At 64.0% G+C, this 57,384-nt stretch carries 51 protein-coding genes (1 of these 51 only partly in view); 21 read left to right on the forward strand and 30 right to left on the reverse strand.

Going from position 1 to position 57,384, the window contains the following annotated elements:
- Positions 1–403: 403 nt before the first annotated feature.
- The 11 genes from BLR94_RS21175 to BLR94_RS21225 all read right to left on the reverse strand — a co-directional run bounded on the left by BLR94_RS21175 (position 404) and on the right by BLR94_RS21225 (position 11,848).
- Positions 404–1,714, reverse strand: coding sequence for a TRAP transporter large permease (locus BLR94_RS21175; RefSeq protein WP_084307898.1), 1,311 nt, complete (start codon positions 1,712–1,714; stop codon positions 404–406).
- 3 nt (positions 1,715–1,717) lie between these two features.
- Positions 1,718–2,224, reverse strand: a complete 507-nt coding sequence (locus BLR94_RS21180; protein WP_090423753.1) for a TRAP transporter small permease subunit — start codon at positions 2,222–2,224, stop codon at positions 1,718–1,720.
- A 200-nt stretch (positions 2,225–2,424) separates the two neighbouring features.
- Entirely contained in the window at positions 2,425–3,477 is a 1,053-nt protein-coding gene (dctP, locus tag BLR94_RS21185; RefSeq protein WP_084307899.1) for a TRAP transporter substrate-binding protein DctP, read from the reverse strand.
- A 308-nt stretch (positions 3,478–3,785) separates the two neighbouring features.
- Positions 3,786–4,733: a dihydrodipicolinate synthase family protein gene (locus tag BLR94_RS21190; protein WP_084307900.1), complete on the reverse strand. Its 948-nt coding sequence runs from the start codon at positions 4,731–4,733 to the stop codon at positions 3,786–3,788.
- Between the two features lie 282 nt (positions 4,734–5,015).
- A complete protein-coding gene (locus tag BLR94_RS21195) occupies positions 5,016–6,053 on the reverse strand; it encodes a trans-3-hydroxy-L-proline dehydratase (protein ID WP_084307901.1) in 1,038 nt (345 codons plus the stop codon).
- Between the two features lie 13 nt (positions 6,054–6,066).
- Positions 6,067–6,789, reverse strand: coding sequence for an amino acid ABC transporter ATP-binding protein (locus BLR94_RS21200; protein ID WP_042555884.1), 723 nt, complete (start codon positions 6,787–6,789; stop codon positions 6,067–6,069).
- Positions 6,782–7,432 carry an amino acid ABC transporter permease gene (locus tag BLR94_RS21205; RefSeq protein ID WP_084307902.1) on the reverse strand — a complete coding sequence of 217 codons (651 nt, stop codon included), beginning with the start codon at positions 7,430–7,432 and terminating at the stop codon, positions 6,782–6,784. Before BLR94_RS21205 ends, BLR94_RS21200 begins: the two co-directional genes overlap by 8 nt.
- A 12-nt stretch (positions 7,433–7,444) precedes the next feature.
- Positions 7,445–8,110 carry an amino acid ABC transporter permease gene (locus BLR94_RS21210; RefSeq protein WP_084307903.1) on the reverse strand — a complete coding sequence of 222 codons (666 nt, stop codon included), beginning with the start codon at positions 8,108–8,110 and terminating at the stop codon, positions 7,445–7,447.
- Positions 8,103–9,914, reverse strand: coding sequence for a cis-3-hydroxy-L-proline dehydratase (gene lhpI, locus BLR94_RS21215; protein WP_084307904.1), 1,812 nt, complete (start codon positions 9,912–9,914; stop codon positions 8,103–8,105). The genes BLR94_RS21210 and lhpI overlap by 8 nt, the downstream gene beginning before the upstream one ends.
- Before the next feature lie 147 nt (positions 9,915–10,061).
- Positions 10,062–10,880, reverse strand: coding sequence for an ABC transporter substrate-binding protein (locus BLR94_RS21220; protein WP_084307905.1), 819 nt, complete (start codon positions 10,878–10,880; stop codon positions 10,062–10,064).
- Positions 10,881–11,098: 218 nt separating this feature from the next.
- Positions 11,099–11,848, reverse strand: a complete 750-nt coding sequence (locus BLR94_RS21225) for an AraC family transcriptional regulator (protein WP_084307906.1) — start codon at positions 11,846–11,848, stop codon at positions 11,099–11,101.
- A 209-nt stretch (positions 11,849–12,057) separates the two neighbouring features.
- Between BLR94_RS21225 and BLR94_RS21230 the strand changes: the two genes are divergently transcribed.
- Positions 12,058–14,475 (forward strand): glucose/quinate/shikimate family membrane-bound PQQ-dependent dehydrogenase, encoded by a 2,418-nt coding sequence (locus BLR94_RS21230; RefSeq protein ID WP_084307907.1) that lies wholly within the window; start codon positions 12,058–12,060, stop codon positions 14,473–14,475.
- Positions 14,476–15,301: 826 nt separating this feature from the next.
- On the opposite strand, the gene BLR94_RS21235 is transcribed toward BLR94_RS21230, so the two are convergent.
- The 5 genes from BLR94_RS21235 to BLR94_RS21255 all read right to left on the reverse strand — a co-directional run bounded on the left by BLR94_RS21235 (position 15,302) and on the right by BLR94_RS21255 (position 19,921).
- Positions 15,302–16,573: an NAD(P)/FAD-dependent oxidoreductase gene (locus BLR94_RS21235; protein ID WP_084307908.1), complete on the reverse strand. Its 1,272-nt coding sequence runs from the start codon at positions 16,571–16,573 to the stop codon at positions 15,302–15,304.
- Entirely contained in the window at positions 16,570–16,806 is a 237-nt protein-coding gene (locus BLR94_RS21240; protein WP_084307909.1) for a 2Fe-2S iron-sulfur cluster-binding protein, read from the reverse strand. Before BLR94_RS21240 ends, BLR94_RS21235 begins: the two co-directional genes overlap by 4 nt.
- Entirely contained in the window at positions 16,799–17,923 is a 1,125-nt protein-coding gene (locus BLR94_RS21245; protein ID WP_084307910.1) for an NAD(P)/FAD-dependent oxidoreductase, read from the reverse strand. The genes BLR94_RS21240 and BLR94_RS21245 overlap by 8 nt, the downstream gene beginning before the upstream one ends.
- Positions 17,920–18,897 (reverse strand): 4-hydroxyproline epimerase, encoded by a 978-nt coding sequence (locus tag BLR94_RS21250; protein ID WP_084307911.1) that lies wholly within the window; start codon positions 18,895–18,897, stop codon positions 17,920–17,922. The genes BLR94_RS21245 and BLR94_RS21250 overlap by 4 nt, the downstream gene beginning before the upstream one ends.
- Before the next feature lie 211 nt (positions 18,898–19,108).
- On the reverse strand, positions 19,109–19,921 hold the full coding sequence (locus tag BLR94_RS21255) for a helix-turn-helix domain-containing protein (RefSeq protein ID WP_084307912.1): 813 nt from the start codon (positions 19,919–19,921) through the stop codon (positions 19,109–19,111).
- A gap of 166 nt (positions 19,922–20,087) precedes the next feature.
- Between BLR94_RS21255 and BLR94_RS21260 the strand changes: the two genes are divergently transcribed.
- The 3 genes from BLR94_RS21260 to BLR94_RS21270 all read left to right on the forward strand — a co-directional run bounded on the left by BLR94_RS21260 (position 20,088) and on the right by BLR94_RS21270 (position 23,214).
- Positions 20,088–21,533, forward strand: a complete 1,446-nt coding sequence (locus tag BLR94_RS21260; protein ID WP_084307913.1) for an alanine/glycine:cation symporter family protein — start codon at positions 20,088–20,090, stop codon at positions 21,531–21,533.
- Between the two features lie 201 nt (positions 21,534–21,734).
- Positions 21,735–22,724: an asparaginase gene (locus BLR94_RS21265; protein WP_084307914.1), complete on the forward strand. Its 990-nt coding sequence runs from the start codon at positions 21,735–21,737 to the stop codon at positions 22,722–22,724.
- Between the two features lie 94 nt (positions 22,725–22,818).
- Positions 22,819–23,214, forward strand: coding sequence for a hypothetical protein (locus tag BLR94_RS21270; protein ID WP_084307915.1), 396 nt, complete (start codon positions 22,819–22,821; stop codon positions 23,212–23,214).
- A 169-nt stretch (positions 23,215–23,383) separates the two neighbouring features.
- Here BLR94_RS21270 and glsB read toward each other — a convergent pair whose 3' ends face one another.
- Both glsB and BLR94_RS21280 read right to left on the reverse strand, forming a co-directional pair.
- Complete coding sequence (gene glsB, locus BLR94_RS21275; protein ID WP_084307997.1) at positions 23,384–24,292, reverse strand: glutaminase B; 909 nt, start codon at positions 24,290–24,292, stop codon at positions 23,384–23,386.
- Positions 24,293–24,382: 90 nt separating this feature from the next.
- Positions 24,383–25,282: a homocysteine S-methyltransferase family protein gene (locus BLR94_RS21280; protein ID WP_084307916.1), complete on the reverse strand. Its 900-nt coding sequence runs from the start codon at positions 25,280–25,282 to the stop codon at positions 24,383–24,385.
- 111 nt (positions 25,283–25,393) lie between these two features.
- On the opposite strand from BLR94_RS21280, the gene BLR94_RS21285 reads away from it, so the two are divergent.
- The 9 genes from BLR94_RS21285 (at position 25,394) to BLR94_RS21325 (ending at position 33,560) form a co-directional block, all read left to right on the forward strand.
- A complete protein-coding gene (locus tag BLR94_RS21285; protein ID WP_084307917.1) occupies positions 25,394–26,215 on the forward strand; it encodes an ABC transporter substrate-binding protein in 822 nt (273 codons plus the stop codon).
- Entirely contained in the window at positions 26,212–27,030 is an 819-nt protein-coding gene (locus BLR94_RS21290) for an amino acid ABC transporter permease (RefSeq protein ID WP_084307918.1), read from the forward strand. Before BLR94_RS21285 ends, BLR94_RS21290 begins: the two co-directional genes overlap by 4 nt.
- A gap of 3 nt (positions 27,031–27,033) precedes the next feature.
- A complete protein-coding gene (locus BLR94_RS21295; RefSeq protein ID WP_084307919.1) occupies positions 27,034–27,498 on the forward strand; it encodes a hypothetical protein in 465 nt (154 codons plus the stop codon).
- Between the two features lie 73 nt (positions 27,499–27,571).
- Positions 27,572–28,027 (forward strand): GNAT family N-acetyltransferase, encoded by a 456-nt coding sequence (locus BLR94_RS21300; protein ID WP_244158244.1) that lies wholly within the window; start codon positions 27,572–27,574, stop codon positions 28,025–28,027.
- Positions 28,028–28,087: 60 nt separating this feature from the next.
- Complete coding sequence (locus BLR94_RS21305; protein WP_070881064.1) at positions 28,088–28,534, forward strand: Lrp/AsnC family transcriptional regulator; 447 nt, start codon at positions 28,088–28,090, stop codon at positions 28,532–28,534.
- Positions 28,535–28,902: 368 nt separating this feature from the next.
- Entirely contained in the window at positions 28,903–30,012 is a 1,110-nt protein-coding gene (locus BLR94_RS21310) for a TRAP transporter substrate-binding protein (protein WP_084307920.1), read from the forward strand.
- The gene (locus BLR94_RS21315) at positions 30,009–30,527 is read left to right on the forward strand and encodes a TRAP transporter small permease subunit (RefSeq protein WP_084307921.1); all 519 of its coding nucleotides are present in this window, start codon (positions 30,009–30,011) and stop codon (positions 30,525–30,527) included. The genes BLR94_RS21310 and BLR94_RS21315 overlap by 4 nt, the downstream gene beginning before the upstream one ends.
- Positions 30,524–31,849 (forward strand): TRAP transporter large permease, encoded by a 1,326-nt coding sequence (locus BLR94_RS21320; RefSeq protein ID WP_084307922.1) that lies wholly within the window; start codon positions 30,524–30,526, stop codon positions 31,847–31,849. Before BLR94_RS21315 ends, BLR94_RS21320 begins: the two co-directional genes overlap by 4 nt.
- Positions 31,850–31,976: 127 nt before the next feature.
- Entirely contained in the window at positions 31,977–33,560 is a 1,584-nt protein-coding gene (locus tag BLR94_RS21325; RefSeq protein WP_084307923.1) for a gamma-glutamyltransferase family protein, read from the forward strand.
- 254 nt (positions 33,561–33,814) lie between these two features.
- Here BLR94_RS21325 and BLR94_RS21330 read toward each other — a convergent pair whose 3' ends face one another.
- The 6 genes from BLR94_RS21330 to BLR94_RS21355 all read right to left on the reverse strand — a co-directional run bounded on the left by BLR94_RS21330 (position 33,815) and on the right by BLR94_RS21355 (position 41,885).
- Positions 33,815–35,188 carry an alanine/glycine:cation symporter family protein gene (locus BLR94_RS21330; protein ID WP_175154253.1) on the reverse strand — a complete coding sequence of 458 codons (1,374 nt, stop codon included), beginning with the start codon at positions 35,186–35,188 and terminating at the stop codon, positions 33,815–33,817.
- Positions 35,189–35,491: 303 nt separating this feature from the next.
- Entirely contained in the window at positions 35,492–36,328 is an 837-nt protein-coding gene (locus BLR94_RS21335) for an alpha/beta hydrolase (protein WP_084307924.1), read from the reverse strand.
- The gene (locus tag BLR94_RS21340; RefSeq protein ID WP_084307925.1) at positions 36,322–37,536 is read right to left on the reverse strand and encodes a YeeE/YedE family protein; all 1,215 of its coding nucleotides are present in this window, start codon (positions 37,534–37,536) and stop codon (positions 36,322–36,324) included. Before BLR94_RS21340 ends, BLR94_RS21335 begins: the two co-directional genes overlap by 7 nt.
- A 206-nt stretch (positions 37,537–37,742) precedes the next feature.
- The gene (locus BLR94_RS21345; protein ID WP_084307926.1) at positions 37,743–38,414 is read right to left on the reverse strand and encodes a hypothetical protein; all 672 of its coding nucleotides are present in this window, start codon (positions 38,412–38,414) and stop codon (positions 37,743–37,745) included.
- 233 nt (positions 38,415–38,647) lie between these two features.
- Positions 38,648–40,459 carry a sodium-extruding oxaloacetate decarboxylase subunit alpha gene (gene oadA / locus BLR94_RS21350; protein ID WP_084307927.1) on the reverse strand — a complete coding sequence of 604 codons (1,812 nt, stop codon included), beginning with the start codon at positions 40,457–40,459 and terminating at the stop codon, positions 38,648–38,650.
- Between the two features lie 10 nt (positions 40,460–40,469).
- Positions 40,470–41,885 (reverse strand): acetyl-CoA carboxylase biotin carboxylase subunit, encoded by a 1,416-nt coding sequence (locus BLR94_RS21355; protein WP_084307928.1) that lies wholly within the window; start codon positions 41,883–41,885, stop codon positions 40,470–40,472.
- 181 nt (positions 41,886–42,066) lie between these two features.
- On the opposite strand from BLR94_RS21355, the gene BLR94_RS21360 reads away from it, so the two are divergent.
- On the forward strand, positions 42,067–43,017 hold the full coding sequence (locus BLR94_RS21360; RefSeq protein ID WP_084308000.1) for a LysR family transcriptional regulator: 951 nt from the start codon (positions 42,067–42,069) through the stop codon (positions 43,015–43,017).
- A gap of 11 nt (positions 43,018–43,028) precedes the next feature.
- Positions 43,029–43,736 (forward strand): GntR family transcriptional regulator, encoded by a 708-nt coding sequence (locus BLR94_RS21365; protein ID WP_167359792.1) that lies wholly within the window; start codon positions 43,029–43,031, stop codon positions 43,734–43,736.
- 166 nt (positions 43,737–43,902) lie between these two features.
- On the opposite strand, the gene BLR94_RS21370 is transcribed toward BLR94_RS21365, so the two are convergent.
- Positions 43,903–45,516, reverse strand: coding sequence for a L,D-transpeptidase scaffold domain-containing protein (locus BLR94_RS21370; protein ID WP_090423754.1), 1,614 nt, complete (start codon positions 45,514–45,516; stop codon positions 43,903–43,905).
- Between the two features lie 152 nt (positions 45,517–45,668).
- On the opposite strand from BLR94_RS21370, the gene BLR94_RS21375 reads away from it, so the two are divergent.
- Entirely contained in the window at positions 45,669–46,382 is a 714-nt protein-coding gene (locus BLR94_RS21375) for a murein L,D-transpeptidase catalytic domain family protein (RefSeq protein WP_084307931.1), read from the forward strand.
- Between the two features lie 64 nt (positions 46,383–46,446).
- On the opposite strand, the gene BLR94_RS21380 is transcribed toward BLR94_RS21375, so the two are convergent.
- The 5 genes from BLR94_RS21380 to BLR94_RS21400 form a co-directional block, all read right to left on the reverse strand.
- Positions 46,447–46,839, reverse strand: a complete 393-nt coding sequence (locus BLR94_RS21380; RefSeq protein WP_084307932.1) for a DUF1850 domain-containing protein — start codon at positions 46,837–46,839, stop codon at positions 46,447–46,449.
- Complete coding sequence (locus BLR94_RS21385; RefSeq protein ID WP_084307933.1) at positions 46,836–48,899, reverse strand: TRAP transporter permease; 2,064 nt, start codon at positions 48,897–48,899, stop codon at positions 46,836–46,838. The genes BLR94_RS21380 and BLR94_RS21385 overlap by 4 nt, the downstream gene beginning before the upstream one ends.
- Before the next feature lie 117 nt (positions 48,900–49,016).
- A complete protein-coding gene (locus BLR94_RS21390) occupies positions 49,017–49,973 on the reverse strand; it encodes a TAXI family TRAP transporter solute-binding subunit (RefSeq protein ID WP_084307934.1) in 957 nt (318 codons plus the stop codon).
- A gap of 588 nt (positions 49,974–50,561) precedes the next feature.
- The gene (locus BLR94_RS21395; protein ID WP_084307935.1) at positions 50,562–51,374 is read right to left on the reverse strand and encodes an ion transporter; all 813 of its coding nucleotides are present in this window, start codon (positions 51,372–51,374) and stop codon (positions 50,562–50,564) included.
- A 267-nt stretch (positions 51,375–51,641) separates the two neighbouring features.
- On the reverse strand, positions 51,642–52,343 hold the full coding sequence (locus BLR94_RS21400; protein WP_084307936.1) for a GntR family transcriptional regulator: 702 nt from the start codon (positions 52,341–52,343) through the stop codon (positions 51,642–51,644).
- A 336-nt stretch (positions 52,344–52,679) separates the two neighbouring features.
- Here BLR94_RS21400 and BLR94_RS21405 point away from each other — a divergent pair, with 336 nt between their 5' ends.
- The 5 genes from BLR94_RS21405 to BLR94_RS21425 form a co-directional block, all read left to right on the forward strand.
- Positions 52,680–53,816: an ABC transporter ATP-binding protein gene (locus tag BLR94_RS21405; RefSeq protein ID WP_084307937.1), complete on the forward strand. Its 1,137-nt coding sequence runs from the start codon at positions 52,680–52,682 to the stop codon at positions 53,814–53,816.
- A complete protein-coding gene (locus BLR94_RS21410) occupies positions 53,816–55,150 on the forward strand; it encodes an ABC transporter substrate-binding protein (protein WP_084307938.1) in 1,335 nt (444 codons plus the stop codon). Before BLR94_RS21405 ends, BLR94_RS21410 begins: the two co-directional genes overlap by 1 nt.
- 211 nt (positions 55,151–55,361) lie before the next feature.
- The gene (locus tag BLR94_RS21415; protein ID WP_420492702.1) at positions 55,362–56,153 is read left to right on the forward strand and encodes an ABC transporter permease; all 792 of its coding nucleotides are present in this window, start codon (positions 55,362–55,364) and stop codon (positions 56,151–56,153) included.
- Positions 56,154–56,155: 2 nt separating this feature from the next.
- The gene (locus tag BLR94_RS21420; RefSeq protein ID WP_084307940.1) at positions 56,156–56,974 is read left to right on the forward strand and encodes an ABC transporter permease; all 819 of its coding nucleotides are present in this window, start codon (positions 56,156–56,158) and stop codon (positions 56,972–56,974) included.
- A protein-coding gene (locus BLR94_RS21425; RefSeq protein WP_084307941.1) for an aspartate/glutamate racemase family protein crosses the window boundary here: on the forward strand, positions 56,971–57,384 show its 5' portion. The gene runs 288 nt beyond the window's last position; only the first 414 of its 702 coding nucleotides appear in the window; it begins with the start codon at positions 56,971–56,973; its stop codon lies off the right edge, out of view. Before BLR94_RS21420 ends, BLR94_RS21425 begins: the two co-directional genes overlap by 4 nt.

Here is a 57,384-nt window from a genome sequence, read left to right on the forward strand (position 1 = left end):
CTGCGCTGTACGCGCCGCCGATGATGTTGTGGCCGATGGTAGCGGGCATTGTGAGCTCCTGTTGGTGACGTATGAACACGTACGGAAAGGCTTTGATTGTACGATGTCTGATAAGTTGCGCAAGTCTGCAATCAGCCAGCCCAGCAGGTGGGCGGGCTGACTGCGCTTTGAATCGTTCTAGCGAACCTGAAACGCGACAAGCAAAAAGCAGCCATAAGCGGCAAGTGGCAAGTGGCAAGTTAAAGGAGGAAGCAGCCGTAGGGTGGATCGGGGCGCGTAGCTGACGCTCTTTTCATCCACCATCGCGATCGCAGAGCGGTGGACGGATGAAGCGTCGTCCACCCTACAAATGACTGCTATCGCCTTTTTTCGGTCGTGCATGAAACATCTGCAGGCCAGCCTCCTAGAACAGCTGCCTGGGCAGCCAGGTGGCGATACCGGGCATGGCCAGGATCAGCAAAAACAGCAGCAGTTGGATGGCGATGAAGGGCAGCACGCCGCGGTACATCACGCCATAACCGTAACCCGGCGGGGCGATGGACTTGAGGTAGAACACCGAAGGCGCCAGAGGCGGTGTCAGGTAGCAGGTCTGCACCACCACCATGAACATCACCGCGAACCACACCGGGTCGATACCGGCAGCTTTCACCAACGGGGTGAAGATCGGCACGAAGATCAGCACCAGGGAAATCCAGTCCAGCACCATGCCGGCGAAGAACACCATCAACATCAGGATGAGGATCAGCACGTAAGGGCTGAAATTCATCTCCTCCATGAAGTCGCCGATCAACCAGCCACCGCCGCTGGCGGCGAAGATGGCGGTGAACATGATGCCGCCAGCGACGATCAACATGATCATCGAGGTGATCTTGATGGTGCTGATCAGCGCCTCGATCAGCCGTGAGAGGGTCAGCTCGCGGAACCAGATGGCCAGCACGGCGGCACCGAACGCACCCACGGCGGCCGACTCGGTGGGCGAGGCGATACCGGCGAGCATCGAACCGAGCACGGCAGCGATCAGCAGCAGCGGCGGGATCAGCGCGCTGATGGTGATCTTCAGCTTCTCGCCCAGTGGCGTGGCCTTCATCTCCGGTACAGCCGGCGCCAGCGAGGGCTTCAGCCAGCAGACGATGATGATGTAGAGCAGGAACAGGCCCAGCATCAACAGCCCTGGGAACAGCGTGGCGGCGAACAATTGGCCGATCGATAGCTGCGCCATCGAGGCATATACAACGACGATCACCGACGGCGGGATGATCGCCCCCAGCGAGCCACCGCCGCAGATGGTGCCGGAGATCAGCGCGCGGTCGTACTGGTATTTGGACATGGCCGGAATAGCCATCATGCCCACCACGATCTCCACCGCGCCGACCACGCCGGAGCTGGCAGCGAAGATGCCGCACATCAGCATCGAGGAAATCGCCAGGCCGCCGGAGAAGCCGCCGAGCCACAGCTGCAGCGCATTGAACAGACGCTGCGCCAGGCCGGTACGTTCGAGGATCGCGCCCATCAACACGAACAACGGAATCGCCGACAGGGCGAAGTTGGTCGAAGCCTGCAGCAGCGAGCCGTACATCTGCTGCAGGATGTTGTCGCCGAACATGAACATGCCGAACAGGAACGACACGCTGATCAGCGAGAAGGACACTGGAATGCCGAGGAAGATGAACAGGAACAGCAGCACGAACATCAGTACAGGTATGTATTCCATCATCGGTCAGTGTTCCTTGGTGCCGGGCTGCTTGCGATTGCCGATGAACAGCACGGCATCGACGATGAGCTGGTAGGTCAGGCCGGCGAGGCCAACCGCCAGTGCCAGGTAGAACGGCCACATGAGCGGCGCCCAGGGGCTGACGTGCTCGACCTCGCCAGAGACGAAGGCGTGCCAGGCGCGCCGACTGGCGACGAAGGTAAGGCCACCGATGGTGGGTACCAGCACCAGCAGGTAGAAGGCCGCATTGAGCCAGCGTTGGGCGGCGGGCTTGAACCGCGAGGAAAGGAAGTCGACACGTACATGGGTTTCTTCCTTCAGCGCGTAGGCGCAGCCGAGCAGGAAGATGCAGCCATTGAGCATGTAGGAAATATCGAAGGCCCAGAGCGTCGGGCTGTTGAGGGCATAGCGGGCGAAGACTTCGTAGATCATCACCAGCACCATGATCAACGCCATGCTCGAGGCCACGGCGAGCAGTATCTGCGCCGGCCAGTTGTACCATCTGGTGTTCATAACGCCTCCTGTGACCGGCCACCGTGGTGGCCGGTCTTGTCTCGTCAGGGCGCGTCTAAAAACCTGGGCGAGGCGGTCAGAACAAGGCGAAAACAAGCGAAAAAGCGGAATTTACTGGCTGTAAATGAGCATTTTGAGCTTGTTTTAACGCAGTTATGCCAACGCAGGTAGTTTTTAGAGATGCCCGCCAATCGTGCGGCTTAATGTCTGTAGAGGTAGGAGGAGTTTTCCGACCAGCGCTGCAGGTAGTTGCTGTAGTCCTTGAAGATGGCCTTGGCGTCGATGTCGTCCGCCTTGCGTGCTTCGAGCTTGTCGGCGATCAGCTTGTTACCGCGCTGGGCCAGGTCGTCGGTGATGCTCTTGTCCAGCTCGATGATCTCGATGCCGGCCTTGCGATAGGTGTCCATCGCCTGCATGTCACGATCGAGGAAGTGGAAGTAGCTCTGCATCGTGGTCAGCTTGGCTGCCTCTTCCAGCTTGGCGCGGGTCTTCTCGTCGATGGCATTCCAGTTCTCCTCGGTCATGAAGAACTCCCAGACGAACGACGGCTGATGCACGCCGGGGGTGAGCAGGTAAGGCGCCACTTCATGGAAGCCTTCGGTCAGGTTGGCACCTGGCGTCGCCCACTCGACGGCATCCACGCCCTTGCGTTGCAGCAGGGTGTAGATCTCCCCTGGCGGCACCACGGTGGGCGATGCGCCGACCTGCTGAATCACTTCGGCCCAGGCACCGGCGGTGCGGAATTTCAGGCCTTTGAAGTCTTCGAGCTTGTCGATCTTCTTGTTGGAGTGGGCCAGTACTTCAGTGCTGCCGACACCGACCACCAGACTGTGCAGGCCCATATTCTTGCGGCGGAATTCCTGCAAGTACTTGAGTCCGTTGCCTTCATAGAGCCAGGCCAGGGTTTCCTCGCCGGACATGCCGCCCGGGTAGCCGGCGAACACGTTGTTCAACGGGTCCTGGTTGACCAGATAGGTAGGCGTGGAGTGGCCGGCCTTGAGCACGCCGTTCTGCACCGACTCATAGACCTGGAACGGCGGTACGATCACACCGGCGCCGACCGGGCGAATTTTCACCCCGCCATCGGTGAGCAGGGCGGCGTTGCTGGCGAAGCGTTTGAGGAAGTTGTCGAAGAAGAAACTGCCTTCCGGGACCGAAGTCGGTACCGAATAGGTGTAGCTGGCCGCCTGGGTGGTCGCGCAGCAAAGCGCCAGGCCGAGAGCGGCAAAAAGCTGAGTGGTCTTGTTGATCATCCTGTTCCCCTTGGTCTTTATGTGTTTGCCAGGTACGCGGCGTGCGCATCTATCAGGCAAGGCAGATGAGGCCAAAGAAGCGGGGGGTGGTCTCCCGCATCATGCAGCTGTAGCTGTTGTCAAAGGCCGGCATCCGGCTGGTGCGGACGGTTGGCCTGTGCCTTGGCCATGATGGCTTCGATGTGGGCACGGTCTTCGCCGTGTAGTGGCTGACGGGTCAGCTCACTGCTGCACCGACGATGGCTTCACGCAGTGCGGTGCACCCGCTCGGCCGGATGCGCTGGAGCCACCCGGCCGACGTACAGCGATCAGGCGGCGTTGTTTTCGGCCGACCAGTTGGCGTACCACTGGCGGAACAGCGTGTATTGCGTCTCGGCGTAGTTACGCTGGGCGTCGCTGAGGGCATCGCTTTCGTAGAAGTGCAGGGCGTATTCCTGGTCGCCGCCCAGCACCATCAGGTGCTTGTAGTAGAGGACCAGGTCGGTGCCTTCGTCGAAGGACGACAGCACGTTCAGCGCCTCGGACAGCTCCAGGGCAAGGCGGCGGGCAACGGCGTCGCCCTTGGCGGCCTTCTTGCTCAGCTCGACCAGTTGCAGCACTTCGCGCGGCAGGGCGTTGCCGATACCGGTGATGGCGCCAGTCGCACCGCAATTGACGAAGCCATGCACCACCTGGGTGTCGACGCCGGCCATGAGAATCACGTCCTCATCCTGCGAGGTGATGTGCTCGGCGGCGTAGCGCATGTCGGCGGCGCCGCCGAATTCCTTGAAGCCGATCAGGTTGGCGTACTGGCGACGCAGCTTGAAGAACAGCTCGGCGCGGGTTGCGAAGCCGTAGTACGGGCTGTTGTAGATCACTGCCGGAAGCTCTGGCGCCGCTTCGAGAATGGCGGCGAAGTGCGCTTCCTGGGCGGCCGGTGAAGCGCCACGGGACAACACGCGGGGGATGACCATCAGGCCATGGGCACCGACCTTGGCGGCGTGGGCGGCGTGGGAAACCGCTTCGCGGCTGTTCACCGCACCGGTGCCGACGATGGTCGGGATGCCGGCAGCGACCAGGCGTGCAACCCCTTCCTGGCGTTGGGCTTCGGTGAGCAACGGCCAGTCGCCCATGGAACCGCAGTAGACCACCGCGCTCATGCCGGCCTGGATCAGCTCCTGGCCCTTGCGCACCAGGGCGTCGAAGTCCGGCTTGCGCTCGGCGGTGCAGGGGGTCATCAGGGCGGGGATGGTGCCGGTGAAGATGTTGCTGCTCATGGTGTTGCCTCCTGGGCAGATTAAAAGTATTTCGTATACGAAAACAGATGGCCGTAGCAGGCCGTCCGTTTTCCGTTGTTGGGCATGGCGCCCGGTTCGTTGCGCCGGCGAACCGGCAGTTTCAAATCTTCAATACGTTTTAGAACCGGTTCACGATCTTGCGAGCTAGAGCGATACAAGGCAAAAACAAGCGAGGAAGCGGAGTTTACGAGTGCTAAATGAGCATTCCGAGCTTGTTTTTAACGCAGTAGCGCCGACGCGCAGCTGATCGTGAGCTGGCTCTTACAGCTTCAGCTCCACCGGCCAGGTGTCCGACAGGCGATAGCCCGTTGGCCACGGATCGCTCGGGTCGAGCAGGTGCTGGTGAGTACCGGTGATCCACGCGCGGCCGGATAGGCAGGGGTAGATCGCCGGACGGCCGGCCACGTCGGCCAGCGAGTCGATGCGGCAGTGGAATTCGGAGCCGATGATCGAGCGGCCGATGAAGCGTTCGCCCAGCGCCAGCTGACCCTTGGCATGCAGCACCGCCATGCGTGCCGAGCAGCCGGTGCCGCAGGGTGAGCGGTCGATCTTGCCGGGGCGGATGACCACCGCATTGGCGCCCGTGGCGATGCCGTTCTCGTGAACTACCGGAGCGGCGATCTGGCAGAAGGAGATATGGCTCCAGTCCGGGTTAAGCGGATGCTGGAAGCCGAGCTGCTCGTTGGCGGCCTTGGTGATACGCAGGCCCACGGCGACCAGATCGGCCGCTTCATCGGCCTGGATGGCAAACCCCAGGTGACGTGCATCGGCGATCACGAAGCTGTCGCCGCCGTAGGCGGTATCGACCTGCAGCGAACCCAGGCCTTCGACCTCGATCCAGGCGTCGAGCTTGTCGGCGAACGAGGGTACGTTCTTCACCTCGACCCGCTCGGCCTTGCCACCCGCGCAGTCGGCGATCACTTCCACCAGGCCGCCGGGCGCTTCCAGTGTCAGGAAGGTCTGCGGCTCGGTCATCGGCAGGATGCCGCTGTCGAGCAGCACGGTGGCCACGCACAGCGAGTTGGAGCCGGACATCGGCGGTACGTCGGCTGGCTCCATGATGATCCAGCCCATCTGCGCCTTGGGGTTCTTCGCCGGCACCAGCAGGTTGACGTGGCGGAACACGCCACCGCGCGGTTCGTTGAGCACGAAGTTACGCAGGAAGTCGTCCTGTTCGATCCAGCGCGACTGCTGCCACAGGGTATCGCCGGGTGGTGGCGCGACGCCGCCGACGATGACGTCACCGACTTCACCTTCGGCATGGCAACTGACCACATGAATGACTTTGCTGGAGCGCACGGGGCAGTCCTCTTTAGTGAACCGACTTGAGGAAGTCGGCGGTTTCCGGTCGTTGCGGGTTGCCGAGCACCTGCTCGGGCGCGCCGATCTCGTGGACCAGGCCGTTGCGGAAGAACGCCACACGGTCGGACACGTCTCGGGCGAAGCGAATCTCGTGGGTCACCAGCACCATGGTCATGCCGTCTTCGGCGAGCATGCGCATGGTGTCGAGCACTTCGCCGACCAACTGCGGGTCGAGGGCGCTGGTGGCCTCGTCGAACAGCATGTAATCGGGGCTCATGGCCAGGGCGCGGGCGATCGCCATGCGCTGCTGCTGGCCGCCGGACAGCTTGCCGGGGAACACCTTGAGCTTCTCGCCCAGGCCCACGTGGGTCAGTTGCTGCACGGCGATGGCTTCGGCCTCCTGCTTGCTCAGGCCGAGCACCTTGCGCGGCGCCAGCATGACGTTTTCCAGCACCGTCAGGTGCGGGAAGGCGTTCCACTGCTGGAACACGATGCCGATCTTCTGCCGCAGCTTGTTGATGTCGGTGCCCGGTGCGTGAACTTCGGTACCGTCGACGCGGATGCTGCCGCTCTTGATGGACTCCAGGCCGTTGATGCACATCAGCAGGGTCGATTTGCCGGAGCCGGAGCCGCCGATGATCGACACCACTTCACCCTTGTTCACGGTCAGGCTGACGCCCTTGATCACTTCGAGGTCGCCGAAGGATTTGTATACGTTGTCGATCTCAATCATTTTCCTGCCACCTTCTTTCCAGACGGGCGCCCAGTTGGGCGACCACCAGGCTCATGACGTAGTAGATGAGGCCGGCGATGCACAGCACCAGCAGCGGCTCCTGAATGCGTGTAACGATGGTTTGCGAAGCGCGCAGCAGCTCGACGATGCCGATCCACATGACCAGCGCGGTGTCCTTCATCACGCTGAGCACCAGGTTCAGCCAGCCGGGGAAGGCCACCCGCGTGGCCATCGGCAGGACGATGTAGCGCAGGTCCTGCACATAGCTCAGGCCCAGGGAGCGGCTGGCGCGGCGCAGGGTGAACGGCACCGACAGCACACCGGCCCGCACGATCTCGGTGAAGTAGGCGGCGGCGTAGATGCCCAGCACGATGCAGCCCACCGCGAAGGCGCTGATGTCGATGCCGGCGATGCTCTTGAACGAGTTGAACAGCACGAACTGGATGAGCAGAGGCACGCTGCGAAACACGTCGAGTACCCAGGCCAGCGGCAGGGTGGCGCGGGGCAGCAGGGCACGCAGCAGGCCGAACAGCAGGCCGGCGAAGGAGCCCAGCAGGATGGCCCAGAAAGTCAGCTGCAGGGTGACCCAGGCACCGTCGAGCAGGTAGAGGAAATCGTTCCAGGTGAAGCTGGTATCGAACATGTGCGTGCTTCCTCAGTAACGGAACAGGCGCCAGGCCAGCAGCCGGGCAACCGCTACGATCGCCTTGGCGATCAGGTAATACAGCACCGCCGCGATGGCGAAGAACTCGAAGGTGCGGAAGGTCTTGACGTTGTAGTCCTGGGTGACGCCGGTGAGGTCGTTGTTGAGGCCGACGATCACCCCCAGCGACGTCATCAGCACGGCCCAGACCATCTGGTTGGTGAGCGGGTAGAAGACGATGCGCAGCAGCTGCGGCACGACGATCATCCGGTAGGCCTGAAAGGCGCTCATGCCCAGCGAGCGGGCCGCCCGCACCTGAGTGTCGGGCACCGCCTTGAGACCACCGCGGAAGTTCTCCGCCAGGTAGCCGGCGTTGTTGAAGGTGATGCCGGCCAGCAGGGCGACCCAGGAGCTGACGTGCCAGCCCATCGAGCCCAGGCCGAAGTACAGGATGTAGATCTGGAACAGCGATGGCGTGTTGCGTGCGATGGATACCCAGCCATTGGCGAAGCCGCGCGCCACGGGGTTCTTCAGCTCACGCATCACCGTCAGGGCGAGGGCGATGAGTACGCCGAAGATCATCGACAGGGCGGCCGTCTCGAAGGTCACCCAGGCGCCGGCGAGCATGTCTGGCAGAGCCTTGAATGCCTGGCGCCAATGGAAGCTGTAGTCAAACATGCGTGGGGTTCTCCACAGGGCAAGCCGGTTGCAGCCAGCGCGGCAGACGGCCGCTGGCCTGGCCCGAACAGGCGGCGTCGACGCACTCGGCCAAGCTGGCGAAGTGCACCGAACGGCCGACCAGCCCGGGCGCGTAATGGGCGTATTTGCCCGAGTTGGTCATCAGGGTGCGGCAACGGGTCGGCACCACCGGCTCGCCGAGCATGCACCAGCAGGTGTCGGTCACCAGCGTCGCACCGAAGGCTTCCAGCACGCTCAGGTAACCCGCCGCGCGGGCCTGCTCATGAATCGCCCGGCCGCAGGTGATCACCAGGCTTACCTGAGCATGCTTGCTGCGGCCCGCGCACAGGTGCGCGAGGCGGGCGAATTCGCTGAGCGAGAAATGCGGATTACCGAGCGCGATCAGCCTTACCTCGGCTTCATCAGCGCTGTTGAGTTCGTCCCAGCTGCGACGCAGATCGGCGAGGGTGACCCGCTCGGTGGGCGCCGATTCGGTGCTGTGGATAACTGTCTCAGGGTGCCTGGCTTCCGGCGTCACCCCGGCGATATGGAACAGCGGTGCTGCCGAGCTGGTGGCGAAGGCAGCGCCAAAGGCCTTGAGATCGTCCAGGCTCGGCTGGGCCTGTTCCAGGCCGCGTACCAGCGGAATATGGCTGCCGCAGAGCAGGCCGACGTGGTAGCCGAGCAGCGGGTAGAAGGCATCGTCCAGCTCGGCGAGCGCCGGCAGCTGGATCTGCAGGCTGGCCATGCGGTGCTCGTCGAGGTGACAGCCGACCCTGGGCGCACGGCCGGTGAGGGCGATGCAGATATCCAGGTAATCGGGATATTTGAGGGTGCGTGCCCCAAGCACGCTGTTGGCGTAGACCACCGCATTGGATTCGGCCCAGACGATCTGTTCGCCTCTGGTGGGGGCGCTGTCCAGCAGGTAGGGCGCACAGGTGAAACTGAGGTGTGCACCCATGGCCATGTAGGCATCGCCGAGTGCGCTGGCCGGTTCGCCGAATGCGGCATCGATGCCCAGAGCACGCCAGCGGCGCTGGTCCACGGAAATCGAATTGAGGGTGGTGGGAACCCGCACCCTGGCGCCCCAGGCCACCAGTTGCTCGGCGAAGCGCAGGCTGGCCGGGCCGGTATAGATGCAGCCATCGATATGCGCCTGGGTGACATCCAGCAGTTCGCTGGCACCCTGCAGTTCGGCCATGCGCAGCACCAGCTGCATGGCCACCTGCGCAGCCTTGCCCTGGCTGCCATCGAGCAGGGCACGGTCGCTTTCGCTCAATTGCAGGGCGCTGGCGAACAGCGGCTGCTGATGTATCGAAGCCACACCTGTCGGTCGGGCATCGGCAGGAGGCTGTGGATAAAGCTGCAGCCGTTCTCCATCGAGGCGCGCGTAAGCCTGACCGCGCAAGCGGGTGAAGGCGTCATGGCCGATGCACAGCACGGCGATGGAGCGCTGGAACAGCCGTTCGGCCACCAGCACGCCCAGGGTAAGGATCTCATCGGCCTCGGCCAGCACCAGCGCGGTAGGGGCGTGCTCGCCGCTGAGCAGTTCCATCATCACGCTGCTACCGGTGCAGGAGCCGCGACCGCTGGGAATCGCCAGTACGCGGCCCGCCAGATTCTGACCACTGAGCGGGTGGTGACGGTCGATCACTTCGCCCGTGAACGGGTCGACGCCACCCCAGAAACTCAGGCCCATCTCGGCGAACAGCAACGCACCCTCGGCGCGCCCGGCGACCAGGCTGCGGCCCTGGATGGCGCAGGCCGGCGAGTGGGTCGAGGCGTGGTCAGCGACTGTTGGCATCGATGGCTCCAGGCGTGGATGAAAAGCCCGGCGCCATGGGGCGCGCGCGCATGAAATCGTGGTTGTTGCAGGTACGGAAGCGTGGAGTGGGTCGGGCCGCGCAGCTCAGGCATGGCGTCGCTGACCCACCCTACGAATTGCCGTTGATCAGTAGTACACGCCCGGCACGCTCAGGTTGGCCGGCTTGATTTCGTCGCCGACCCACTTCTTCCACAGCTCGTCGTAACGGCCACTGCGCACCTGCTGGTTGACGAACAGGTTGAGGTAGTTGATCAGGCCGTACTCGTCACGCTTGGCCGCCAGGGACACGTAGTCGACGACGTAGGGCGCATCACCGACCACTTTCAGGCCCTTGTACTTGCCGGACTTGAGGGTGGCGGCGGCCACGGTATTGGTCACCACGGTGGCGGCGATATGGCCCTGGGCGACGGCGAGGATGGTGTCGTTCTGCGACTGGTAGGCGCGGAAGGTACCGTCGCCCCATGCCTTCACGTCCTTCTCGAGAGCGATGGCTTCGTAGGTGCCGCTGGTGTTGCCCACAGGCTTGCCCTTGAGGTCGGCATAGCTGTTGATGCCAGTGTCGTCACGGGTCAGCACGACCATCTGGAAGGCGAAGTAGGGCACGGTGAGGCCTACGGTCTTGGCACGCTCCAGCGTGTCGGACGTGGACGCGACGATCACATCGGCACGGCCGGAAACCAGCGCCGGAATACGATCCGGGAACGGTGTTTCCACCACTTCGGCATCGACACCGAGGACTTTCGCCAGGTCATTGCAGTAATCGACGTCGAAGCCGACCGGCTGGTTCTTGTCGTCACGCGAGCCCATGGGCGGGAAATCCAGGGTCACTGCGCAGCGCAGCTTGCCCGATTCGATGATCGAGTCGAGCTTGTCGGCGTGTGCGGTGCCGATCAGTGTGGTGCTGAGTACTGCGCTGAGGGCTACGGCAAAAGCGGGATTCTTCATAGGAGCCTCGAAAGTGTGCAGACGCTAGTTATAGGAAATTTCGTATACGATATTTCATATGCAATGGCTGTGCCTGTTCTTCGGCTCGTCGCCGAGCGGCCCACCGGCCGTGGGATTGGCAGAAACGGGAGGGGAAAGTGCGGCGATCAGCCTAGCTGGGTGTTACATAACGGAGCGATGCAGCGCGTCGGGCGCCCCGTTTCGGAACACCGCCGGTATCAGTCCCTGCGCGAATCGCGAAACTGGCTGGGTGTCAGCCCGGTCAGCGCCCTGAACTGGCGGCTGAAGGCGCTGTGGTCGGTGTAACCGCAGCGCAGGGCGATCTCGGTGATCGGCAGGTCCTGCAGCAGCAGGCGGCTGGCCTCGCCAAGGCGCGCCTTGTGGATCATCTGGCGCGGGGTGAGCTGGAAGATGCGCTTGCAGTGACGCTCCAGTTGCGCCACCGACAGGCCTGCCAGTTCGGTGAGCTCGGCCAGGCTGATTGGCCGGGCGAAGTGCTCGCGGATATGGGCGTCCACCTCCGCCAGTCTCGGGTAGGCCGGGTGGCTCGATTGTGGCAGTTGCACATCCCTGGAGATACCCGCCACGCCGATGATCTCGCCCCTGTGATTGCGCAGCGCCAGTTTGTGGGTAAGGCACCAGACGGGCTGGTTGCCGTAATACAGATGCAGCTCCAACTGGTCGGCGAGTTGGCTGCCATCCTTGAGCACTCGTCGATCCTGCGCCGTGTAGGAGGGCCCGAAGCTGGCCGGGAACACCTGTTCGGCAGTCATTCCGAGCAGCCTGGTCTTGTTCTTGAAGCCCAGCCGCTGCGTCAGCGTCTGGTTGACCAGGGCATAGCGAGCTTGGCTGTCCTTGATGAAAAACACCACCTCGGGCAAGGCATCGAGCAACGGCTCGATCTGCCGCAGGCTGGTGATCAATGCAGGCAAGTCTTGATGTAGGGCGGTGGGTAGCAGAGTTTGCATGGCGGTGGCGGCTGGTCAGATGGCGCTGAGCCTACCGCGTCGGATTGACGCAGGAAAATGTACCGTCTGGTTAATTTTCGGATGCGACTCGTACCGTTTCGGTGCACACTGGCAGGTATACAAATTATTACAAACAGTATTGGCAACTATCCTCAGGGATGGTGGTGTCGATGCTGTGTCTCTGTGTTCGTGAAAAACGGGATAAAACGATGAATGAGGGTAAAGGTGCCCAGCGCGGCACGCGTGCACTATTGCTGATCGTCGGCGCCTTGATCGCCCTGGTCGGCCTTGCCTTGCTGGGCGGTGGTGGTTATCTGGCCAGTCTCGGCGGCAGCTTGTACTTCCTGATCATGGGCGTGGCCGTGCTGGCCAGTGGTGTGCTGATCGCCGCTCGCAAACCCGCCGGCGCCTGGCTGTTCGCCCTGGCACTGCTCGGTACCGTGATCTGGGCACTGGCCGACGTCGGCCTGGTGTTCTGGCCACTGTTCTCGCGCCTGTTCACCTTTGGTGTGATCGCCCTGGTCGTCGCACTGATCTACCCGACCTTGAAAAAGGCCGCTGGTAATTGCGGCGGGCGTGGCGCCTATGCGCTGGCAGCCGTGCTGGCGGTGGCGCTGATCGCCAGCTTCAGCGGTACCTTCCTGGCTCACCCCAGCGTGGCGGCGAGCGGCGATGGCCCGGCCGTGAAGCCGGTCGACCCGACCCAGGCGCAGAAGAACTGGGAACACTACGGCAATACCGCTGGCGGTAGCCGTTTCGCCGCGCTGGATCAGATCACCCGTGCCAACGTGAAGGATCTGCAGGTCGCCTGGACCTACCACACCGGTGACGTGGCCGAGAGCAACGGCAACGGTGCCGAAGATCAGCTCACCCCGCTGCAGGTGGGTGACAAGGTGTTCATCTGCACACCGCACAACAACATCATCGCGCTCGACGCCGATACTGGCAGCGAGCTGTGGCGTAACGACATCAACGCTCAGGCTTCGGTCTGGCAGCGCTGCCGTGGCCTGGCCTACTTCGACGCCGATGCACCGCTGCAGCAGCCTGATGCCGCAGGTGCCGTCGCGGTTCCAACCGTGGCCATCGCCGAAGGCGCCAACTGCCGTCGTCGTTTGCTGACCAACACCATCGACGCCCGTCTGATCGCCGTAGACGCCGACACCGGCGCGCTCTGCGAAGGCTTCGGCGAGAATGGCCAGGTCGACCTCAAGACCGGTCTGGGGGCTGCGCCGGACCCCCACTACCAGCTCACCTCGCCGCCGCTGCTGGCCGGTACCACTGTCGTGGTGGGCGGGCGTGTGGCCGACAACGTGCAGACCGACATGCCTGGCGGTGTGATTCGTGGTTTCGATGTGGTCACTGGCGCCATGCGCTGGGCGTTCGACCCGGGTAATCCCGAGGAGCGTCAGGCTCCGGCCGAGGGGCAGACCTACGTGCGCAGCACGCCGAACTCGTGGGCACCGATGTCCTACGATCCGGCCATGAACACCGTGTTCCTGCCCATGGGTAGCTCGTCCACCGACCTCTACGGTGCCGAGCGCACCGCGCTGAACCACAAGTACGGCGCCTCGATCCTCGCTTTGGACGCCACCACCGGTGCGGAAAAGTGGGTCTACCAGACCGTACACAACGACCTCTGGGACTTCGACCTGCCGATGCAGCCCAGCCTGATCGATTTCCCCAAGGCTGACGGCAGCAAGGTGCCTGCCGTGGTGATCGGCACCAAGGCCGGACAGATATTCGTGCTCGACCGTGCTACCGGTCAGCCGCTGACCGAAGTGGCGCAAGTGGCGGTCAAGGCTGCGGACATCGAGGGGGAGCAGTACGCGCTCAAGCAACCCCTGTCGGTGGGCATGCCACAGATCGGCGCGCAGACCCTGACCGAGTCGGATATGTGGGGCGCCACACCGTTCGACCAGATGCTGTGCCGCATCGCCTTCAAGCAGATGCGCTACGAGGGGTTGTACACCGCGCCGGGTACCGACGTGTCGCTGAGCTTTCCCGGCTCGCTGGGCGGGATGAACTGGGGTAGCCTGTCCACCGACCCGGTCAATGACTACATCTTCGTCAACGACATGCGTCTTGGCCTGTGGGTGCAGATGACTCCGGCGCAGAATCGCGGGCCGGCCTCGTCCGGTGGCGAAGCCGTCAACACCGGCATGGGCGCGGTACCGCTCAAGGGCACGCCTTATGCGGTCAACAAGAACCGCTTCCTGTCGCTGGCCGGCATTCCCTGCCAGGCACCGCCGTTCGGAACGCTGACCGCCATCGACATGAAGACCCAGAAGATCGCCTGGCAGGTGCCGGTCGGTACCGTGGAAGACACCGGCCCGCTGGGCATCAAGATGCGCCTGCCGATGCCTGTAGGCATGCCGACCCTGGGCGGTTCCCTGGCCACCCAGTCCGGCCTGGTGTTCTTCGCCGGTACGCAGGACTACTACCTGCGCGCCTTCGATAGCGGCACTGGCAAGGAAGTCTGGAAACAGCGCCTGCCGGTAGGCAGCCAGGGCACGCCGATGACCTACGTGTCGCCGAAGACCGGCAAGCAGTTCATCGTGATAACGGCTGGCGGCGCCCGTCAGTCGCCGGACCGCGGTGACTACGTGATCGCCTACGCGCTGCCGTAAGCTCCCCTGCACGCTAATGGAGGCCGCATCGCCCAGGAGGGGATGCGGCCTTTTTCATGCCTGTGATTCGAGTTGCTGAAATTCATGACTGAGGTAAGGGTCATCACACTCGTAGGCGCCCCGCCCTCGAGGCGAAGCGATTCTGGCCATCCACAGAATCTGCAGTGCGCCTGCCATTCGCCGCGGTGTCGCGGCTCCTGAAGGGGCGTGTGAGTTATCCACATGGACTCACCTCCAGGGCTACGAAGTGGCTCCAGGCGAATCTGCATAGACAAAGGAAACTGGCCGTAGCCATGGGGAGGGAGAAAAGGCTGAACGCCAGAAAGCAGAAAGGGGAGCCGAGGCTCCCCTAAATCTTGTTCGAATCATCGTTCTTATTAGTGCTACCGGCCTTTTGTTCTTGTTTTAGCCGCGGCCCCCAAGGGGGGCCAAGAGCGAACGGATTTGTTTGGACGCTGATGTTGCCGTGATCCTGAGATCCAACCCGTCTGTCGCTGCCTTGCAAAGCAGTTTTATTGTTCTCGACCCGGTTGCGGTACAAGCCCGAGGGCGGTCCTCTCCAAAGAAATCAGTTAGCTGCGTCTCTGCGATTTTGTCTTTCTTATGCTAGAGCCGTTGTCTTGTTCTTGTTATCAGATGTGTCTTGTTATTTTTGTTGTGCGGAACATAGAGCATATCCTGTGCCAATTTTAGAATATCCATATTTTTCAATAACTTAGTATTTTCTGATTTTTTCAGCGCTGGTTTTCGCTACAGAAAGCGTTACCGCACTACCCGCTTTGTTACCGTTGGATGGTGCGCTGGAACACCTTGTGGAAAATGAGATTCATTTCCCATGTCCGGTGCTCTGGGACGGGCTTTCCAACTGCATCAGGGTGCCGATTCGAGTCGGTCCGAACGGTGGGCGGGGCGCCCCGGGCTGCCAGCCGAACAGGTATTGCGCGGCTGCACCGCATACCCGGCCCTGGCAGGCACCCATTCCGCAGCGGGTCGCCAGCTTCGCTTCGCGCCAGTTGCTGTGCCTGGCGACGGTGGCGTAGGGCACGTCCTCGCAGCGGCACAGCAGGGTATCCGGCTCGGCCAGGCCTTTGAGCGCCGGGTCGAGGGCGAATCGCCTGTTCAACTCATCGGCAAAGCGCTGCCAGCGGGCGCGCCCTTTCCACAGACGTTGCGCAGCCTCGCGGTTACCCGTTGCGGCATGGCCGGCGATGCGGCCCTCGACCAGGGCCAGCTCGCTGCCGCCGAAGCCGGTGCACTCGCCTGCGGCGTAGATGCCGCTCACATCGGTGGCCTGCCAGGCGTCTACCTTGATGACTTGGTTATCCAGCGTACAGCCGAGGGCCTGCCCCAGTTGCCCATTGGCAATCAGGCCGAAACCGCAGGCGAGGCGCTCGCACTCCAGCTCTTCGATCTTGTCATCGCGCTGCAGGCGTACGCCTTCCAGGCGATCCTTGCCCAATGCGGCGATGATCCGGGTGCCAGGGCGGTAACCGCCGTCGAACAGGCTGAAGGACTGCCACAGCTTGTGCGGCCAGCGCGGCAACTGCATGGCGAAGGCGGTCACCGAGCCCGCTGATGCCTGCTCGGCGATGCGCAGCACCCTGGCGCCGTTGTGTTTCGCCGTGCTCGCGCTGGCCAGCAACAGCGGGCCGCTGCCGGCGATCACGATGCGTTCATCGACTACTGGCAAGCCGCCCTTGATCAACGCCTGCAAGCCACCGGCACCGGTAACACCGGGCAATGTCCAGCCGGGAAACGGCAGTAACAGCTCGCGCGCGCCGGTGCACAGGATCAGCTTGCGGTAGGCGATTACCCAGCCACGCAGAGGATCTTCCACCAGCAGTGCATGGCTGCCGGAGCGTGCCACCACGCGGGTAGCGGCGTGGCGCTGGATAGTGTGGTGTGCATCCACCGCATCGCGCAGGCGGCGAGCCTGTGCGGGGACGCTTGCCTGAGCCCCGTCGCGCCAGATCTGTCCGCCCGGCAACGGGTTGTCGTCGAGCAGCACCACGTGCGCGCCATCGTTGGCAGCGGCCAGGGCTGCCGACAGGCCCGCCGGGCCGGCACCGATGATCAGTACGTCAGTCTGTTCGCTCATGGCCGCGTCTCCACGTGCATGCCATCGCGGCACAGGGTCTGGCAGGCCAGGCGGCGCAGGCCGTCGATGGTTACCCGACATTCCTGGCAGACGCCCATGCCGCACAGTGGCGCACGGCGCTGGCCGCTGACCGAGGTGCGCGCGCTGCCATCACCGGCCAGCGCCAGGGCTGCGGCGACCGTGGTGCCCGGCGCTACGCTGAGCGGGCGGCCATCGAGATGCAGGTCAGGCATGGGCGGGGTCTCCAGCTTGGCGCAGGTAACGTCGCGGCGAATATGCCGCCGCAGGAATGGGTTCGGCCTCGTTGAACAGCAATGCAGCCAGCAGATCGGCGGTACCCGGCGCTGCGGTAACACCCAGCCCTTCATGGCCGACCGCCAGCCACAGGCCGGGCTGTGCGGGGTGTTCGCCAATCAGCGGCATGCCGTCCGGGGTGGCGGCGCGAAAGCCCGCCCAGGCGCGGATACCATTGAGCTGCGCCAGGCCCGGCGCATAGCTCGCGGCATGCTTGAGCATGCGTGCCAGCAACCAGCCCTCGACCTCGGGGTTCAGGGTATCGAACTGCCTTGAGGTACCGATGAACAGCTGGCCCGTCGGCCGCGGCTGGATGTTGCAGGCCACCGAGGCACCGCTGCTGTTGTGCACGCTGGTCAGGTAGCTCAGCTCGGTGATGGTGTGGGTAACCGGATGCGGGTAGCGATCGGTGATCAACAGGTGGCCTTTCTTCGGCGCGATGGGCAGCTCCGGGCATAGCTCCACGGCCTGGATGCCATTGGCGAGCACCACTGCCTCGGCACTCAGCCACTCACCGTCTGCGAGGCGAACGCGGTTGCCATTCAGCTCGGTGACCCGGGCGCGGCGTTGCGTGATGCCGGGGGCGTCGAGCATCCAGCGGGCGGTGTTCGGAGCGTAGAGAATGCCGTCGTCGGGCAGGCGCAGGGCACCGTGCAGGCCGTCGCGCAGGATCGGCTCCAGCCGTTGCAGGGCGTGGCCGGGCACCATCTCGCAGGGTATTCCCTCGACGCGCAGGTTGACGCTCTTGGTTTCCGCCGCCGCCAGTTCCTGTTCGTTGGCGGCCAGCCACAGCGTGCCGTTGTTGCGATAGGCGCAGTCGCCCGGCAATTGCGGGCCCAGCTCACGCCAGCGGCGTACCGAGTAACGGCTGATGTCGAGTTCGGCCTGGTTGTCATCGAGCACCAGCAAGTGCCCCATGCCGGCAGCGGTGGCACCGTGCAGACCGGCATCGATGACCAGCACTCGCTGGCCGCGGCGGGCCAGTTCGCGGGCGCAGGCGGCGCCGATGATGCCGGCGCCAATGACGATCACATCAGCGACCCGCATCGGGTTCACGGGCGGATGCCCCAGGCGAACGGGTCGTCCTGTTCGAGCAGCAGGGTGGCCTCGGCGCTGATATTGGCGCGACCGCGGATGGTAGGAATCACCGTGTCGCCCTGCCATTCGAACGAGCCGTCGAACAGGCTGCCGATCACGCTGGCCTGGCGCCAGATCTCGCCGGGTTGCAGCTTGCCATCGGCGGCCAGGCAGGCCAGCTTGGCACTGGTGCCGGTGCCGCAGGGCGAGCGGTCGTAAGCCTTGCCGGGGCAGAGCACGAAATTCCGGCTGTCGGCTCGCAGCGAAGCTGCTGCGCTCGATGATGCTGCGTTGGGAGCTGGCTGCTGATCTTCGGCAAACAGCTCGATATGATCGATAAGGCCGCCGTCCTCGCCACGCACGCCCTGCTCCTCGAGCGCCTTCTGTACCGCGTAGGTGTAAGCGGTCAGGGCTTCGACGTTGTCTCCCGCGATGCGCTGGCCGTGGTCGGCGATCAGGAAGAACCAGTTGCCGCCCCAGGCGATGTCGCCCTGCACCGAGCCGTAGCCCGGCACCTGCAGTTCGACGGCCTGGCGGTAACGGTAGGACGGTACGTTGCGCACGCTGACCGAGCGATCTTCACGGAGGGTCGCCTCGACCATGCCCACCGGCGTCTCGATCCTGTGCACGCCGGCGCCGATGCGCCCCATGTGCGCCAGCGACACCACCAGGCCGATGGTGCCGTGCCCGCACATGCCGAGGTAGCCGGTGTTGTTGAAGAAGATCACTCCGGCACAGGCGCTGGGGTCGACGGGCTCGCAGAGCAGGGCACCAACCAGCACGTCGCTGCCACGGGGTTCGAGGATGCAGGCGCTGCGCCAGTCATCGTGCTCGCTGGCCAGAAGCTGGCGGCGCTCGGCCATGCTGCCACTGCCCAGGTCGGGAAAGCCGCTGATCACCAGTCGAGTCGGCTCGCCGCCGGTATGGGAGTCGATAACTTCGATGCGTTTCATGGGGGCTGTGCCTGTATGCCGTTCGAATGGCTACAGCGTGACGCGGGCGGGCTGCCGCGGCTTGAAGGATTTGCACGAGGGCGATGACGAAATCGGCATAGTGATGCAGATCGTTCCTCACGCGTTGCATGGCAGCCATCGATCTCTGCTTGGTGGGTTTGAGCCCACCAGTCCTCGCGGACAACCGGTGGCCGCCTGGCGCCACCACGCTTCATTCCACCTCGAACAACCCATCACGGACCGGCGCATGAGCCAGACGTTCGCGGATATCCTCGTCGATGCGCGGGTCGTCCGGCGGGTAGAGCATCACCTGCCGATAGGTGCTGATGCGGTTGATTTCCGTGCCGAGGAATTCCCACACCACGCGGGTGCACGCCGGGGTGCGGCGGTCACCGCTGGAGACCCCGGTCTTCAGGCCATTGAGGCGCGTGATACGACTCTTGAAGCTGGGGATCAGGATGGTCTGGCTCATCTCGTTGACCGTCAACGACTCGTAGTCGATGAGAAACAGCCGATCCTGCAGCTGGAACGCGGCGCCCAGGTAGCGACAGCGTGCCGAGTCTTCGGCGAGGCCGCCGGCCGAAGTCACCTGGCGTTCCTGGCGCTCGAACAGGAATGTGCCGCTCTCCTCGCGCATGTGGATCAGCGACAGCAGGATGGTGCCCGGCACCGACATGCAGTTGGCGTATTCGAAGTAATAGCCGCAATAGCGCGAGAGATCACCGGACTGCTCACGTAGCGGCTGTAACAATGCGTGTAATGGATCCTGCTCGGCGGGGGCGCCGATCTGCGCGCCCCGTGCGCCGATCAGCCGGGCGAACTGATCCCCCGGCAATCCCAGCTCATAGCCCTCGACACCGAAGAAGTCCCCGATTCTCTTGAGGTTATAGGCGGTCGGCTGACTCTCGCCAGACAAGTACTTGTTGAACTGGGCACGGTTGATGCCAAGTTTGCGGCACACCTCCGCAATCGAGCGGTAGTGGCTGCAGAGTAGGCGGAGGTTCTCACCGAGGTGACTGGACATGGGCGGCTCAGATGATGCGAGTGACGTGATTATAGCATCAGGTCGCATCACCTATGATCGACCCGCGAAATTGTTCCGACGACCACCTTGCCCAAACATTGGCCACCGCATATCGCGTCAGCGTTCGCCCGCCGAACAACCACAATAAGAATCGAGGATTCTCATCATGCTCGAAGTATTGAACGACTTCCTTTCCGGGAAAGTGTTGATCGTGCTCATCGTCGGCCTGGGTAGCTATTTCACCCTGCGCTCGCGCTTCGTCCAGTTCCGCCATTTCGTGCACATGTTCAGTGTGTTCAAGGACTCGCTGCGCAGCAGCGGCGGCCAACTCAGCTCGTTCCAGGCGCTGATGCTGAGCCTCGCCGGGCGGGTGGGGGCCGGCAATATCGCCGGTGTCGGCATCGCCGTGACGCTCGGCGGCCCGGGTGCCGTGTTCTGGATGTGGGTGACCGCGCTGGTCGGCATGTCCAGCAGCTTCTTCGAGTGCACCCTGGCTCAGGTCTACAAGCGCAGCGACGGTGACGGCCTGTACCGCGGCGGCCCGGCCTACTATATCCAGCACGGCCTGAAGCTGCGCTGGATGGCGATGACCTTCGCCGTGCTGCTGCTGGTCACCTACGGTTTCGCCTTCAACGGCCTGCAGTCGTACACCGTGACCCACTCGCTGCAGAACGCCTTCGACATTCCGGTGCAGTACAGCGGCATCGCGCTGGCCGTGTTGCTGGGGCTGGTGTTCATCGGTGGCATCAAGCGTATCGCCTCGGTCTCGGATCTGCTGGTTCCGGTCAAGACGCTCCTCTATATCGCGGTCACCCTCTACGTCATCGCCCTCCAGATCGAACACGTGCCGGGCATGCTGGCGACCATCGTCAAGAGTGCCTTCGGCCTCGAGCCTGCCTTCGCCGGCCTGCTCGGCAGCGCCATCGTGATGGGCGTGAAACGCGGTGTCTTCGCCAACGAGGCCGGCCTGGGCAGCGCCCCCAACGTGGCCGCCGTGGCCTCCGTCAAGCACCCGGCAGCCCAGGGTGTGGTGCAGGCGTTCAGCGTATTCCTCGACACCTTCGTGATCTGCACCTGCACCGCGCTGCTGATCCTGCTGTCCGGTTTCTACACCCCTGGCTTCGAAGGGGACGGCATCGTGCTCACCCAGAACTCCCTGGCGGCGGTGGTCGGTGACTGGGGGCGGACCTTCATCAGCGTCGCACTGAGCCTGTTCGTGTTCACCTGCATCCTCTACAACTACTACCTCGGCGAAAACGCCCTGCAGTTCCTGGTCGGCCGCAGCAAGGTCGCGCTGCTCGCCTACCGTGGCCTGGTGCTGGCGCTGATCTGCTGGGGTTCGATGCAGAACCTGGGCACCGTGTTCGCCTTCGCCGACATCACCATGACCTGCCTGGCGTTCGTCAACCTGACAGCGTTGGCGATGCTGATCAAGGTCGGCATGCGGGTGATGAAGGACTACGACGAACAGCGCAAGGCAGGCATCGCCCAGCCGGTGTTCGATGGCTCCAAATTCGCTGACCTGGATCTCGACCGCGCTTCCTGGCCGGCCGCCAAGCCCACTGCCGGCACCGAGGACAGTGCGGCGCAGTTGCTGCCCACGCAACGCTGAGCCGTCCAGCCTGACCGGGCGACACGCTGCGTGTCGCCCGCTACGCCGTTCACGTCACGATCACTCCCTTGCTGCCGTTGCTTTTCTCGATCCCGGTCGAGGAGGGCACGGCATCGTCTCGAGATTCCCGTCCCTGGTCTTCACGAGCGGCAATCGGAGGTATCTTGTCGCTATACTCATTCGTTCAATAAGGAAAAAGGCATGCCTGCAGCGCAGAAACTCCTCGTGCTTTATACCGGCGGCACCATCGGCATGCAGATGAGCGCTGCCGGCCTGGCCCCTGCCTCCGGCTTCGAGGCGCGCCTGCGCGCGCAGCAGAGCGAACGGCGCGAGCGGATACCGGCCTGGCGTTTCTGCGAACTGCTGCCACCGATCGACAGCGCCAACATGAGCCAGGACAACTGGTTGGCGATGGTCGCGGCGATCCGCCAGGGGGTCGAGCAGCAAGGCTGCGACAGCGTGCTGGTACTGCACGGCACCGACACCCTGGCCTACAGCGCCGCGGCGCTGAGTTTCCTGCTGCTGGGCCTGCCGGTACCGGTGCTGCTGACCGGTTCGATGCAGCCGGCGGGTACCGAGAACAGCGATGCCTGGGACAATCTGTTCGGCGCCATGCAGGCCTTGCACGAGGGTGTGCAGGCAGGCGTGCACCTGTATTTCGACGGGGCGCTGATGCACGGTGCGCGCGTCAGCAAATTGCGCAGCGATGCCTTCGATGCGTTCCAGGTCATGCCACGCCTGCGTCAGAGCGAGCGCCTGGCCGAGCTGCCCGCACACATCGACTTCCGCCAGCAGCGCCACCCGGTCAACCTGCTCAGCCTGCCACTGATTCCCGGCCTGCGTGCCAGCCACCTGCGTGCCCTGCTGGGCAGTGGCGTACAGGGCCTGCTGCTGGAGTGCTACGGCAGCGGCACCGGCCCGTCCGACGATGCCGAGCTGCTCGACGTACTGCGCGAGGCCCATGGGCGCGGCGTGGTGCTGGCGGCCATCAGCCAGTGCCCCCAGGGGCATGTGGCGTTCGACGTCTACGCCGCTGGCAGCCAACTCGCCTCGGTCGGCCTGGTGTCCGCTGGAGGCATGACCCGCGAAGCGGCGCTGGGCAAACTGTTCGCGCTGTTGGGAGCCGGCCTGCCGCAGGATGAAGTGGAGCGCCTGTTCAGCCTGGACCTGTGTGGCGAGCGAGCGGAATGAGCCATGGATCGGGGCGTGGCCAGCCTGTATAGTCGCGCCCGGCTGCCGGAAGCCAGCCATTCCTGCGCTTCACTGACCTTCACAAGGACGTCCCATGCCTTTGCTTCGCTCCAGCGTTTTTCTGTTGCTCCTCCTGGCCATCAGCGGCTGCTCGACCAAAGCCTTCTTCAAGCTGCCCGAGCACAGCACCATCAGCGTCAACGACCGCGCCGAGCAGCATCCTCAAGGCCTGGTGAAGACCCGTCCGTTCTTCTGGAACCGCGCCGGCGGTGTGCCATACACACTGACCAGCGCGACCGGTGAAACCCGTGCCGAAGGCAAGTTGCGCACGCGTTTTCGCGTGGCCTCGATCTTCTGGCCGCCGTTCAGCATCATTTACTGGCCGATGGGCTTCGGCCAGCGCTGCTATGACCTGACCGGCGCCACGCCAGGCTCCTGCACCTATCAGGACCTGAGGGCACTGCGCCAGGAATACCGCGCCAACAACTGATGCCGAGGCTGATTTTCTGTCAGCCCGAATCGCGTGTGATCGACGAACAAGTCGATCACACGCGACAATCGATCGTTCTCACGCTCGGCATCTCTGCTACCGGTTCCCCACCCAGACCGACCATCAGCGGATTGCTCTTGCCTGAGGCTTCAAGCTTGCGGCTTGCGCCTCAGAACACCGACCAGCCAATCCGCTCGCTGAGCAACTCCAGCGCCTTCATCCCAGCCAGTGAGTTTCCGGCGGCGTTCAGCTCCGGTGACCACACGCAGAGGGTGTACTGCCCCGGTACCACCGCGACGATGCCGCCACCCACGCCGCTCTTGCCCGGCAAGCCGACGCGGTAGGCGAAGTTGCCGGCTTCGTCGTAGAGCCCGCTGGTGGCCATGATCGAATTCACCTGTTGGGTCTGCCGCACGCTGAGGATCTGCTCGCCGCTGTGCTTGCAGAAACCGTCGTTGGCGAGAAAGCAGAACGCCTTGGCCAGGTCGACGCAGTTCATGCTCAGGGCGCAGTGGCTGAAATAGCCGCGCAGCACCGTCTCCACATCGTTGTGGAAGTTGTCGAAGGACTGCATCAGGTAGGCCATCGCTGCGTTGCGCGCGCGGTGCTGGTATTCCGACTCGGCGATACGGTTATCCACAGCCACGTCGCGATTGCCCGACAGGCGCCGGACGAAATCACGCATCGACAGCACCGGGGCGGCGAAGCGTGACTGGTTGATATCGCTGATCACCAGCGCCCCGGCATTGATGAAAGGATTGCGTGGCCGGCCGTTCTCCAGCTCCAGCTGCAACAACGAGTTGAAGGGCTGCCCGGACGGCTCGTGACCGAGGCGCTCCCAGATGGCCTCGCCACTGTGCTGGATCGCCTGCACCAGGCTGAAGACTTTCGAGATGCTCTGGATCGAGAACGGCACCAGGGCATCGCCCGCGCAGAACAGCTCGCCATCGTTGCCATACACCGCGATGCCGAGCTGCTGGGCCGGCACATCGGCCAGCGCGGGGATGTAGTCGGCCACCTTGCCCTGGCCGATCAGTGGCCGGACCTGGTCGAGAATCTCGTTCAACAACGCTTGCATGGTGGCACTCGCAGTCATGCCCGGCGCAACGCCGGAGCCCTGAGGCTAGACGCGATCACAGGGCTTCGAAGCACACCCGCAGAGGCGCTCTCAGCGCAAGCGCTGCGCCAGTACGGCGATATGCTCCGGGCCGATGCCGCAGCAGCCGCCGAGGTGGCTGGCGCCCCGTGCGCGCCAGTCGGCCACCCAGCGCAGGTAACCCGGTGGGTCGAGGTCCTCGCGCAGCGGGTCGAGGCCATCGTTGGCGGTGGCCTCGGCGGGCTGTGGCGGGAAGGCGTTGGCGTAGGCACCGATGGCGATGTCCGCCCCGAGGCTGGCGAAGGTGTCGCGGGCCAGGTCGATGGCCGTACCGATCACTTCCGGCTGGCTGCAGTTGAACAGCAGCACCTCGACGCCCAGTTCGGCGGCGGCGCGGGCCGCATCGGCCACCGGCTCGCCGGAGCGCAGGCGTGGTACCGCGTCGGTATCCTCGTCACGCAGGGTGAAGGACAACCAGAACGGCTTGCCGTCGTCCGGCAGATGGGCACGGATGGCCCGTGCTTCGGCGATAGCGCTCTGGGTCTCGGCCAGCCACAGGTCGATATGGGGCGCCAGGCCCTCTATCAGTGGCGTCAGCACCTCGGTCACCCGTTCGGGCCGGAACAGATCCGGGCGGTAGGAGCCGAATAGCGGTGGCAGCGAACCGGCAACCCGTACTGCGCTGGCAGCCCGATCGGCCGCGTTGCGCGCCAGTTGACCGGCGCGCTCGGCAAGCGCGCGGCCTTCTCTGGCGAAGCGCTGCTCGCCGATATGAAAGGGCACTACCGCGTAACTGTTGCTGGTGATCACCTGGCTGCCATTGGCGATGTAGGCCGCATGCACCGCTTCCACCTGCTCGGGCGCCTCGCTCAGCGCCAGCGCCGACCACTCCGGCTGCTGAAATGGCGCACCACGGCGCTGCAACTCACGGCCCATGCCGCCATCCAGCAAAATCAGAGGTCGCGCGCTCATATAAGCTCCAGTCATATCGATATGCATTCAATTCATTTGGACGCATTCATTTATAACTATTTAATACACACGCACCGCCTGTCACAACCCCTTTCGTGCTTAAGGAATTCTGTGAAAACCACCCTGTTCGCGGCCCTCGGCCTGACCCTCGCGTCCTTCTGCAACCTGGCTCTGGCAGGCCCTACCCTCGACCGTATCGAGAAGAACGGCGAACTGGTGAACGTGCTGATGGAAAACTATCCGCCGTTCTCCTTCCTCAACGAGCAGAACCAGCTCGACGGCTTCGACGTCGATGTGGCCAAGGCCCTGGCCGACAAGCTGGGCGTCAAGCTGCGCCTGGAAACTCCCTCCTGGGACGTGATCGCCGCCGGCCGCTGGAACGGCCGCTACGACATCTGCATCTGCTCGATGACGCCAAGCAAGGCACGCGCCCAGGTGTTCGACTTCCCGGTGACCTACTACGCCTCGCCGGCGGTGATCGTGGTCAACGCCAGCGATGACCGCATCCACTCGGCCAAGGATCTCTCCGGTCTGAAGGTCGGCGTCACCAGCGCCTCGTCCTATGAGGGTTACCTGAACAAGGACCTGGTCATCGAAGGCGCCGAGGACAAACCGCTGGAGTACCCGTTCGACGCCGTACAGGTCGCGCCCTACGACAACGACACCGTGGCCTTTCACGACCTCGCCCTGGGTGCCGGTGTGCGCCTCGATGCCATTCTCACCAACCTGGTCACCGCGCAGCCGCGCATCGACCAGGACAAGCGCTTCAAGCTGGCCGGCGACGCGCTGTACGCCGAGCCGAACGCCGTGGCCATCGAGAAGGACGACGCCCAGTGGCGCGCGCGAGTCGTGGAGGCCTTCGCACAATTGCGCCAGGACGGTACCCTGGCGGCCATCTCCAGGAAGTGGATCGATTCCGATATCAGCCAATGACACCCCCACCTGAATCTCCTCGCCCGCCATCCCTGGCGGGCGTGTTCGGCTTTCGCACCCGTCTTTATCTCACCTGGGCGATCATGTTCGCCCTGTGCGTGGCGTTCTTCCTGAGCTTCGACCTGAAGTTCTCGATCATCCTCGACAAGCTGCCCAACCTGCTCGGCACCAGCCTGGCGCCCAACGGCTTCCTGCAGGGCGCGGTACTCACCCTGTTCCTGTGCTTCTGCTCGATCTGGGCATCCCTGGCCCTGGGCTTCGTCACCGCCCTGGCGCGCCTGTCGAAGAGTGCCGTGGCGTTCGGCATCGCCAGCTTCTACGCCTCGTTCTTCCGTGGCACGCCGTTGCTGATCCAGATCCTGCTGATCTACCTGGGCCTGCCGCAGCTGGGCCTGGTGCCGGGCGCGATCACCGCCGGGATCATTGCCCTGTCGCTGAACTACGGCGCCTACCTGAGCGAAATCTTCCGCGCCGGGCTGATCGGCGTGCCGCCTGGCCAGCGCGAAGCCTCCCTGGCACTGGGGCTCAAGCCAGCGGTGATCTTCTGGCGGGTGACCCTGCCACAGGCGATGCGCACCATCATCCCGCCGACCACCAGCCAGTTCATCTCGATGCTCAAGGACTCGTCGCTGATCTCGGTGATGGGCGTCTGGGAAGTGATGTTCCTGGCCCAGTCCTATGGCCGCTCGTCGTATCGCTACATCGAGATGCTGACCACCGCGGCGGTCATCTACTGGCTGCTGTCGATCGGCCTGGAGCTGATCCAGGCACGCCTCGAGCGTCATTACGGCAAGGCTTATCTGAACGGACGCTGAGCGATGCAGATACCCGCTGCTGCCATCGAGCGCCTGTCGCGCATCGACTGGTTCGCCAACATCGGCAGCCCTACGAGGCTTGCAGGTGTGCGCCAGGCCGCTGCACAGGAGCTGGGCAGATTGCTGGCCAGCGACACCTGGGAAGCCGCCACGCTGGAGGCGCGCAATGCCATTACCGCGCGCCTGGCCCGTCTGCACCCGCGCGATTATCAGGCTTGGAACGACCTGGCAGGTCAGGCCGAAGCGGCGCTACGGCCAATCTGGCAGGACCTGCCGGCAGCGCTGGCCGAGGCTACCCTGCTCGCCGACCTGCAATGGATCCTCCACGCCTATCTGATGGAGGCCGCCTACAGCCGGCAGCTGGCGCAGCCGCTGTTCTTCGACGACTTGCTCAAGGTCTACGAGGCCGGACATATCCCTTGCGGCTGGGACGGCGAGTGGCCGACCGGCCAGTTGGTCATCTGCTGAGCGCCCAACGCGCTTGCGGTGAACAGCGCCACGACGCAGGATGGCGGTCGACCGACTTTCAGGAGAGCTGTCCATGGCCGTCCGCATCCCCGTGGAAATCCACGCCGTCGCCGCCGCCGATCACGCTGCCTGGTTACCGTTGTGGCAGGGCTACCAACGCTTCTACATGACCGAGATCGACGCCGACACCAGCGCGCAGACCTGGCAGCGCTTCCTCGACCCTGCCGAGCCGATGTTCGCCGCCCTCGCCTGGCACGATGGCGAGGCCATCGGCCTGGTGCACTGGATCTACCACCGCTCCTGCTGGACCACCGGCGACTACTGCTACCTGCAGGATCTGTTCATCGGCAAGGACGTACGGGGCAATGGCGTCGGCCGCCAGTTGATCGAGCATGTCTACGCGGTCGCCCGGGCCGCCGGTTGCTCCCGCGTGCACTGGCTGACCCACGAGACCAACGCCAAGGCCAAGCTGCTCTACGAGCGGATCGGCGAGCACTCGGGCTTCGAGCAGTACCGTAAACTGTTCTAGGCACAGCCCCTGGCACGTAACCCGCATCTCCGTCGGCCTCAACCACCGACAGAGCGAGCCATGAACAAACTGGACAACGCGCTGCTGAATATCCTGATCAAGGATTCGCGCACTTCCTTCGCCGATATCGCCCGCCAGCTGAACATCTCCCGCGCCCATGCCCGCACCCGGGTGCAGGCACTGGTGGAGAGCGGCGTGATCGAGAAATTCACCGCGGTGGTCAACCCGGAAAAGCTCGGCAAGGGCATCTCCACCTTCGTCGACCTGACCGTCGCGCCCCACGCCATCGAGGCCGTCGCCGAGCGGCTTTCGGCGACCATGGAAGTGGTCAGCCTGTACATCATGAGCGACCTGAAAAGCCTGCATATCCACACCCTGACCGACAGCTACGAAACCTTCGATGCCTTCGTGCGCCAGCACATCTTCAATCATCCGGAAATCCTCACGGTCGATTGCAAGGCGCTGATGACCCGGGTCAAGCATCGGCGTGGCGGCGCACGTCTGTAACCTCGACTCAGGGTCCGCTGCGCACTGCGTCAAAAGCGTGCCGCCGATGCGTTTTGGTGCACGCATGACATTCGCACGCTCACCACGGCCCCGCTTGACGGAACGTACCCGGACAGCCGGCGTGACCTGACAAATGTTCAGCAGCACCTGCTGCGGTTACCGTTTCGTCACCTCACGAACCTTTGCCACGCTTGTTTTGTGTGCGCCCGGCATCGCCAAGGAAAATCAGATGATCAATAAAAATACTTTTAAATCATAAGGTTGGAATAATTTGCTGCTGGCATGGCAGTTGCTCAAGGGTTGCACGAGCAACTTTACATCCGGCAGGCAGATGCCTGGCGCAACGGCCACTGTGGCAGGAGAACCCCATGAGCCTCAAACGACGACATTTCATCGGCGCCGGCGCCCTCGCGGCGGGTGCTGGCCTGGCACTGGGCGGCAGCGGCGTGGCCAGTGCGGCAGTCAGCGGCAAGACCTTCAACTGGAAGATGACCAACGCCTATGCGCCGGGTTCGCCCTTCTACGTGCAGGGCCCGGGCAGCCCCACCGACTTCTGCAAGCGCGTCGAGGACATGTCCGGTGGCCGCCTGAAGATCCAGCACTTCGCCGCCGGTGAGCTGATTCCTGCGCTGGAGGGCTTCGACGCCGTCTCCAGCGGCATGGTGGAAATGAACGCGGCGAACGCCTTCTTCTGGGCGGGCAAGATCCCCGCAGCGCAGTTCTTCACCGCCGTGCCGTTCGGCATGAATACCCAGGGCATGAACGCCTGGCTGTACAACGGCGGCGGCTTGAAGCTCTGGGAAGAACTCTACGAACCCCACGGCCTGGTGCCCATGCCCCTGGGTAACACCGGTACGCAGATGACCGGCTGGTTCCGCCAGCCGCTGGAGAACGTCGACAGCCTCAAGGGCCTGAAGATGCGCATCGCCGGCCTGGCCGGCAAGGTCTACAGCGAGCTGGGCGTGGCGGTGCGCCTGTTGCCCGGCGGTGAGATATTCCCAGCCCTGGAGCGTGGCGTGATCGACGCCGCCGAGTTCGTCGGCCCCTATCAGGATCGCCGCATGGGCCTGCACAAGGCGGCCAAGAACTACTACACCACCGGCTGGCACGAGCCGACCAACGTCACCGAGCTGATCATCAACAAACAGGCCTGGGACAGCCTGCCCGCCGACCTCCAGGCGATCGTGCGTTTCTGCGCCCAGGCCTGCAACACCGACAGCTGGTCATGGTGCGATGCGGTCAACGCCGAGGCCCTGCAGGATCTGGTCAACAACCAGGGCGTGATCGCCCGGCCGCTGCCGGACGACATCATCAAGCGCCTGCACGAAGTCACCCACGACACCCTGTCGAGCATGGCGGCGAGCGACCCGGCGACCCGGAAGGTCTACGAGCACTTCTTCGCCTTCCGCAAGCAGTACATCTCCTGGGCCTCGGTAGGCGAGAAGGCCTTCATGGACATCGGGATGGGCGAGGCATGATGGCCATCGTCACCCTTATCGAAGGGCTGGTCGAGACACTGGGCTCCATTGCCCGGGCCTGCGTGCTGCTGCTGGTCCTGCTGGTGTCGTTCGATGTGCTGATGCGCTACCTGTTCGACTTCAGCCCGGTCGCCCTGCAGGAACTGGAGTGGTACCTGATCTCGCCCATCGCCCTGCTCGGTATCGCCTACACCCTCAAGCACCGCCAGGACGTGCGCGTGGACTTTCTCTACGAGAAGTTCGCGGTGAAGACCAAGGCCGCCGTCGACCTGTTCAGCGGGATCGCCACCGCAGCGATCGGTTTCTACATCGCCCGCCTGGCGTTCAACTACACGATGCAGTCCTACCACATGGGCGAAGGCTCACCCGATCCGGGTGGCCTGCCCTACCGCTTCCTGGTCAAGGCCTTCCTGCCGCTGGGCTTCGGCCTGTTCGGCCTGCAGGGCGTGGCCGATAGCCTGCGTGCGCTGTGCACCCTGTTGCAACCAACGCAGGCCGGGGAGGTGCGCCCATGAGCCCCAACGAATGGCTGGCCATCGCCATGGTCTTCGGCTTCTTCGCCATGATGATGGCGGGGGTGCCGGTGGCCATTTCCCTGGCCGTATCAGGGTTCGTCGCCGGCATGATCGGCTTCGGCCCGATGCTGTTCGCACTGCTGCCGGCACGCATGTTCGGGGTGGTCAGCAACTACACCCTGCTGGCGATACCCTTGTTCACGTTCATGGGGGTGATGCTGGAGAAGTCCAGGGTCGCCGAGGACATGCTCGATACGATTGGCCGCGCCATGGGCGGCCTGAACGGCGGCATGGGCCTGGCGATCATTCTGGTCGGCGTGCTGCTTGGCGCCTCCACCGGTATCGTCGGTGCCACCGTGGTGACCATCGGCCTGCTGACCCTGCCCACTCTGCTGCGTCGCGGCTACAACAAGACCGTGGCCTGCGGCACCATCTGCGCCTCCGGCACCCTCGGGCAGATCATCCCGCCCAGCCTGGTGCTGATCCTGCTGGCCGATATCCTCGGCCAGTCGGTGGGTTCGATCTTCGCCGCGGCCTTCATCCCCAGCCTGGTGCTGGCGCTGATCTACGTGGTCTACATGCTGGTGCTCGGTTGGCTGCGCCCGGATTGGGTGCCGGCGATTCCTGCCGAGGAACGCGCCCTGACCAGCCGCAAGCAATTGCTCAAGGACATGGCACGCAGCGTACTGCCACCCCTGCTGCTGGTAATGGCGGTACTGGGATCGATCATAGGAGGTGTCGCGGCGCCCACCGAAGCGGCCTCCATGGGTGCACTCGGCGCACTGCTCATCGCTGCGCTTTCAGGTCGTCTGAGCTGGCCGACGCTGAAGGCCACCCTGCACGGCACCCTGACCATCAGCGCGATGATCTTCCTGATCCTGCTCTGCTCGCAGCCGTTCTCCCTGGCCTTCCGTGGCCTCGGTGGCGAGGCCCTGGTGCATGATCTGTTCACCCTGCTGCCAGGCGGCGAACTCGGGGCGATCCTGTTCCTCATGGCGGTGCTGTTCGTGCTCGGCTTCTTTCTCGAGTGGATCGAGATCTCCTACATCGCCCTGCCGATGTTCCTGCCGGTGTTCATCGCCTACGACACCGACCTGGTGTGGCTGGGGATCCTGGTGGCGCTGAACCTGCAGATGTCCTTCCTGACACCGCCTTTCGGTTGGGCGCTGTTCTTTCTCAAGGGCGTTGCGCCACCGGGGGTCAGCACCAAGGACATCTACCTCGGCGCCCTGCCGTACGTATTCCTGCAGATGCTCGCCGTGGCCGTGGTGTTCTGCTTCCCGTCCCTGGCCACCTGGCTGCCTGCCGCTATCGGTTGGTGATGCCATGACGGGCACCTCTGGAAACTGCCAGTGCGGTCATCTACCCGCGCGAACGTTTTTAGAGGCGCCCTATCGGGCCGTGCCGTTATGATCGGTGCGGCCCGAAAACAACAAGGAACCTGATCCCATGCTCAAGAGCACCCACGCCACAGGCGGCCTGTTCGTCGCTCCCCACCATCTTGCCGCCCAGGCCGGGCGCGACGTGCTCAAGGCCGGCGGCACCGCCGTGGAGGCGATGGTTGCGGCAGCGGCGACCATCGCGGTGGTCTATCCACACATGAACGCCATTGGCGGTGATGGTTTCTGGCTGATTCACGAACCAGGCAAGCGACCGCTGGCCATCGATGCCTGCGGCAGCAGCGCGGCGCTGGCCGACCGCGATTTCTACGCGGGCCACGCGCAGATCCCCAGCCGCGGCCCACTGGCTGCGCTGACCGTGGCGGGCACCGTCGGCGGCTGGGCCGAAGCACTGGCACAGACCGCTCACTGGGGGCCGGGCATGGCCCTGCCCGACCTGCTGAGCGACGCCATCGGCCATGCCCGTCGCGGCATCGTGGTCAGCCGCAGTCAGGCGCAACTGACCCAAGGCAAACTGGCCGAACTGAAGGACGTGCCTGGTTTCGCCGAGGTCTACCTGAACCATGGCCAGGCGCCCAAGGAGGGCGACTTGCTGCGCCAGCCGGCCCTGGCAGAGACCCTGCAGCGCCTGGCCGATGCCGGCCTGGACGACTTCTACCGCGGTGAACTGGCCACACGCATGGCCGCCGATCTCGAGCGCCTGGGCAGCCCGCTGCGTCTCGCCGACCTGCAGGGCTACCGGGCCCGGGCGGTCGAACCGCTGAGCGTGCGCCTGAACGACGCCACCCTGTACAACATGCCGCCGCCGACCCAGGGCCTGGCATCACTGCTGATCCTCGGCATCTTCGAAAAGCTCGCGGTCGAACAGGCCGAAGGCTTCGAGCATGTGCACGGGCTGGTGGAAGCGACCAAGCAGGCGTTCCTGATCCGCGACCGCGTGGTGACCGATCCAGGTCGCGTACCCCAGGAGCCACAGGGCCTGCTGGACGACGCCAACCTGCAACGCCTGGCCGCCGCCATCGACCCGCAGCAGGCGCTGCCGTGGCCACAACCGGCAGCGCCGGGGGATACCATCTGGATGGGTTGCATCGACGATCAGGGCCGCGCCGTCAGCTTCATCCAGAGCGTGTACTGGGAGTTCGGCTCCGGCGTGGTACTGCCCTCTACCGGCGTCGCCTGGCAGAACCGCGGTATCAGTTTCTCCCTCGACCCTACCGCGCTGCAGAGCCTGGAACCGGGCCGCAAGCCCTTCCACACCCTCAACCCGGCCCTCGCCCTGTTCGACGATGGGCGCACCCTGAGCTACGGCACCATGGGCGGCGAAGGCCAGCCACAGACTCAGGCAGCGATCCTCAGCCGCTACCGCCTGGGCAGTGACCTGCAGGCCGCCGTCAGCGCACCACGCTGGCTGCTCGGCCGCACCTGGGGCGACGTCAGCACCACCCTCAAGCTGGAAAGCCGTTTCCCGGGCGAACTGGTCGAGCGGCTGCGCCAGGCCGGGCATGTCGTCGACGTGCTGGACGAAGCCTTCAGCGACACCATGGGCCACGCCGGCGCCCTGTTGCGCCATCCCGACGGCATCCTGGAAGGCGCCGCCGACCCGCGCAGCGACGGCAGCGTCTGCGGGCTTTGAGGTGAGCACGTGGAAGTCGGCTACCGGGGGGAGCGGGCCGCGCCGGCGATTCGCGCGCATGGCGCGCTCCCACAACGTGGTGGCTCATCCAGCCCGTAGGGTGGACGTAGCCTTTCACGTCCACCGCAATGGTGGACCGGTAAAGCGTGACCCACCCTACAGGCTAATCTTCGGTCTTCCAGCCCGGTAGGGTGGACGTCGCTTTTCACGTCCACCGCAATGGTGGATCGGTAAAGCGTGATCCACCCTACAGGCTAATCTTCGGTCTTCCAGTTCTTGCGGCTCATGTAGTCGCGGGTCTCCCTGACCACGATGCCGGAGAGCAGCAACAGGCCGATCAGGTTGGGCAGCGCCATCAGGCCGTTGGCGATGTCGGAGAAGGTCCACACCACTTCCAGTGACGTCACCGCGCCGACGAATACCACCACCGAGAAGATCAGCCGGTACGGCATCACCGCCACACGACCCATCAGCCGCTCCATGCAGCGCTCGCCGTAGTACGACCAGCCGAGGATGGTGGTGTAGGCATAGACCAGCACGCCGATGGTCACCGTATAGACGCCCCAGCCACCCCCCAGGCCCTGCTCCAGGGCCCAGGCGGTCATCGGTGCGCCCTTGAGGCCTTCCTGGGTCCAGGCGCCGGTGACGATGATCGCGAAGGCGGTGAAGGTCACCATCACCAGGGTGTCGAGAAAGGTCTGGGTCATCGACACCATGGCCTGGCGCACCGGCTTGTCGGTCTTCGCAGCTGCCGCGGCGATGGCGCCAGTCCCCAGCCCCGACTCGTTGGAAAAGATGCCCCGCGCCACGCCCATCTGCACGGCCAGGATGATGCTGGAACCCAGGAAACCACCGGCCGCGGCGCTGCCACTGAAGGCATCGGTGAAGACCAGCACGATGGCGTCCGGCAGGCGGTCGGCGAACACCACCAGTACGGCGACGTTGCTGATGATGTAGAGGACGATCATCACCGGCACCACGCCCGCGGCGAAACGCCCGATGCTCTTGATGCCGCCGATGATCACCACGGCAGTCGCAATGGCCATCAGCAAACCCGTGGCGGTCGGCGAGATGCCCCAGGTGTCGTACAGCTGATGGGCCGCGGTGTTGGCCTGCACCATGTTGCCGATGCCGAACGAGGCAATCGCACCGAAGATGGCAAAAGCGATACCCAGCGTCTTGCCCAGGGTGCCGCCGACGCCACGCGTGAGGTAGTACATCGGCCCGCCGCTCTGCTCGCCCCTGGCATCGGTGACCCGGTACTTCACGCCCAGCAAGGCTTCGGAATACTTGGTGGCCATGCCCACCAGGCCGGTCATCCACATCCAGAACAGCGCCCCCGGGCCGCCGATGCCGATGGCCGTCGCCACCCCGGCGATGTTGCCGACGCCGATGGTCGCTGCCAGCGCGGTGGCCAGGGCCTGGTAGTGAGAGACGTCTCCCGGTACGTCGCCCTTTTCCGTGCGTTTGACGAAGGCCAGCCAGAAGGCGTGGCCGAGCACGCGGAACTGGATGCCACGCAGGCGGATGGTCAGGTACAGACCGGTGAGCAGCAGCAGGGGGATGAGCAGGAATGGCCCCCAGATAAAGCCACTGATGGCCGAGAGCACAGCGAGAAATTGTTCCATCGTGGATGTCCTTGTTGTTCTATCCGTTGCGGCTCGTGGCCGGCAGGAACGGCACCCGGGCTGGTAGCACGGGATGTCGAGGGATGAACGCAGATGCGTCCTTGCAACGTCGGGTGACAGCGTTACGAACGCCAGGAACGTAACGAAATGTTAGGCGAATCAACCGATTGCGACCGGTCGATTGTTGCCAGGAGGGCAAGGCTATAACAACTTGCCCATGAAAGGGGCTGAAAAACGGGGAATTTAGCTGCAGCAGCGCACCGAATCAGGCGTTCGCCTTGCCCACCCGGGTTTCGCCAGAGTTCATTGAGCGCACTGCAACGGCAACTGCCGCCACTGTGCCCAGGCGGCCTCCCAGCCGTCGCGGTGCGACACCTGTGCGAGGCTGACCGCCTCCACGCACCGCGCTTCGCCAAGGCCATCGAGGTACTGGCGCAGGACTTCGGCCGGTACCACGCGATCATCGTCGCCCACCAGATGACGTTGCGCCACATGCGTCAGCCGCTCACGGTAATCCAGCGGCTCCAGCGAGCCGGTCAACGGGCTCAACTGGCGCACCTGTACCCAACGACGCGGGCTCAGGTTGCCCGCGAGCGTCTGCACGCTGGCTACATCATCACGGCGGGCGGCGAGCAACAGGGCCAGGGCCGCTCCACCGGAGTAGCCGACCAGTTCGAAGTCACGGTTGCCGTAGCGCGTCTTGATGAGATCGAGGGCGCCGTCGAGGCTGGCCAGCACCTCGCTGCCAAAGCGCCGATCCGTCCACAGCGCGGTGTCGCAGGCATCGCTGCGCACGAACTGACAGGGCCGCGCCAGGTACAGGCTCGGCGTCGGATCGGCGAACGCCAGACGAGCCACCAGCAGGTCACGGGGAGAAGGGTCGAGGCTGGGCTGCGAACGGGTCGCCCAGGCCTGACCATCGCCTTCCATGTACACCCGAATCCGCGAGGTGGACAGCGCTCTGCCTGGCGCGCTCAGGAGCAACGGAAAGGGCGTGCTGTCGAGGGTTTGCAGGCGTTGATCCTGCTTGCCCGCCAACTCATCGAGCTGTTGCAGCGGGGATTGGCAGCCGCTCAATGCAACGCTCAGCAACACGCCAAGAATCAGCGCGCCCGAGCTTGCGCGGCTGGCCATCAGCATCCCGTCAGCTTCTCCTCGCGTCGCTCGCCTGGAAAGAACAATGGCCGTAGGCGCACGCCCACGCCATTGCCGATGAACGCTGCCACCAGCCACAGCCAGCCATGCAGGCTGCCGGAGGCGATACCGCTGAAGTAGGCGCCGATGTTGCAGCCATAGGCCAGGCGCGAACCGTAGCCGAGCAGCAGGCCACCGATCACCGCAGCGATCAGCGAACGCAGCGGAATGTTCAGGTTCGGCGCGAAACGCCCGGCCAGGCCGGCGGCCAGCAGTGCACCGATGACGATGCCGATATCCATCACCGTGGTGATGTCCTGCCACAGCGGCGCGGCCAGCGCCTGGGCATTGCCCGGTTGCTGCCAGAACGCCCAGGCGGAAACCTCGATGCCGCTGCCCTGCAGCACCTTGGCACCCCACAATGCGAACGCCGAGGTGATGCCCCAGGGGCGACCGGCCAGCGCCAGGGTGGCGAAGTTGAGCAGTGCCAGCAGCACTGCGCCCCAGATCAGTGGCCAGGGACCACGCAGGAAACGTTGCCAGCCCCGCTGCTCACTGGGCGCCGCACGCTCCAGGCTGCCATGTCGACGCAGTTCCAGGCGCGCGCTGAGCGCGGCGATGGCGGCGAACAAGGCGAGGCTGACCAGCAGTGCGGGCACCAGGCCCAGGCTGGCGACGATGGAGGTCGGCGGCAGGCTCGGCAGGGCCGACCACCACTGCAGATGGTGAGTCGCTGCGACGCCACCGATGATGAAGAACAGCAGGGTGACCAGCATCCGCGCGTTGCCGCCGCCCACGGTGAACAGCGTGCCGGACGCACATCCGCCGCCCAGCTGCATGCCGATGCCGAAGATGAAGGCGCCGACGATCACCGAGGTACCCGCCGGCGCTACCAGCCCCTTGACCGGCTCACCGAACAGCGTGCCTGCCGACAACGCCGGGAAGAACAGCAGCACGGCAATCGCCAGCATCACCATCTGCGCGCGCAGGCCAGCGCCGCGGCGCTCGTTGAGCAGCACGCGCCAGGCCGAGGTGAAGCCGAATGCCGCGTGATAGAGCACCAGGCCCAGCGCGCCACCGACGATAAACAGCAATGCCTGACGGCCGCTGACCGCAAAGGTCAGTGCCAGGGCGCCAGCCAACAGCAGCGCCAATGCGACCAGCGGCGTACCCGGACGGTTGGCCGGCGCAGCAGCAGGAATGGAAAGATTCATATAGACCTTCGAATGACCAGTTGTAGCGGTCGGCTATTGTAGCCCGCCCCGCGCGCTCGGACGGGCTGATCGTTAGACCGATTCCTGAGAGGGTTATGACACTGCGCTAAAACGAATGCCAGCCACGCGAATGTGCACATCCAGCCCAATGGTCAGCGGCGACCCAGCGACCATGACTGGCCACCCGAGCCGCAGGCACTGCGCGCTCAGTACACCCCGTCGCGGGCGGCCGGCGGGGTGAACAGCGCGGCCGGGTCGCGACGTACCGAACCGTCCTTGATCTCGGCCGCCTCGACGACGTCGACCTGCTCGCCATTCAAGGCCTTCTGCACGGTCTGCTGGGTCAGCACACTGGAGAGGATGGTCTTGCCGGAATCGGTGAAGTCATAAACGGTGGACGAACCCTGTAGCGGTACCGAGGCCAGGCGCTGACCGCGGCTATCGAATACGTCGGCAGTCAGCGCGTGAGTCAGCACCACCCCCATGAAGCTCTCGCTCTTCCATTCACGCACGCGAATCGACAGCAGCATGGCATCGGCGGATGACGCCTGGCTTACCTTGCTATCGACGGCGCGGGCCTTGACGCCCTTGCGCTCGAAACCGCCCAGCACGGATTTCTGCAGCTCCTGCGCCAGCGGCTCGCCAGAACGGGTGTTGACGTCATAGGGGATGTAATAGCTGCCGCGGATCAGCCCGACGAAATGGCCCTTCTTGTTACCGGAAAGCACATAGGGGCGGTCGTCGATGACCTGCACTTCGACGGACTTGGCGAAGGCTTGCGGCACCTCGGGATACGCCTGGGAATAGTCGATTTTGCGGCCATTGGAACAAGCGGCCAGGCTGAGTAACAGCATGAGGAAAAAACAGCGACGGAGCATGAAATATCCCTATCAGAGTTGACCTCGCCCCTTCAGGAGCGACGGTTGAAAGCGCAAGGCTGCGGTGGATCCGAAGCGACGCGGTACGAACGCAGCCGCTATATGCCAAAGCAGCGGGGCCAACGCAAGCGACCGCGCCGATATGGACAGGGGAAATATGAAAAGTGCGATGACGGCAGCATATGCCGGACAAAAAAAGGGAGCCTTGCGGCTCCCCAGAGGTTAATTGCTGGTCAGGCTTCGATTTCGATCAACACCTCGCCCGGGTTGACCCGGTCGCCCTTGGCCACGTGCACGGCCTTGACGGTGCCGGCGATCGGCGCCTGCACTTCGGTTTCCATCTTCATCGCTTCGCTGATCAGCACGGCCTGCCCCGCCTTCACGGTGTCGCCCTCCTTGACCAATACGTCGACGATGTTGCCTGGCATGCTGGTGCTCACGTCACCCGGCGCGCTGGCGGTGCGGCGCTTGCTGCCGGTGCCGCCGGCGACGTAGTCGTTGAGCGCTTCGAACACCACCTCTTCGGGCATGCCGTCGATGGACAGATAGAAGTGCCGCTTGCCCTCGCCCTTCACGCCGACGCCGGTGATATCCACGCGGTAACTTTCGCCGTGCACGTCGATGATGAATTCGGTCGGTACGCCAGCCCCGCCGGCTGCCGCCACGCCGCTGCCGTCGGGAATCGGCAGCAGCACTTCCGGTTGCAGGGTGCCGGCCTCGCGCTCCTCGAGGAACTTGCGGCCGATGTCCGGGAACATGGCGAAGGTCAGCACGTCCTCCTCGGACTTGGCCAGGTCGCCGATCTGCCCGCGCAGCTTGTCCATCTCCGGCCTGAGCAGGTCGGCCGGGCGCACGTCGATCACTTCCTCGTTGCCGATGGCCTGCTTGCGCAGCGTCTCGTTGACCTTGCCGGGCGCCTGGCCATAACCGCCCTGCAGGTAGAGCTTCACCTCGTTGGTGATGGTCTTGTAGCGCTCGCCGGCGAGCACGTTGAAGAACGCCTGGGTGCCGACGATCTGCGAAGTCGGCGTGACCAGAGGCGGAAAGCCAAGGTCTTCGCGCACCCGCGGGATCTCCGCCAGCACGTCGTTCATGCGGTTCAGCGCGCCCTGCTCCTTGAGCTGGTTGGCCAGGTTGGAAATCATCCCGCCCGGCACCTGGTTGACCTGCACCCGGGTGTCGACGGCGGTGAATTCGCTTTCGAACTGGTGGTACTTCTTGCGCACCGCATGGAAGTACATGCCGATTTCCTGGATCAGCGAGAGATCCAGGCCGGTGTCGTAGTCGCTGCCCTTGAGCGCGGCGACCATCGACTCGGTACCGGGGTGGCTGGTGCCCCAGGCGAAGCTGGAGATGGCGGTGTCGATATGGTCGGCGCCGGCCTCGATGGCCTTGAGCTGACACATCGAGCCCAGGCCCGCCGTATCGTGGCTGTGGATAAACACCGGCAGGTCGATCTCGGTCTTCAGCGCCTTGACCAGATCGGCCGTGGCATACGGCGTGAGCAGGCCGGCCATGTCCTTGATGGCGATGGAGTCGATGCCCATGGCCTGCATGGCCTTGCCCTGGGCGACGAAGGCCTCGACGGTGTGCACCGGGCTGGTGGTGTAGGCGATGGTACCCTGGGCGTGCTTGCCGGCGGCCTTCACCGCTTCGATGGCAACGCGCAGGTTACGCACGTCGTTCATGGCATCGAAAATGCGGAACACGTCGATGCCGTTCTCCGCCGCCTTGGCGACGAAGGCGCTGACCACGTCATCGCTGTAGTGACGGTAGCCGAGCAGGTTCTGCCCGCGCAGGAGCATCTGCAGGCGGGTGTTGGGCAATGCCGCGCGCAGACCGCGCAGGCGCTCCCAGGGGTCTTCCTTGAGAAAGCGCACGCAGGCGTCGAAGGTGGCGCCGCCCCAGACTTCCAGCGACCAGTAGCCGACCTTGTCGAGCTTGTCGCAGATCGGCAGCATGTCCTCGGTGCGCATGCGGGTGGCCAGCAGAGACTGGTGAGCATCGCGCAGGATGGTGTCGGTGACCGTGATCGTTCTTGTCATGGTGTGTTCCTCACAGGCCGGCATGGGCGGCGATGGCGGCGGCGATGGCCAGGGCCAGTTCGCCCGGCTTGCGTTTGATCGAGTAGTTCAGCAGCTCGGGATGGTCGTCGACGAAGCTGGTGTTGAAGCGCCCGCTGCGGAATTCGTCGTTGCCGAGAATCTGCTGGTAGTAGGTGGCGGTGGTCTTCACGCCCTGCACGCGCATGTCGTCCAGCGCGCGGGAGCCACGGGCCAGGGCCTCTTCCCAGGTCAGCGCCCAGACGATCAGCTTCAGGCACATGGAGTCGTAGTACGGCGGAATGGTGTAGCCGGTGTAGATCGCCGTGTCGGTGCGCACGCCCGGGCCGCCAGGGGCGTAGTAGCGGGTGATCTTGCCGAACGACGGCAGGAAGTTGTTGCGCGGGTCCTCGGCATTGATGCGGAACTGCAGGGCGAAACCGCGGTGCTGGATGTCTTCCTGCTTGACCGACAGCGGCAGGCCGGAAGCGATGCGGATCTGCTCGCGGACGATGTCGATGCCGGTGATTTCCTCGGTGATGGTGTGTTCCACCTGCACCCGGGTATTCATTTCCATGAAGTACACCTCGCCATCTGCGAGCAGGAACTCCACGGTGCCGGCGTTCTCGTAGCCGACGGCCTGGGCGGCGCGCACGGCGAGATCGCCGATGTAAGCGCGCTGCTCCGGGGTCAGCTGCGGGCTGGGGGCGATCTCGATGAGTTTCTGGTTGCGCCGCTGGATCGAGCAGTCGCGCTCGAACAGGTGCACCACGCTGCCGAAGCTGTCGCCGAGGATCTGCGCCTCGATGTGCTTCGGATTGACGATGCACTTCTCCAGGAACACCTCGGCCGAGCCGAACGCCTTGGTCGCCTCGGAGATCACCCGCGGAAACGCCTGCTCCAGCTCTTCGCGGCTGTTGCAGCGGCGAATGCCCCGACCACCGCCACCGGAGGTGGCCTTGAGCATCACCGGATATCCGATGCGGTCACCTTCGAGCAACGCCTCGGCGATATCCGCCACGTTGCCCTCGGTGCCCGGCGTCACCGGCACGCCGGCCTTGATCATGCTGCGCCGGGCTTCGGTCTTGTCGCCCATGCGGCGGATGACCTCGGCGCTCGGGCCGATGAACTTGATGCCCCGCGAGGCGCAGATATCCGCCAGTTCGGCGTTCTCGGAGAGAAAACCATAGCCGGGGTGCAGTGCGTCGCAGCCGGTTTCCACGGCGAGGTTCACCAGCTTGCGCGGGTTCAGGTAGCCCGCCAGCGGGTCATCGCCAATACCGTAGGCCTCGTCGGCACGCTTGACGTGCAAGGCCTGGCGGTCGGCGTCGGAATAGATGGCCACCGAACGAATGTTCATCTCGGCGCAGGCCCGCACGATACGGACGGCGATCTCGCCACGGTTGGCTATGAGGATTTTCTTGATCACGAGCCAGCATCCTCGATCACGTGAACAGGCGACCCAAACGAGTCGGCGTATGACCGGATATATCCTGGTCCTGTTTCAACCCTACGCCGCTGTAACAATTAACCAAAATCAATATTTATTGGGTTATGCATAAGTAAGAACTTATGCTTGTTGGACAAGAATCCACCCGGTGGTGAAGAAAATCCGCAAGTCCTTGTTACGCATTACATTTCGTCAGCTTCAGGTGTTTCGCTCGGTATGCGACAACCGCTCGTACAGCCGCGCCGCTGAAGAAATGGCCCTGACTCAGCCAGCCGTCAGCCTGCAGATTCGCCAGCTCGAAGAGCTGCTCGATCAGCCGCTGTTCGATTACGTCGGCAAGAAGCTGTACCTGACCGAGGCGGCCGAAGCCTTGCAGCGCGCCAGCGAGGACATTTTCGGGCGCCTGGAAAGCCTGGACATGCAGCTGGCCGATCTCAAGGGCTCGTTGCAGGGCCAGCTGAGCCTGGCCATCGAGTCCAGCGCCAAGTACTTCATGCCGCACCTGTTCGCCGCCTTTCGCCGCGAGCATCCGGAAGTCAGCCTGCAGCTGACCGTGGTCAATCACGCCCAGGCGGTCAGGCGACTGAGTGCCAACCGCGACGACCTGCTGATCATGTCCCAGGTGCCGGCGGACATGTCCCTGGAGTTCCTGCCCTTCCTGAACAATCCGATCATTGCCGTGGCACCAGCGGATCACCCACTGAGCCAGGCACAATCGTTGCGGCTGCAGGATCTGTGCGCCTGGCCGTTACTGGTGCGCGAGCCTGGCTCGGGCACACGACGGGCCTGCGAGGAGTACTGCCACCAGAAGCGCGCACATTTCGCACAGATCCAGGAAGTCGGCTCCATGGAAGGGCAGCGCGAGGGCGTCATCGCCGGGCTGGGCCTGGCCTTGATACCGCGGCATGCGGTGCGCCGCGAGCTGCAGCTGGGCGTGCTGCACGAACTGCCGGTGGTCGAACTGCCGCTGCTGCGCAGCTGGTGCGTGGTGCACCCGCGCGGCAAATACCTGTCACCGGTGGCCCAGGCGTTCTTCAACTTCGTGCGTAACGGGCGCACCCAGATTGGCGCCCTGGCCGAGCAGTTCAGCGGCGCGAGCAATTCGTTGTAGCGATTTCGTATATGATATCCAAAACCTCAGCTAGCGGGTGCCGCAGCGTGCCATTACCTCCCCTGAATGCCCCCAACCTGGGCATCACCCCGTCTGCTTCCGAGGTGATCACCAAGCACCTGCGCGATGCCATCGTGTCCGGCCATTTCGCCGAAGACGAGCCGGTGCGTCAGGACGACATCGCCAAGCTGTTCAACGTCAGCAAGATTCCCGTGCGCGAGGCGCTCAAGCGCCTGGAAGCCGAGGGGCTGGTGGTGTTCCAGCGCAACAAGGGCGCGGTGGTCACACGCATCTCCGAGCCAGAGCTGGCACAGATGTTCGAGGTGCGCATCCTCCTCGAGGACAAGGTGCTGCGCCTGGCGATTCCCAATATGAGCGAGGAAACCTTCGCCCGCGCCGAACGCATTTGCGAGGAGTTCATCGGCGAGGACGACATCGGCCGCTGGGCCGAACTCAACTGGCAACTGCACGCCTGCCTCTACGAGCCGGCGCAGCGTCCGTTCCTGGTCAGCCTGATCCGCTCCATCCACGACAAGCTGGAACGCTACCTGCGCATGCAGATGAGCCTCTCCGAGGGCAAGGATCGCGCCGACCGCGAACACCGCGAGATCATCGCCGCCTGCCGCGCCCGTGACGTCGAACTGGCGGTCACGCTGCTCGACCAGCACATCATCGGCGTCTGCCGCAGCCTGTTCGAGCACCTGCCCGAGCATCATTGAATCGGCAGCCTTGGTAGGGTGGACGACGCTTTAACCGTCCACCGCTCCGGGGCCTCAATGGTGGACAAAAAGAGCGTTGTCCACCCTGCCAGGAGCGTCGGCACCATCAAATACGCGTACGGGCATCGCTCCTCTCCTCGATTCATCCTGCGAGCGGCGACTCACCCTAGATCCGGTTCGACGCATCCAGCGCCTTGAGCAGGCGGGCGTCGTGGCCGTAGATATCCGGGCGGAACTGCACTTGCCCGTCGGCGCCGACCTGGGCTGTCCAGTACGCCATCAGGATAGGTACCGGGCGTGGCAGATCGGCGCGCAAGGTACGGCCACTGTCCCATTGCTTGGCGATACGGGCGCGCTCGGTTGGGGTGGCTTCAGCAAGCAACTGATCGACCAGCTCGGTCACCCGCTCGATGCGCACACAGCCCGAGCTGAACAGCCGCGGCAGGTTGTCGAACAGGCGCTGGCTCGGCGTGTCGTGCAGGTACACCGAGAAGGGGTTGGGAAAGCGGATCGCCACCTTGCCCAACGGGCTATGGGCCCCGGCTTCCTGGCGGATCATCACGCGGCCGGGGCGCTCCCAGTCGACGCTGCGCGGGTCGACCGTATTGCCGTCGTAATCGATCACTCGCATGCGGTTGGCCGCCAGGTAGCCGGCCGCATCACGGCGCAGCTCCGGCAGCTTGTCCTCACGCAGGATGGTCGGCGGAATCGTCCAGGTCGGGTTCAGGGTCAGGTGAGTGATCCGCGAGCGCAGCAACGGCGTCGGCCGGGCCGGGCGGCCGACCTGGGTACGTGCCTGCCAGGCGACGATGTGATCACGCAGGAACAGCACCTCGGCGCCGGCCACGTCGATCAGCACGCTGGTTGGCTCGATCTCGTGGGACAACCAGCGCAGGCGTTCCAGGTTGATGCGGATCTGATCCATGCGCTCGCTGGCCGAACGGTTCAACTCGGTCAGCGTGCCGGGGCCTACCACGCCGTCGGGCTTGAGCAGGTGGTTGCGTTGAAAGGCCTTGACCGCCTCGACCAGGGCCGTCGAGTACACCGAGGTCTGCTCGGCGACCAGTGCCGGGGCGCCCTGGGACAGATCGCCATGCAGTTGCAGGCGTTGCTCGAGCAATGGCACACGCCCGTCTACCGCGCCGGGCCGCAACAGGGTTCCGCCTGGAATCGCCAGCCACTGTGGCAGCGCCTGACGACGCAGCTCGGCGTAGCGGTGGCGCAATTGCCGGTAGGGGCCGAAGTCCGGACGGGCCTGTTCGAATGCCTTGGCCGGATCGCTCAGCCCCGCCTGGGCGATTGCCAGCAGCGGCGCCTGGCTCTGCTGCACCGCCATGCTCTCGGGCTCCCAGAGCGGCTCCACCCGGGACTGCTCCAGGCGTCCGTAGGCCAGGTCACGCAATGCTTGCAGGTAAGCCGTGGTGGCGAGTACCTCGACGCAGGCCGACAGGCGCGGCGAGGGATTCTCGACCGCCGCCAGCTCGCGCAGCGGTTCCAGGTGATAGGCGCGCGGTTCCAGGCCATCGTCCACCAGCGCGTCGAGCTGGTCGAACAGCCCCGGCAGGTTCTGCTCGTTCCATACCGGCTGCGAGCCGCGCAGCAGATAGAAGGGTTCCAGCCACTCGCGATCCTTGTCGACCAGCTTCAGGGCCGGCGATACGCAGGTCAGGCTGGGTTCGGCGAGCTGCTGTTCGAGAGGGCTGGGCGGGGTGGCATCGGCCAGTGCCAGAGGGGCGCTCAGGGCCATCGCCCAGGCAACGGATGAAGGGGAAGAGAACAAATCGCCACTCCAGATTACGACAAAGTGAATGACAGCCCGTCGGATTGGCCCGCGGGTCAGAAGATTTCGGCTGTTAGAATCGCGGGCTTTGATGTGCCCGCAGTGCCTGGCGAAGGCTCGACATATCGATGGCCGAAACTCAGAGACTTGAAATGATGACCACGATTCAGCGAATTTGCTTAGCCTTTCTTTGCCTGGCATTGCCCGTTCCAGCGCTGATGGCCGCCACCCTGGCTCCCGACCCGTTGCTGGAAAGCCTGTCCGCCGAGGCCCCGGCGTTGCAGCGCAAGGTACTCAACCATGCCATCGACGCCATGCGCTGCGCCATCAATAACGGCGCCGTACCGGCCCAGCGTCTCGCCGTCATCGATTTTTCCAAACCCTCCAGCGAACGTCGCCTGTGGATCTTCGACCTGACCAAGAAACGCCTGCTGCTGCATGACCTGGTCGCCCACGGCCAGCAATCCGGTGACAACTTCGCCACCCGTTTCTCCAATACCGAAGGCAGTCACCAGTCCAGCATCGGCCTGTTCCGTACCCAGGAAAGCTACACTGGCAAGCACGGCTACTCGTTGCGCATGGACGGCCTGGAGCCCGGTTTCAATGACCTTGCCCGCCAGCGCGCCATCGTCATTCATCCCGCCGACTACGTGAACCCGGCCTGGATCAAGACCCAGGGCCGCATCGGCCGCAGCCAGGGTTGCCCTGCTGTGCGCCCGGAAGTCGCCCGCATGGTGGTAGACAGCCTCAAGGGCGGCCAATTCATGTTTTCGTATTACCCGGACAAACGCTGGCTGCAATCCTCGTTGTACATCAACTGCCAGCCCGGGCTGGTGGCCGGGATTGTCAGCGCCAGGGAAGGTTGAGAGCCCGCTGGCGATGCGCTAAAACCCGGCGTCCGGGCGCAAGGACCACAGCCCGTGACGCCCTTCAACTGCCTGTCAGCGCGCAGCTCCACAGTTCCACCGCGGGCTGGCTCGCGGTGGGTGGGCCGAGCCAGTGGCTGAGGGGGCGGCAGCCCTGGGCATCGCACAGCTGGTAATCGTCCGCCTCGGGCGTACGGCCGAGGCGTAGCGGTTGCAGGGGGGGCAGCTGGCGCCGGTAATGCCAGGCGCCATCACGCAGTACGGCGCCGTCCGGGATCTCCATGCCGGCTCCGCTGCCGCGCACCCGCGCCTCGCCGAGCAACAACCCCTCGGCACTGACGCGGTAGTCCTCTTCCCAGCGGATCTTCTCGATGCTGTGATTCCAGGCCAGGGTGAACGCCGGGGTGGGCACTTGCGCCCAGACCACCCCGGCCAACCCCATGCACAGTGCGATCAAGCGGCAGCCCGTGCAGGTTGACGGCGTGCACGCAGCACGTGCTGGGCAATCACCGCAGCCGCGACCAGAAAGCCGATTTCATCGGTGGTCACGCTGTACAGGCCGAGCAGGTCGTAGCTGAACACCGAGGCCGGAATCACCAGCGACGCGCCGGCGGCGAACACCAGCAAGCGTTCCCAGGCGCGTAGCGGTGCATAGAGGTAACCGACCACCGCCATCCCCCACAGGCCGACGGCAAATACCGACTTGATGAACATGTAGAGGATCGCCCCCCAGTCATCGCCCTGCATCAGCAGCGCCGGGTCATACACCGCCATGAAGGGGACGACGAAGCCACAGGCGGCGATGCGCACCGACCACAGGCTGATCTTCAGGCCGTTCTCCTTGGCGATCGACCCTGCGGCGAAGCAGGCCAGCGCCACCGGCGGCGTCAGGTCGGCCATCAGGCCGAAATAGAACACGAACATGTGCGACACGATCAGCGGCACACCCAGCTCCAGCAACGCCGGCGCGGCAATCGCGCTGGTGATGATGTAGTTGGGGATGGTCGGGATGCCCATGCCCAGGATCAGGCACGTGAGCATGGTCAGCAGCAGCGACAGGAACAGGTTGTCCTTGCCAATGGCCATGATGTAACCGGCGAAGGTGGTCGCGATGCCGGTCAGCGAGACCACACCGATGATCACCCCCACCAGGATGCAGGCGACCGCCACCGGCACCGCATGGCGCGCGCCCTCGGCCAGCGCCCAGACGCAGGCGCGCAGGGTTTCACGCCCGCCCTTGACGTAGAAGCAGCCGGCAACCAGCACCGCGATCACGCCGAATACCACGCCAATGCCGAATGTGAGGAAGCCGGAACTGACCAGCCCCAGGGCGATCCAGAAGGCGATCTTCAGCCACAGGTTGCTGGCGCGCATGACGATCGCCGTGCCGAGGATGACGATGGCCGTCAGGGCCAGGCCCACGGTACCGGAGAACATCGGGGTGAAGCCGGCGAACAGCAGGTACACCAGCACACCCAACGGAATCAGCAGGTACCAGCGCTCCTTGATCGCCGCGAACGGATCCGGGCATTCGTCTTTCGGCAGGCCGACCAGTTTGAGGCGCTGGGCCTCGAGGTGCACGGTCCAGAAAATCGAGCCGAACCACAGCAGGGCCGGGATCAGCGCCGCCTTGGCGATCTCCACGTACGGCACGTTGATGGTCTCGGCCATGATGAACGCCACGGCCCCCATGATCGGCGGCATGATCTGGCTGCCCATGCTGGCCGAGGCTTCCACCGCGGCGGCGAAGGTGCCCTTGTAACCGAAGCGCTTCATCAGCGGGATGGTGAACTGGCCGGTGGTCACCACGTTGGCCACACCCGAACCGGTGATGGTGCCCATCAGCGCCGACGAGACCACCGACACCTTGGCCGGGCCGCCGGTCTTGTGACCGAACATGCCCATGGCGAAATCGGTGAACAGCCTGATCATCCCCGCCTGCTCGAGGAAGGCGCCGAACAGGATGAACAGGAAAATATAGGTGCCCGACACGTAGGTCGGTGTGCCGTAGAAACCTTCGGTGCCGAACGACAGCTGATTGATGATCTGGTCGACGTCATAACCACGGTGCGCCAGGTCGCCCGGCAGGTGCTCGCCAAACAGGCCGTACGCCAGGAAGCAGCCGCAGATGATCGGCAAGGCCAGCCCCATGACCCGTCGCGCCGCCTCGAATACCAGTACCAGCAAGGTCACCCCGATCACCATGTCGAAGGAGGTGAGGTCGCCCGAACGCTGGATCAGGTCGGCCTCGAAATACCACTGGTAAATCGCCGTGCTCAGGCCTGCCAGGCCCAGGGCCCAGGCCACGGGTGCCCATGGTCGACCCTGGCCTCGCAGCGGGAAACACAGGTACACCATCAGCAACACGAAGCCGACGTGCCCGGCGCGCAGCACCTGGCTGGAGAAAGGATGGAACGCAGCCCCGATGATCTGATAGATCGAAAACAGGATCGCGACGTAGAACACGGCCTTGGGCCACTGACCGGGATTGCCGGTCAGACCTGGATGATCGCTCATGGATAGATTCTCGATACAGCTGCAATGACAGTACGCCGACACCATCAGGGCATGGGCGAACGCTGACTCGATGAACGAGGGCGCCGGACACGGGTCCCGGCCCCTCTTCCATCCGTGTTACTTGAGAACGCCGGCTTCCTTGTAGAAGCGCTCGGCGCCCGGATGCAACGGGATCGGCAGGCCTTCCGTGGCCTTCTCCAGGCTGATGTCATTGGCTGCGGAATGCGCAGTACGCAGGCGGGCAAGGTTGTCGAACAGCAGCTTGGTCATCTGATAGGCGACATCGTCGGACACGCCTTCATGGCTGACCAGCAGGTTGATGATCGCCGCAGTCGGCACATCCTCGGTCTGGCCGTCATAGGTGTTGGCCGGGATCACCATCGGCTGGTAGGCGCTGCTGCCGATCCTGGTGACGACCTCCTCGGGAATCGCCACGAAGGTGAGCGGCACCATCGACGCCAGATCGCGGATCGCCGCCATGCCCAGCCCCGAAGACTGCAGCGTGGCGTCCAACTGGCGGTTCTTGATCAGTTCGACCGACTCGGCATAGGGCATGAACTCGACCCTGCCCATGTCCTTGTAGCTCAGGCCAGCGGCCTTGAAGATGGCCCGGGCATTGAGCTCGGTGCCGGACTTCGGCGCGCCGACCGAGATGCGCTTGCCCTTGAGGTCTTCCAGGGTCTTGATCCCGGATTCCTTGCTGGCCACGATCTGGATGTAGTTCGGGTAGGTCGCGGCAATGGCGCGGATCTTGGCCAGCGGCGCCTTGAAGCCAGCGTCCTCGACCCCCTTCCAGGCATCGTCCACCGAATCGCCAAGCGCGAAGGCCAGTTCACCACGGCCTGCCTGCAACAGGTTGAGATTTTCCACCGAGGCCTTGGTCGCCTGCACGGAGGTCTTGGCACCCTCGATACCGTTGCCGTAAAGCTGCGAAAGGGCCACGCCAATCGGGTAATACACCCCGCTGGTACCGCCGGTAAGCACGTTGATGAAGGTGGGTGCGGCGAGTGCTGCGGTGCTGGCAGTGAAGGCCGCAGCGGCGGCGAAGAGGCTGAAGCGCTTGGTCAGTCGCATGGTGTTTCTCCGTGATTATTCTTGTCAGAGAGCCGGTTCGAATCGATCACCAGAAAGAGCGCGGAGCGGCAGGCGGATGGTGGCCGGGCGGCTTTCCTGGGGTCACCGACTCGGAACTCGGTTGCCCAGGTGACATAGCAGGTGCCATGCCAGTGGCCAAGATGCCCGGGCCAGAGGGGGCGGGCATTTCCACCGCGGCTGAAACCAGCGGAACCCCGCCGATTGGCGGCTGGGCAATCGGCAAGATTTCGCTCAGAAAAACGCAAGATTCACTGATGGCTCACACGCTCCGGTGTGGGAACGATCTGATTGGTGGGCATAACGAACGTGTACGACTGTCCCTCTGCCCACACTTAGAGCCTGTTCACGGTCGTTCGACGAGACTCCACACGCAATGGCAGCAAAAAGGCGAACGCGGCCGTAGGGTGGATGACGCTCTTTTCATCCACCATCGCGATCTCAGAGCGGTGGACGGATGAAGCGTCGTCCACCCTACACATGGCCGCTTCCGCCACTTTGCCGCCGATCTATAGGAATACGGGTTCCGGTTTGCCAGGTGCACAGGATCGTGAACAGGCTCTTGGGTGGTCAACGGCTGCGGCGCATCTCTGCCAGTTCCGCCCGCAAGGCTCGGAGCTCCTCGAGGATCATCCGTTCGCGCTGCACCCGTGCCTGCGCTTCGGCATCTGGCCCCTGGGCGTCCTGCATGGCATTGACGATCACCGCGATGAACAGGTTGAGCATCATGAAGGTGGCGATCAGCACGTAAGGGATGAAGAACAGCCAGGCCAGTGGGTAGACCTCCATGATCGGTCGCACCGTGCCGCTCGACCAGCTGTCCAGCGTCATCATCTGGAACAGCGAATACAGGCTGGCGGTCAGCGAGCCGAACCATTCGGGAAAGCGCTCGCCAAACAGTTGCGTGGCCATCACCGCCGACACGTAGAAGATCAGCACCATCAGCATGATGATGCTGCCCATGCCAGGCAGCGACGCGAGCAGCGCCTGCACCACCTTGCGCATGCTCGGGTTGATCGATACCAGGCGCAGCACCCGCAACACGCGTAACGCCCTCAATACGCTGAACGGCCCGCTGGCCGGAACCAGGGCGATGCCCACCACCAGGCAGTCGAACACCGCCCACGGGTCGCGCAACAGGCCGATGCCCCGGGCCGCGAAACGCAGCGCCAGCTCGATCACGAACACCGCCAGGATGAACCTATCCACAGGCAACAGCAGCCAGCCCCACTCGCTGACGATCTGCGCCGAGGTCAGCATGCCGAGGATGGCGGCGTTGATCAGGATCAGCACGGTGATCAGGCGCTGCACGGGGGTGCCGTCCATCACCTCGGCCAGTTTCAGGTGCCAGGTGGCGTTCGAGGAAGGTAGGGGGCTGTTCATGGGCGTGCGTCAGTCGATGTCCGGTTCGGTCAGGAGGCTGACGATTCTAAGGTCTCGGGCTGGCAGTGATCAGGCACAAGCGGCGTTTCGGCCGGGATTTCGGGTTACCCATTGTTTCAGCGGCCCGCTCTCCAGGGTTGCTGCCGCCACCGCAGGGCGTGAACACCATGAGCATCGGGCTTGCACGCCGCGCGGCTGCGACGAGGGGCTGCACTGCCTGAGCGGGGAGAAGACGCGTTCGCCATGCCGTGACCTCGATTCCGGCTGCTAGCCGATTGACCCGGATGGCGGCTGGGCAAACACCTTGAACAGATCGACCTCTTCGCTCTGCGGTGGGGCCAGGCGCAAACGCTGTTCGATATTCAGCAGGTGTTCCTCCATGCACTGCGTCGCCTGCTGAACATTGCCGTCGAGCAGGGCCCTGGCCAGGGCCTCGTGCTCGTTGTGCGAGCACTGGATGCCGCTGTGGTTCTCATACAGGGCGATGATCAGCGAGCTGCGGGCTATCAGGCCTTCGAGCATTTCGCCCAGCGTGCTGTTCCCGGCGATACGCGCCAGCAGGCGATGGAAGTCCCCTGACAGGCGGATGAATTCGGGTTTGGCCGGTTCGTGGCCAAGTGTCAACTCGGCCTTGAGGTGCGCTTCGATGGCGCGTCGGTCGAGGGCCTGCATGCGCTTGCAGGCTTCCTCGATCAATGCCTTTTCGATCACCCGGCGGGCGGCGAACACTTCGCGGGCCTGTTGCGGCGTGGGCTCTTCTACAAAGGCGCCACGGTTCATCTCCAGGCGCACCAGCTTGAGGTGGGCCAGGTCGCGCAGGGCGCTGCGGATGTGGTTGCGATTGGCCTGGAACACCTCGACCAGGTTGAGTTCGGTCAGGCGTGTACCGGGCGGCAGACGCTGTTCGACGATGGCATCGTAGATCGCGTTGTAGATGCGTTGCACTTCACGAATGACGTGACTGGCCATGGGGTGATGCTCGTTTGCGGGAAAGCCAGGGCGGCTGAAACTTGGTGGCAGTGTAATTGTTAACAATGGAGGGGCAAAGTGGCAGCGCCTACATGGACTGGTGCACAGTTGTACCGCATTGCCCCATTGTTGTGCAGTGAAGCGCTATTTTTCAGGATTCAACCGGCAACACCGGCATATCCAGCGGTATTCACGGCCACAGAAAAACTATCCGGTTTTCAGCCGGATACACCGGGGCGGCAAAATCCCGGTACAGGTTGTGGGCGCATATATGAATGCCTGGCACAACGGTTGCTAACACTTATTTTATAATTGTTAGCAATTTGGGCGGCAAGCATGTCTGGGAAGGGTCAGGTCGAGCTGGTGGCGGTGCACAAGGCCTACGGTGCGCGGGTGGCGGTCACTGATCTCCATCTGAAGATTCCCAGTGGCAGCTATTGCTGCCTGCTCGGCCCCAGCGGCTGCGGCAAGAGCACCACCTTGCGCATGCTGGCCGGGCACGAAGCGGTGAGCGAGGGCGACATCCTCATGGATAACCGCAACGTCACCGCGTTTTCGCCGACCCAGCGCGGCACGGCGATGATGTTTCAGAACTACGCGCTGTTCCCGCACATGAGTTGCCTGGACAACGTCGCCTTCGGCCTGCGCATCGCCGGCATGGCCAAGGCCGAGCGCCACGCCAAGGCCCGCGAGCTGCTGGCGCTGGTGAACATGCAGGATTACGCCGAAAGTTATCCCGAGCAGCTTTCCGGTGGCCAGCAGCAGCGCGTGGCGCTGGCCCGTGCCCTGATTACCCAGCCGGATGTGGTGCTGCTCGACGAGCCGCTGTCCGCTCTCGACCCGTTCCTGCGGATTCGCATGCGCAAGGAGCTCAAGGCGATCCAGAAGCAATTGGGGCTGACCTTCATCCACGTCACTCACTCCCAGGAAGAAGCCTTTGCCCTGGCCGATCTGGCGGTGGTGATGGACGCTGGCAAGATTCAGCAGGTAGCGCCGCCACGGGAATTGTTCGAGCGGCCGGCCACTCCCTTTGTCGCGCAATTCATCGGCGGCCACAGCCTGATGCGTGGCGAGCTGACTGCGCGCGAGGCGGATCGCGTGGTACTCAGCGTCGAAGGCGCAGGGCAGGGCAACCTGAGTCTGGCGCAACTGGGCGACGACTATGCCGAGGCCCTGGTGGGCACGCCGCTGGCGTTCTCGGTGCGCTGCGATCACCTGGACCTCCTGCCGCCAGGCAGCGTTCCCCCGGCCGGGCGGTTTGGCTTGCCTGCGCGGGTCTGCGATGTCGAGTTCCAGGGCGCCTTCATCTATGTCGAATGCCAGACCGCCAGCGCTACGCCGCTGATGGTTTACCTGGCCGACCGCCAGCGCCAGGTACCCGAGGTGGGTGCCGAGGTCACCCTGGCCTGGGACGCCGCGCACCTCAACCTGTTCTCCCCGCAACACGCCAACCCGACAGAGGAGGTTCACTGATGAGCGAGCACGACGACAGCACCGCGCAACTCCCCGCCGAAACCCCGCAGGTGGAATCCGCCAAGGGACTGTCCAGGCGCAGCCTGATCAAGGGGCTGGGGGTGGCCTCGGCAGTGGCCGTGGGTTCCGGCGCGATCACCGGTTTTCCGATGATCTGGGCGCAGAACATCAAGAACATCACCTTGCGTCAGTTCGGCACCGGGGTGTCCAACCTCAACGACATCGCCATGAAGGCCAAGGAAGATCTGGGGATCACCCTGCAACTCACCGCACTGGACTCCGATGCGGTGGCGCAGCGGGCAGTGACTCAGCCACGCTCCTTCGACATCGCCGACATCGAGTACTGGATCGGCAAGAAGGTGTACCCGTCCGGCACCCTGCAGGCCATGGACACCCGGCGCCTGAAGAATTTCGAGAAGATCTCGCCGCTGTTCATCAACGGCAAACTGAACGCCGATTCGGTGATCGCCCAAGGTACTGCGCCGCACACCGTTGGCTTCGTCGAAAGCGCCGATTCGCTGAAGTTCGCCAGTGAGCCGACCCGCTGGATGACGCTGGTGCCGACCATCTACAACGCCGACACCCTGGGCATTCGCCCGGATCTGGTCGGGCGCCCGATCAACAACTGGCGCGACATCATGGATCCGGCCTTCAAGGGCAAGGCCTCGATCCTCAACATCCCGTCCATCGGCATCATGGACGCGGCGATGATCTGCGAATCCATGGGTGAGATCACCTACGGCGACAAGGGCAACATGACCCAGGCCGAGATCGACAAGACCATCGCCATCCTCATGCAGGCGAAGAAAGACGGCCAGTTCCGCGCCTTCTGGAAGAGCTTCGATGAGTCGGTGAACCTGATGGCCTCCGGTGAGGTGGTGATCCAGTCCATGTGGTCACCGGCCGTGGCCGCCGTGCGCAGCCGCGGTGTGGCCTGCACCTACCAGCCACTGGAAGAGGGCTATCGCGCCTGGGGCGGCGGTATCGGCCTGGCCAGGCACCTCAGCGGCCTGGAGCTGGATGCGGCCTATGAGTACATCGACTGGTACCTGTCGGGCTGGGTCGGTGCTTACCTCAACCGCCAGGGCTACTACAGCGCTGCGCCGGAGACCTCCAGGCAGTACATGAGCGCCGATGAATGGGGCTTCTGGATGGAGGGCAAGGCCGCCCAGAGCGACATTCTCAGCCCGGACGGCAAGGTCATGGAAAAGGCCGGCGCGGTGCGTGATGGCGGCTCCTATGAGCAGCGCATGGGCAGCGTGGCTTGCTGGAACTCGGTGATGGACGAGAACCGCCACATGGTCCGCAAGTGGAACGAGTTCATCGTTTCCTGACCCGGGGCCGCTTCAATGCGTAGGGTGGATCGGGGCGCGTAGCTGACGCCTTTCTCGTCCACCATTTGGGCCGCCGCAAGGTGGATGGGTGGAGCGTCATCCACCCTACGAACGGTAGCCAATGAATGTTCACTCGACTGGATTCGATATGCGCACCGGACTCGCCAACATCAGCCACCTGCAAGCCCTGCCGCTGGCGCTGACCCTGCTGCTGTTCCTGGTCTTCCCCATCACGGTGATCGTGGTGGTGAGCTTCTGGGACTACGACGCCTACCAGTTGATCCCCGACTTCATCTTCGGCAACTACCAGTACCTGCTGTCATCGCCGACGACCTTGCAGGCGTACCTGAATACCTTCAAGTACGCCTTGCTGACCTGGCTGATCACCCTGACGCTGGGCTTTACCGTGGCCTACTACCTGGCCTTCCACATCCGCAGCAACAAGGTGCAAACCTTGCTGTTTCTGCTGTGCACCATCCCGTTCTTCACCTCCAACATCATCCGCATGATTTCCTGGATACCGCTGCTGGGGCGCAATGGTCTGGTCAACAGCGGCCTGATCGGCGCCGGGCTGATCGAACAGCCGCTGGAGTTTCTGCTGTACAGCGACTTCTCCATCGTTCTGGCCTATGTGCACCTGTACACCCTGTTCATGGTGGTGCCGATCTTCAACACCATGATGCGCATCGATCGCCGCCTGATCGAGGCCGCGCGGGATGCCGGAGCGCAGACCTGGCAGATCCTCCTGCTGGTGATCGTGCCGCTGTGCAAGTCGGGCATTCTCATCGGCAGCATTTTCGTACTGACCCTGGTGATGGGCGACTTCGTTACCGTGCGCATCATGGGGGGCGGCCTGCATGCTTCGGTCGGCGTGCTGATCCACAACGAAATCAGTTTGCTGCAATACCCGGCGGCTGCGGCCAGTGCCGTGGTGCTGCTGGCCACGGTGCTGCTGATGCTGGCGGTGATGTTCCGCCTGGTGGATATCCGCAAGGAGTTATGACCATGAAATCCACGGCACGGCCGTTGAGCTTTTATTGCCTGAGCCTGTTCTTTGGCCTGTTCGTACTGTTCCTTTACGGGCCGACCCTGACCATCGGCATTCTCTCGTTCCAGGGGCCGGACGGCGGGTTGACCTTTCCCATGAACGGCGTGTCCCTGCATTGGTTTCACAACCTGTTCCTGGCCCAGCAGGTGGGCGATTTCGCCGGTGCCTTCAGCCGTTCGATTCTCCTCGGTATCGCGGTGATGGCCTGCACCCTGGTGTTTTCGGTGCTCGCCGGGTTCGCTTACCGGCGCCCATTCGCTGGCAGTCAGGCACTGTTCTACCTGACGTTGGCGAGCCTGATCATTCCGTCGATTCTGGTCAGCCTGGGCATTGGCCTGATGTTCGATCGCCTTGGCTGGCAGCCGATCTGGTACAGCTCGGCCTTTGGCGCGCACCTGACCTGGACCTTGCCGTTCGGCCTGCTGATCATGTTCGCCGTGTTCAACCGCTTCAACCGCGCCTACGAAATGGCGGCCCGCGACCTCGGCGCGAGCGCCTGGCAAACGGTACGCCTGATCGTTCTGCCGCTGATTGCCCCGAGCCTGTTCGGTGTGGCGCTGTTCGGCTTCACCCTGTCCTACGACGAATTCGCCCGCACCCTGATGGTCTCCGGCAGCTTCAATAGCCTGCCTCTGGAAATCTTCGGCATGACCACCAACGTCACCACCCCGGTGCTCTATGCGCTGGGCACACTGACCACGCTGTTTTCCCTGGTGCTGATTGGTCTGGTGCTGCTGTTGATGAATCTGAGCCAGCGCATGAGAAAACCGGTATGAAGATTCGCGTGATCAACCCCAATGGCTCGCCGGGCATGGCCCAGTTGCTGGAGGCAACCTGCCAGGGCATCAAGGCGGTCGATACGCAGTTGAGCGTGATCCATCTGCCCGGCTCGGTGGCGAGCATCGAGGGCGCTGCCGATGGCGTGTGCGCGGCTTATCACCTGCTGGGCGCGATGCGTCAGGGCCAGGAAGAGGGCGTGCAAGGTTTCGTGATCGCCTGTTTCGACGACACCGCCCTGGATGCCGCCCGCGAATTGGCCAGTGGCCCGGTGCTGGGCATCGGCGAAGCGGCCATGCACGCGGCGAGCATGCTGAGCGTGCGCTACTCGATCCTTACCAGCCTGCCGCGCTCGATCCATATCATCGAGCGCAACATGCACAGCTATGGCCTGCAGCGGCGCTGCGCG

Source organism: Phytopseudomonas flavescens (genome assembly GCF_900100535.1).
GTDB lineage: Bacteria > Pseudomonadota > Gammaproteobacteria > Pseudomonadales > Pseudomonadaceae > Aquipseudomonas > Aquipseudomonas flavescens.

Excerpts from the sequence above, each read along its gene's own strand:
- BLR94_RS21320 (WP_084307922.1), top strand. The coding sequence starts at position 30,524 with ATGAGCCCCAACGAATGGCTGGCCATCGCCATGGTCTTCGGCTTCTTC.
- BLR94_RS21280 (WP_084307916.1), bottom strand. The coding sequence starts at position 25,282 with ATGAGCGCGCGACCTCTGATTTTGCTGGATGGCGGCATGGGCCGTGAG.
- BLR94_RS21260 (WP_084307913.1), top strand. The coding sequence starts at position 20,088 with ATGCTCGAAGTATTGAACGACTTCCTTTCCGGGAAAGTGTTGATCGTG.
- BLR94_RS21405 (WP_084307937.1), top strand. The coding sequence starts at position 52,680 with ATGTCTGGGAAGGGTCAGGTCGAGCTGGTGGCGGTGCACAAGGCCTAC.
- BLR94_RS21230 (WP_084307907.1), top strand. The coding sequence starts at position 12,058 with ATGAATGAGGGTAAAGGTGCCCAGCGCGGCACGCGTGCACTATTGCTG.
- BLR94_RS21220 (WP_084307905.1), bottom strand. The coding sequence starts at position 10,880 with ATGAAGAATCCCGCTTTTGCCGTAGCCCTCAGCGCAGTACTCAGCACC.
- BLR94_RS21340 (WP_084307925.1), bottom strand. The coding sequence starts at position 37,536 with ATGAATCTTTCCATTCCTGCTGCTGCGCCGGCCAACCGTCCGGGTACG.
- BLR94_RS21295 (WP_084307919.1), top strand. The coding sequence starts at position 27,034 with ATGCAGATACCCGCTGCTGCCATCGAGCGCCTGTCGCGCATCGACTGG.
- glsB (WP_084307997.1), bottom strand. The coding sequence starts at position 24,292 with ATGCAAGCGTTGTTGAACGAGATTCTCGACCAGGTCCGGCCACTGATC.
- BLR94_RS21180 (WP_090423753.1), bottom strand. The coding sequence starts at position 2,224 with ATGAACACCAGATGGTACAACTGGCCGGCGCAGATACTGCTCGCCGTG.
- BLR94_RS21395 (WP_084307935.1), bottom strand. The coding sequence starts at position 51,374 with ATGAACAGCCCCCTACCTTCCTCGAACGCCACCTGGCACCTGAAACTG.
- BLR94_RS21210 (WP_084307903.1), bottom strand. The coding sequence starts at position 8,110 with ATGTTTGACTACAGCTTCCATTGGCGCCAGGCATTCAAGGCTCTGCCA.
- BLR94_RS21315 (WP_084307921.1), top strand. The coding sequence starts at position 30,009 with ATGATGGCCATCGTCACCCTTATCGAAGGGCTGGTCGAGACACTGGGC.
- BLR94_RS21300 (WP_244158244.1), top strand. The coding sequence starts at position 27,572 with ATGGCCGTCCGCATCCCCGTGGAAATCCACGCCGTCGCCGCCGCCGAT.
- BLR94_RS21345 (WP_084307926.1), bottom strand. The coding sequence starts at position 38,414 with ATGCTCCGTCGCTGTTTTTTCCTCATGCTGTTACTCAGCCTGGCCGCT.
- BLR94_RS21265 (WP_084307914.1), top strand. The coding sequence starts at position 21,735 with ATGCCTGCAGCGCAGAAACTCCTCGTGCTTTATACCGGCGGCACCATC.
- BLR94_RS21400 (WP_084307936.1), bottom strand. The coding sequence starts at position 52,343 with ATGGCCAGTCACGTCATTCGTGAAGTGCAACGCATCTACAACGCGATC.
- BLR94_RS21420 (WP_084307940.1), top strand. The coding sequence starts at position 56,156 with ATGAAATCCACGGCACGGCCGTTGAGCTTTTATTGCCTGAGCCTGTTC.
- BLR94_RS21325 (WP_084307923.1), top strand. The coding sequence starts at position 31,977 with ATGCTCAAGAGCACCCACGCCACAGGCGGCCTGTTCGTCGCTCCCCAC.
- BLR94_RS21205 (WP_084307902.1), bottom strand. The coding sequence starts at position 7,432 with ATGTTCGATACCAGCTTCACCTGGAACGATTTCCTCTACCTGCTCGAC.
- BLR94_RS21250 (WP_084307911.1), bottom strand. The coding sequence starts at position 18,897 with ATGAAACGCATCGAAGTTATCGACTCCCATACCGGCGGCGAGCCGACT.
- BLR94_RS21375 (WP_084307931.1), top strand. The coding sequence starts at position 45,669 with ATGATGACCACGATTCAGCGAATTTGCTTAGCCTTTCTTTGCCTGGCA.
- BLR94_RS21335 (WP_084307924.1), bottom strand. The coding sequence starts at position 36,328 with ATGCTGATGGCCAGCCGCGCAAGCTCGGGCGCGCTGATTCTTGGCGTG.
- BLR94_RS21305 (WP_070881064.1), top strand. The coding sequence starts at position 28,088 with ATGAACAAACTGGACAACGCGCTGCTGAATATCCTGATCAAGGATTCG.
- BLR94_RS21270 (WP_084307915.1), top strand. The coding sequence starts at position 22,819 with ATGCCTTTGCTTCGCTCCAGCGTTTTTCTGTTGCTCCTCCTGGCCATC.
- oadA (WP_084307927.1), bottom strand. The coding sequence starts at position 40,459 with ATGACAAGAACGATCACGGTCACCGACACCATCCTGCGCGATGCTCAC.
- BLR94_RS21290 (WP_084307918.1), top strand. The coding sequence starts at position 26,212 with ATGACACCCCCACCTGAATCTCCTCGCCCGCCATCCCTGGCGGGCGTG.
- BLR94_RS21410 (WP_084307938.1), top strand. The coding sequence starts at position 53,816 with ATGAGCGAGCACGACGACAGCACCGCGCAACTCCCCGCCGAAACCCCG.
- BLR94_RS21390 (WP_084307934.1), bottom strand. The coding sequence starts at position 49,973 with ATGCGACTGACCAAGCGCTTCAGCCTCTTCGCCGCCGCTGCGGCCTTC.
- BLR94_RS21175 (WP_084307898.1), bottom strand. The coding sequence starts at position 1,714 with ATGATGGAATACATACCTGTACTGATGTTCGTGCTGCTGTTCCTGTTC.
- BLR94_RS21330 (WP_175154253.1), bottom strand. The coding sequence starts at position 35,188 with ATGGAACAATTTCTCGCTGTGCTCTCGGCCATCAGTGGCTTTATCTGG.
- BLR94_RS21365 (WP_167359792.1), top strand. The coding sequence starts at position 43,029 with ATGATATCCAAAACCTCAGCTAGCGGGTGCCGCAGCGTGCCATTACCT.
- BLR94_RS21385 (WP_084307933.1), bottom strand. The coding sequence starts at position 48,899 with ATGAGCGATCATCCAGGTCTGACCGGCAATCCCGGTCAGTGGCCCAAG.
- BLR94_RS21190 (WP_084307900.1), bottom strand. The coding sequence starts at position 4,733 with ATGAGCAGCAACATCTTCACCGGCACCATCCCCGCCCTGATGACCCCC.
- BLR94_RS21240 (WP_084307909.1), bottom strand. The coding sequence starts at position 16,806 with ATGCCTGACCTGCATCTCGATGGCCGCCCGCTCAGCGTAGCGCCGGGC.
- BLR94_RS21255 (WP_084307912.1), bottom strand. The coding sequence starts at position 19,921 with ATGTCCAGTCACCTCGGTGAGAACCTCCGCCTACTCTGCAGCCACTAC.
- BLR94_RS21225 (WP_084307906.1), bottom strand. The coding sequence starts at position 11,848 with ATGCAAACTCTGCTACCCACCGCCCTACATCAAGACTTGCCTGCATTG.
- BLR94_RS21235 (WP_084307908.1), bottom strand. The coding sequence starts at position 16,573 with ATGAGCGAACAGACTGACGTACTGATCATCGGTGCCGGCCCGGCGGGC.
- BLR94_RS21310 (WP_084307920.1), top strand. The coding sequence starts at position 28,903 with ATGAGCCTCAAACGACGACATTTCATCGGCGCCGGCGCCCTCGCGGCG.
- lhpI (WP_084307904.1), bottom strand. The coding sequence starts at position 9,914 with ATGCCAACAGTCGCTGACCACGCCTCGACCCACTCGCCGGCCTGCGCC.
- BLR94_RS21200 (WP_042555884.1), bottom strand. The coding sequence starts at position 6,789 with ATGATTGAGATCGACAACGTATACAAATCCTTCGGCGACCTCGAAGTG.
- dctP (WP_084307899.1), bottom strand. The coding sequence starts at position 3,477 with ATGATCAACAAGACCACTCAGCTTTTTGCCGCTCTCGGCCTGGCGCTT.